Genomic DNA, 57671 nt, shown 5'->3' with positions numbered 1-57671 from the left:
TTTTAGTCGTCATTATTGTTGCCGGGATTGTTCGTTTTATAAAACAGCCCGCTCATTCTTTTTCTTTTTCATGGTTCTCTTTAGCAGGGTTTAATCCTAGTACTTTTGCAACAGGAGCTTTAACTGCTGTTTTTTTATATTGGGGTTGGGATGTTACTTTGAATTTAAATGAAGAAACTAAAAATGCTAAGCATGCTCCTGGTTGGGGTGCATTTTGGTCTGTTGTAATTATTGTTTTACTTTTTGAAACATTTATTGTCGCAGCACTGCTTGTTCTTAGCGATCCAGAAATTCAAAAAGCAGGGACTAATATTATTTTTGCCATAGCTGACAAAATTTTTCCAAGGCCATGGGGATATTTAGCTGTTTTATGTGTCATTTTGAGTTCGATTGGTACCTTAGAAACGACTATTCTCCAATTTACTAGAACTTTATTTGCCTTGGGTAGGGATAAAGTGATGCACCCACGTTATGCTTTATTACACCAAACCAGAAACTCACCCTGGGTTGCTACTTTAGTAATTTGGGTATTCGGAATGTTCTTTTTATTTTTTTCTTCCTATTCACCTACGGTCCATATCCTAATGAGTGATTCAGTGAATGCGGTAAGTTTTCAAGTTGCTTTTTATTATAGCTTAACTGGTTTTGCTTGTGCTTGGTATCATCGCCTTATATGGAAGAACACAACAGAATTGTTAGGTTATATTATTTGGCCTGCGTCAAGCGCTTTATTTTTGGTATTTATTGCTCTTTATAGCATCCCTACCTTTGATTTACTTACTAATTTAGTTGGTTTAGGTGGTATTTTAATAGGGGTTGTGCCATTTATTTTGAATGAACGCCGGTTAAAAAAAGAAACTGGCTCCTACTGAACTCCTTCAATGCAAGTCATGATGTTGTTCTAGGGGCATATTGTCTTTTTGACTAGGCTCCTCTTTTTCAGGAAGAATGTCATGAATTCCTTTTTTGTATTTATTAAATTCACTTTTGGCTAATACCTTTGTTTCTTCTAGCTTATCACCAGTAAGAATAATACGTATTTTTTCAATAATCTCCGTAAAAAAGATTCCTATACGATCAAATGGTGCTGGCTTAGGCTGTTCTATTGATTTTAGGTGAGCTGCTGCACTTTCTAATCTTTTTTGGGGTGACGGGATAGGATCTAGGAGTATTTTTTCCATTTTCTGAGCGAATTCTAGTTTTTTTAATATATCCTCGCCTTGCGGTGTTGATTGATTAAGCGTTTGAGATAGCGGGCCTAAAGAGGCGATTATCTTTCTATTTAAATCAAAGATCATCATTATCTTTGCATAATCAGCTGCTACTGAGTTGATGTCATCAAATTGACGTTGTATTTCTAATGGCTCATGTTCCTTTGCGAAAGCTAAAATGTGATCTTCAAAAAAACGCATAGACTCAAGTTCTTCTTTCCCTATAGGGTTTTGTGTATTAATTAAGTCTAGTTTTTTATCTTTAAAAGCCAGATATCGGTCTTGAAAGACTTTTGTAATAAAAAAGTCATATTTATCAAGAAGACTCAAAAAAGAAGAAATCATTTCATCATGTTCAGCAAGCTCATCTCCTGGCTGATATTCTTTACTAAATTGCATTACTTTATCTTCAAATTGTTCTATTTCTTTTACTATCCTATTGATCAGTAAATTATCCTTCATTAAAGCTTCGAAGGTACTCTTTTTTTCTTTTATTTTTAAAAGCTGTTCATTGGCTGTAATAAATCCCTCATATGATTGTTTAAGTTTGGCGTTGTGTTCTGATGTTGGTGAAACAATAATTTCTGACATAACCTTTTTAAATTGAGCTTGAAGCGAAGAAGCTTTAATTTTATCTTCTATATTATCTTTTATGCTAATGTCTTTTAGTATTTCTTCTTGCAGTGCTTTTAAGGAGGGTTTTATTTCCTTATAAAATGCTTCGGCATAGGTGCCGAGTGATTCGCGCAGTATGTCTTTTATATGTTGATCAAATTTTTGTTCTTTAAACACGTCTATTTTTTTTGGTGTTTTTACATTCTCTTCGTTTTCTAACAATTTAGTCAGGTAGTCAATTCTGTTTTTTGACAGTTCGATGTTTATTGCTTTGCTTTTATCTTCTGCGCGAGAGTAAGTTTTGCTGGCTAATAAAGACTCTAATCTTTTATTTTCATCTTCAAGGCGTTTTTTTGTAGGAGTTGTATCGACTAATAATTGTAAATCACTTTGCTCGTTAGTTTGCACTATACGATCAAGTAATCCTTTGTAAAATGAATCAAAATATTCACTAATGGGTCCAGATAAGCTTCCTGGATTTAATCCAAGCGTAAATTCTGCATCATCAGCTTGTTTAACAATTGATACACCAAATTGTGTACGAATATTTTTAAGATTATCGATGATTAATTGATGGCTCTCAACTTCTGAATTATGGACGGCTGCCTCTAATTGATTGATTGCTGCCAAAAATGAGGCTATGTCTTTCCTCTTCAGTCTTAATTTTGCATAAGATTCTTCAATTGTTTTAAAGGCCTCTTTCATCGCGTTTTTGTCTTGTACTATCTGAGTTGCATCTTCTGCATCAGTTAATTGCCTTGCTTGTGTTTGCAGATTATAAAATCCATCGATTAGCGTGATTAAGATACCTGAAGATTCTGCATTTTGAGCCGTTGTTTGTTGTTCTGGAACAATCGTTTCCTCTTGCGTTGTTACCGTTGCTGTTTTAGAGGTAACTTCTTTTTGCATCGATGTTTTTTGTTGTACCGCTTTAGTAACTTCTTCACTGAAGACTTGTAATTGATGGGTTTCAGACAGTAATAGTGAATAAATAGAGTCGATTTGATATTGGCTAATTTTTTTTATTAATTTTTTACTGTCGTCTTTAGCGATCCTCATTAATACTTCTTCATAATCTTGAGGCGTTTTTAATGTTTTTATAAGATTTTTGCTATAGTACTTGGGATCAACGAGTTCTAAATAAGGCTGTAGTAAATCATAGTGATCACGTAACATTTTTTGGTTGGCGTCATCTGAAAAATCTAGTTCCTCATAATAGAAAGCATCTTGTAATTCGACTATGGTGCCTACAGGATTAAATACTTTTTCTGTTGCAAGTAATTGTTTTGCCGCCGCAATTAATTGTTGATGATCGGAAGTACTGGAAATAAAATTTTCGGTGAACCCTTCGTCTAAATAACCACGTAATTGACGGTAAATAGTTTCTATTTCATTTTTTATAACAGGGTCTTGATTTAAGGCTTTTTCCAATTGCTCATAAAGAGGGGTTATTTTTTGCCAATCGGGATGAACTGCCCCACCCAAATGCAGATTAAGCACATCCAGCTCTTCTTTTATTTGCTGTTCTGTGTCATCAAAAATGCGATCTAATTGGGTTAACAAGCTCCCCTTTTCTAAATCGAGCGCAGTTTCCATGTCACTTAATTGATTGGCATGTTGCTCCATAAAATCTTCTTTAAGTTTTTCATAGTGCTCTTGTAGATACAAGGGATTGGTGTCTCTTACTAAATGAAGTAACGCATGTTGTAACTCACGAATTGCTTCCGCCATTTTTTTATTAGGATCAGGTTCTTCTTCTCTTACTAATCCTTTGAGAAGGTTTTGTAATTGTTGCGATCCAGAAAGTAAAAAAGAATGAATGGAGTTGGTTTTATATTGATTCATGTGATCGATTGATTTTTCACTATCATCTTGAGCAATATCTTCCCAATCAGGATGAGTAACTTTGCCTAACAGAGGGCTTAAATCGTTTAGTTCTTTTTTTATGTTTTGTTCAACGGTGCTAAGAACATCATTTAATTGGGTTAGTAGACCTCCTTTTTCTAAACCAAGCGAGGCTTCTGCTTCATTTAATTGGCCAGCATATCGTGCCATAAATTTTTCTTTAATCCCTATATAGTGCCTGTGTAGATAGGGGGGCTCAGTATTTTTTACTAAATTAACAAGCGAGTGCTGTAAGTCGTAGACTGCTTGAGTTATTACCTTATTGGGATCTTTTTCGAAAACAGCAGCAAGACCGGGTAGTTGTTTCATAGGAGTAACAAGGTCTATTCCTTGTTGAAGAAGAGCTTCAAGTTGCGCGTTTTCGTGTAGTGCTGCTACTGCATTGTAGGCATTATATATGGCTCCCCCCACCGATAAGCCTGTAGTTCCTAAAAACAGGGCTTGCGATAAGGTACTTTCTGTATATTCATGCTCCCCTTTTTTCTCAAATCCTTTGAGGGCTTGTTCAAGATGAAGAAAAGAGTTGATCACGTTTTTATATAAACTAACCTGACTGGCCTCATCATTACTCACTGTATACGGTTCTAATTTAGAACGGTCTCCATTTAAATTTAACTCATGGAGCAGATCTTCGGAAAGATTCTCTTGCAAATAAGGGATAATTTTTTCGTGTAAATAGTCATGAATTTTAGTGGAGAGCCCCATAGTACTTAATTGATAAAAAAGAGAGTTTTTTGCCGTAATACCTATAGGGGCCAATGTGATGGGAGAGGAAATAGATAGCTTTCTCTCTTCATTTTCTAATTGGATGCATTTACCCTTGTCTACTTCGCTATTTGATTTAAGTTGAGTTAAATAATCACTTATTGGGGATTGGAAGTCTAATAATTGTCCTATAGTTATTTCATTTCCAATTTCTTCTTGTGGACTAGTGTTCATCAATGAAGCCACTACACGGGCATTTAATCGGTCCATTTTTATATCTCCTTCACCTAGAAGGCGGATATAAGGCTGAACTTGCTTAAACTGCGCTTTTAATTGTTCTTTCTCTTCTTGGCTAAGACTACTTAGGGTTTTACTTTTATCAGTTATTGTATTGAGTTGTTTAGCAAATTGAGCAAAAGCTGTTTTTGCTTCATCTATTTTCTTTATCTGATATTCAAGTTCTAGACTTTGCTCATGGAGTTTTTGGGGGATGTTATTGAGAGGACGCTTGAATGTTATTATTTGGGGAATAGACGCGTCGACTTCCAATGCGCTGCCCCCTAAAAGGGCTTGAGCGTTTTTTTCTGTTTGGACTTGAGTTGATTCTATCAGTTTTACTCTTTGTTGTTGTGTTGCCATTTCTTTTTGTAGCGATTTTAAGACTTTATTCTGGCTATCAAGAATGGTGTTAAACTCGTTTTCAGATTGGGCAAAACTCGTTGCTATCATTGCCATTTTTTGAGCATATCTACCAGTGGCTGTCAGTCCGCTCCATAATGACTGAAAAAGGGAGTCTGATTCCTGCTTGCCTTTTTTCAGTTGTTCTTTTTCTAACTCCGTTAAATTTAAATAATTAACTATTTTAGTGTCTAATTTGAGATTAGTTGCGCTCATATGAGACTGGAATTGTTTGTATCGATGGGCCAACTCCTGTTTTTCTTCTACGGATATATCAGAAAGTTGACCGTTATTATAAACAGTATTGAGTGAGGCAATTTTTTCAAAAAAAACTTCTGCGGCTTTAAGGCTTTGCTTCGTTTCATGCAACTGTGCCTTTGCTTCATTAAGTCGCCCTCGTTGTAAGGCTTGTCTTTTTTCTACAAATGAGCTGTCGATGAAAATACTTAAATTGGGGTTGACGGACAACTCTTCTTTCGGAGTAATTTTTGCATTTTTTCTGAGTATTTTGGCATACCATTTATTTTCTACATCTTTAAAAGAATCAATATGCTGAGCCGCTTGAGGAATCGTTTCAACAAGAGTAGCCAATTGTTTGTAATAAGTTTGGGCCGATTCTAACGCTGGTTCAGTTAAGGTGCCAGATTTTAGGCCGATGCTTTCCTCAATAGACTCAAGCTCTGAAATTATTTGAGGGAGTATTTCATGTTTTAATTGATCTAATTTTTCTTCTGCTTTTTCATAAGCTTCTTTGGTCCTATCAGCACTAGCATTAATTAGCTCAATAGTAAGGCTATTAATTTTTTTGACGGCCGATATCATGTGCCAATTTTGTCTCGCTCCGGTTTGAATGGTTGCTTTTTCTAAAGAGGTAGCTAGTGATTTTGCTCGTTGCTCCATTCTGCGGTGATAATCCTCAGGAGCCTCATCAATTGTTACTGTTGGAAAAAGTGATTCTTTATTAATGATATTTTGTAGTTGGCCAATATATCCAGGGATGTTAATTAATACTTTGCTTGTATCAAAAAAATCAATAGATTCTGAAGATCTACGTTCTGTAGGTAGTTTACTGATTATTTCTCCTATTGCTTCTCCTACTGTATTTCCTATTGTATCTTCCTCTGTTCGCTCTATGCCCTCTCTTGTTTCACTGCTAGTAAATTGGCTTAGTTTTTGGCATAGATAAATGCAACTTTCTTGAATCTTTTCAAATTGAGTAGGCATTATTGCTTGAATACTGGCACTACTATTATTTACTAATTGAATTGCATCATAAATTTGATTAATTGCTGAGCAAGTGTTTTTAAAAACCTGCGGTGCATGCTGTGCTAACTCCGCGGTGTACATGTCATCTGTTAGTTCTATTTGTTCTAATTCAGACAATAATGTTTCCGTATTATAGAGAATATTTGATAATTTTTTTATCACCGCTATTTGTTCAGGATCATCAGATGAAAGGTGATAAGGTGCTCCAGTGGCAGATGGCATTAATTGTTCGGTTAATACTTCTGAAAAGATGTTTTTATTAGTTACAAGCATCGTTAAATCAGTGCGTATATCATTGCATTGATTAGATAGTTCCAACTTTCTAAAGTAGTCGAGAAACTCTCTTGTTTTAGCATGTATACCCATAATCTACTCGCTTTCATAGTGAGCGTTCATGTAATAGTGTCAATTTAAGGGATGTAGCCTGGGTGAAGGCGCAGCCATAACCGGGTATTGAGGCCTGATTCGAGTCTTGATCCCTGATTACGCTTCGTACCATCCATGCCACAATTTATCTTAAGTTGATGCCATTAAGTGTTCATGTGATGGTGTCTGCTTATTGCCCTTTATGTAATTATAGATATTTTTGACAGGTTTATGGCTCTATCTCTTTGTTTTAACGTTTTTGCTTGATGGTTTCGCTGTACTTAGGGTGGTTTACCGCGAGCCAATAGAAATTAAGCTTGTTTCAGTTTTAATGCAGTTTCATAGAGTTCATTTTTATTCCCTTTGGTTAGTTTACATGCAATGGATACGGCTTGCTTTAAAGGTAACTCTTCAAGTAGTACAGAGAGAACTTCCTCATGGGAGTGCGTTGTATCTGCAATTGGGCGTGGTGGAATAATTAAGACAAACTCTCCTTTGGTATGTCCTGGTTCTGCTAATAACCAGTTTTTGATTTCAATTATTGCTCCTGAAATAAAACGTTCGAACGTTTTAGTGAGCTCCTTGGCTACAACGACATCACAATGTTGTCCATAGATATCTCCCAGATCATCAAGACATTCAATGATACGATGAGTCGACTCATAGAATATCAACGTGTGAGGTTCTTTTTGTAATGCTTCAAGTTTGCTTTTTCTCGCATTTTGTTTTGCTGGCAGAAAACCTAAAAAGAGAAAAGAATCGCATGGAACTCCTGCAGCACTAAGAGCCGTAATTAAAGCACATGGTCCAGGAATAGGTATTACAGGAATTTCATGTTCACGAGCAAGTTTAACCAAGGGATAGCCTGGATCACTAATCAAGGGAGTTCCTGCATCGCTGATTAAAGCGATGGATTTTCCTTCCAATAATTGATTAATAATATTTTTACTTTTGTCACTTTCATTATGGGCGTGTAGAGAGCTTAAATTATTTTTTATCCCTAAAGAGGATAATAATTGGTTGGAATGACGAGTATCTTCCGCAAGAATTAAATCCACTGATTTTAAGATGCTCAAAGCTCTTAGAGTAATATCCTCTCGATTACCAATGGGGGTAGCAACTATATAGAGAGAGCCTATGCCTGTTGCTAGTGAGTTTGTCATGGTTTATCCTCTGCGTTATTGCGTATTTGGCGTGTTAACATGTTGATAAAATTCTACAAAATTCGGTTATTATTTTTACTCTCATCGACGTTGATGCTGTGCCAATGCACGAAAGCTGTTAGTCCACCTGAGCCAGTGTCCGCGCCAGTAGTTACCGTCAAAAAGAAAGTAAAAAGTCCCTACTCTTTACCTACGGCATCTTATTTGACAATGGCTGAAAAGCAAGAAGGTCAAAAAAAGCAGGATCTATTAATTTCTGCTTCCGGACGTTTGATCTCCGAAGGGCACTGGCGGCAGGGTTCCGCTATTTTAGCACAGACTAGCGAATTAACTGCTGATCAACTAAATGAAAAAAATCTTTTATTAGCAAAAATTGATCTAATGCGTGATAGGCCTCAGTCCTCCTTGGCTAAACTGGCTGATATTCATGGCATAAATAATCTTTCTACCTATCATCAAATACAATATTATGAATTACTAGCACAATCGCACCGTTCTTTGGGTAATAGTATTGAATCAGTTGCTGAACGTATAAAGCTGGAGCCTTTACTTGTTGATAATGAAAGCCAGGTTAATAACAGACGGGCTCTTTGGCTAACTTTGAACAATTTATCTGAAGTAGAGTTAAGTACAAAGGCCGCAGAGACGACCAATCAACCTGAATTACAAGGTTGGCTGAAATTAGCATTAATTTCTCGTCAGTATAGAGATAATGCCAAATCATTATTGGCTGCTTTAACACAATGGCAGTCCCAATTTGCTACGCACCCGGCAAATCAAATGTTACCTAATCCATTAGATAGCATTGCCAATAAAATGCTGCCCTTACCTAAAAAAATTGCCCTTTTATTGCCGTTGAGCGGCCCTTTATCCGGTCCTGGTAATGCAATACGTGAAGGATTTATGGCCTCTTATAAGGCCAATCAGACGGAAGCAAATACGCAAGTAAAAACCTATGATACCAATAAAGGTGAAATAACAACTATTTATCAACAAGCGGTAGCTGATGGAGCTGATTATATCGTTGGCCCTTTAACTAAAGCACAAGTTGCCGTTGTTGCTGCAATGAATCATCCTGTCCCTACCTTGTTACTCAATGATTCTGATGTGAGTGTGCAAGAAAATTCATACTCTTTTGGTCTATCACCATTAAATGAGGCAACCCAAGTGGCAATTAAAGCTCATAGTAAAGGCTATTCAAAAGCTTTAATTATTGCGCCCAGAAATGATTGGGGTAATGAGATTACTAAAGCCTTTTCTAATCAATGGCAGGAGCATGGAGGAACAGTTGTTGATACCCTTTTATATGTTTCTAACGATGATCTAAATAAAAGGATGAAAGATTTCCTACATATTACCGACAGCCAAACTCGTGAAAAACAATTAAAACAATTGTTAGGGCAAAATGTGCACACATCAACGAGTCGTCGGCAAGATTTTGATATGATTTTTTTGCTAGCTTATCCTTCGAAAGCTAGGCAAATCATGCCCTTATTAAAATACTATTATGCTGGTAATGTACCGGTATATGCCACCTCTAGTGTTTATGGTGGCAATGCTAATGCTTTAAAAGATAAAGATCTGGATGGGCTTATTTTCTGTGATATTCCTTGGGTATTTGCGCACCAAATGGGAGAAAGAAATTGGCCTGAGCAACTTAATAGTTATAATCGGCTTTACGCTTTAGGTGTGGACAGCTATGCCCTTTCAACTCAATTAAACCAATTAATTTTGTTTCCGGCAGATGGCTCTAAAGACTCCACTGGCACCTTATATTTAAAACCATCACAACAAGTAGCTCGTATACTTGAGTGGGGACAGTTTAGACAAGGCTTAGTGCATTCATTAGGTGAAACCGTCTAGATTGCTTGCCTTGTCACCGCGCGATCTGCTTGTAGGGCGTGTTGCCGATTTAAAGAATAAGTCTAATTAAAGTTGAATAGGCAGCCTGCTCTAAAAAATAGTAGATAAAATTTGAAAGGAAAAAAGGATTGATTACTCAACAAACTGGGCGAGTTGCTGAAAAAAAAGCATTAGCCTATCTACAAGAACAAGGACTCAAATTAGTTACTTGTAATTACAGTTGCCGATTAGGTGAAATTGATTTAATTATGCGAGATCGAGAATATTTGGTTTTTATAGAGGTTCGTTCGCGCACTAATGCGAATTATGGTGGCGGGCTAGCGAGCATCACTTACAGTAAGAAACAAAAAATTATAAAAGCAACATCTCATTACCTGCTAAAAAATCGCGTGCAAGATAAATTTCCTTTACGTTTTGATGTAATCAGTCTTGATGGAGCTTCTAGCTCAATAGTCTGGTTAAAAGATGCTTTTGGTATGGACTATTGAATGAACATTATTTAGCCAGTATCCTTGCGGATTTTATGCCATTGTCGGGTACAAGTAGGCAGAGAGTCGCTTAGACGTTAGGATGCTGGGACAAGAGTTTTTAGTAAATTATTAATAATAGGATTCATCGAATGATACAACTGGAAGAAAGAGTAAGACATCTTTTTGGTGTAAGTATTGAAACAAAAATAGCTGCTGCAGACGCCTTATCTGATTCTATTGCTAAGGCTGGGCAGCGGATAGTTAATTGTTTACTGAATGATGGTAAAATATTGATTTGTGGTAACGGTGGTTCTGCTGCTAATTGCATGCATTTTGCTAGTTCAATGTTACATCACTTTGAAGTTGAAAGACCTTCATTACCCGTGTTCAATTTAAGTGCCGATGTAGCTTGCTCTGGATCTTTTGCTAACGAAAATCACTATGGTCAAGTTTTTGCTCGTCAAATCCAAGCTTTAGGACAAGAGCAAGATATTCTATTGCTATTAACTACTTCTGGTAATTCTGACAGCATGCTTTGTGCATTACATGCAGCAAATGAGCGCGGTATGGATACTATTGCCCTAAGCGGACGAGATGGTGGTGTGCTCGCAACTCACCTGGGACCAGAAGATATTGAGTTGCGCGTTGCTTCAGATAGTGCTGCACGAATAAGAGAGGTCCATCTGTTCATATTACATTGTTTTTGTGATTTAATTGATCAATCCTTATTTGGTCAAGTTTTGGGATAAAAAATGAATATGTATGTAAAATTAAAATCTATAACGATACTATTAATTAGTGTTTTACTAACAAGCTGTGTTGCTGCTGTCGTTGCTGGGGCTGCTGTAGGAATGGTGTATGATAGACGCAGTGTTACTACTATGGAGGCTGATGCGCGAATATATCATGTGGTTCGTAAAAATATAGTCTCAGATCCTCAGTTTAGAAGTTCTAGGATTTTAGTCAGTAGCTTTAATCGGGTCGTCTTATTAGTTGGCCAAACCCCTACCGCTTCCCTTCGAGTTGTTGCTGAACGAGTGGCGCAAAATACTCCCGGAGTGGTTCGAGTGTATGATGAGATCAGCGTTGATACCCCGTTGTCAGTAGAGCAGCGTACTAAGGACAGTTGGATAACCAGTCAAGTCAGAAGTAACATGTTAACTAAGAAAGGGCTTGAATCTGGCTCTATTCGTATCGTTACAGAAAATGGAGTAGTTTATTTAATGGGAATCGTTTCTGCAGAACAAGGGTCATTAGCTGTTGATGTTGCAAGACGGGTTAATGGAGTGAAAAAAGTTGTAAAAATCTTCCAATATATTCATTAAAATGAAAAAACAAGGATGTTTTATAATACTTATTGTTCTCTGCGTCTGCTTATCTAGCTGTTTGGGGACGGTATGGACTGGCGCCACTACAGTTTATGATAGGCATAGTTTGTATAAAAAACTGAATGACTACCATATACTTGTTGCAATAAATAATGTTTTGGCTGCTAACAAGACCTTTGATAATTCCAGCTGTGTTATAGATATTGCCGTGTTTAATGGGGATGTATTATTAGCTGGGCATTTACCCTCTCTTGAACTTCTTGATGAGTTAAGACATCGAATCAGTAAGGTTACAGGCTATAGGCGTTTATTTAATGTAATTACCGTAAAAAGAATTCCCTCCAATGGTGTTCAAGATAGCTGGATAACTACAAAAATTCGTAGTCAAATCATTGCTGACTCCTCTATAGATCCTAATGTCTTTAAAGTAGTTACTTCAGACAGAGTTGTTTATTTAATGGGTGATGTACAACGTGATGAAGCAGAAAAAGTAGTTCAAATTGCTAGGTATACTAATGGTGTTGAACGGGTTGTCAAAATTTTTCGGTATTATACTTATCAAGGTAAATAAAAAATATGGCCTGATTAAAATCAGGCCATTCGCTGCACGTCCAATCCAGGAAGTGGCTAACCTGGGAGGATAACTCATATACTGTATCAATGGATTCTACCTTTATCCAGTCGTTTACGCATTTTTCGTAATTTAAATTGTCTTAATAGACCTGTTGACCCATCAAACACAGATTCTTCATCCTTTCCATCGCGTTGAGTGCATGGGTGAGATTTCCAGTGTTGCCTATATGAAAGATGACTTTTGTTGTGTTTGTGCTCTCGACCGTCATTATAACGACTGAGCATTTTTTCGCGCAGACCAGCTGCTGTGTGTTGAATTTTCTCTGACATATTAATTCCTTTCGCGAGATCGAACTAAAAGTTGCTTATCATCCAATTCTTAGACGGTAAACCCAATACCAGACCTCTTTCGAAACACTACTACAGAGATCAATTATATTTGTGGTGCTGTTTCACAGTCCTTATGTGCTAACGTGAACACCTTGGTTTCGCACTTTACATTTCCTAGTCCTAGTCGCTCTGTGGTAAGTTACGAAAGAGGTCTATTTATATTATAGCCTGAGAATTGAATAACGTCGTTGATTATTCAACTTGATTGTTTTATAATTCGCGCGGTGAAATTAGGTGAATATGTGAACAAAAAGCTGAATAGCCGTGGCATCATCCGATTATGGATGATACAAATAGGCATTACTTTAATCACTGCTGCTGTGTGTGCGGTGTTTTTTAACGCCAATGCAGCGACCTCAGCGTTACTTGGTGGTATGGTATGCATTATTCCTAATGTGTATTTTGCCTACAAAGTATTTAAGCATCAAGGTGCACGAGCCGCAAAACAAATAGTGAATAGTTTTTATAAAGGTGAGGCATTAAAAATAGTTTTATCGGTACTACTGTTCACAGCAGTATTCGCATTATGTAAAATTACACCCCTTGCGTTTTTTGCATCGTATATTTTAGTGCTAATGACGCATTGGTTTGCCCCATGGATTATTATCAATAAACTGAATAGGCCTGAAAGTGACTGAAATGGTATCAAGCACAAATTATATCAAGCATCATCTAACGTACCTTACCTATAACGTTAGTGATATGAAAATGGGTTCATCAGGTGGTTTTTGGACCCTGAACTTGGACACATTATTCTTTTCTTTGCTCACGGGGGTTATCGTTATGGCCCTAATGTATTATGGTGCTAGAAGAGTTACTACTGGTGTTCCTGGCAAGCTACAGAATTTTGCCGAACTGATGTTGCAATTTGCTGATAATCAGGTAAAAGATTGCTTTCATGGTAAAAATAATTTAATTGGCCCATTGGCACTTACCATATTCATGTGGGTCTTTTTAATGAATTTCATGGATATCGTACCTGTAGATATTTTACCAATGTTAGCGCAAAAGGGTGGCATTCATTATCTTAAAGTAGTTCCAACTAACGATTTGAATTTGACCTTTGGTTTATCCATTTCCGTATTTTTATTAATTCTTTTTTATAGTATTAAAATCAAGGGTGCAAAAGGTTTTATTAAAGAGCTTACTTTACAGCCATTTAATCACTACTTGTTCATTCCTTTTAACTTGTTGTTAGAGCTAGTTGGCTTAATTGCTAAACCAATATCTTTAGCTCTCCGGTTATTTGGAAACTTATATGCTGGCGAATTAATATTTATTTTGATAGCCTTGTTAACCTTAAATGCTACATCGACGTCACTAATAGGTACAGCGACTCTTGGTTCAGCGCAGTTTCTTTTAGCGTTGGCTTGGTCAATTTTCCATATCTTGGTGATTACCTTGCAAGCATTTATTTTCATGGTGTTGACTATAGTTTATCTCAGTCTAGCACACGAAGATCACTAACCGATTTAATTTTCATCATCCATTGTAAAGGGGATAAATATGCAAGCTGCTGGTTTAATAGCACAAGTTCAAAGTATGACCGTTATCGCGGTTGCGTTGTTAATAGGTTTAGGTGCATTGGGCACAGCGATAGGGTTTGGTTTGCTAGGTGGCAAATTCCTTGAAGGCTCCGCTCGTCAACCAGAAATGGTTCCAATGTTACAAGTAAAAATGTTTATCGTTGCAGGTCTACTCGACGCGGTTACGATGATTGGTGTTGGTATAGCATTATTCTTCACTTTTGCTAACCCATTCCTTAGCAACTTGGGTTCTTGATAACACATAAACGGGGCGCCTGTGCGCCCTAATTGTTACAGGAGATATAACTTGGATATTAATCTTACATTAGTAGTACAAATGTTGGTTTTTGCCGCTTTTGTATTGTTTACTATGAAATTAGTTTGGCCACCGTTAGTAAAAGCTTTAGAAGAACGCCAAGAGAAAATTGCTGACGGTTTATCTGCAGCTGAACGTGGTCGTAAAGAACTAGAGTTGGCTCAACACCGCGTTAAAGACGAGTTGAAACAAGCTAAGGCTCAGTCTGCTGATATCATTGATAAAGCAAACAAGCGAGCAGCGCAAATCATTGAAGAAGCAAAAGAAACAGCAAGACGTGAAGCTCAAATTCAAGCAAAAATTGCACAAGAGCAGCTGGTTCAGCAAGTGAATCATGCTAAAGACGATCTTCGCAAGCAAGTTGCTAAATTAGCCGTAACGGGTGCCGAAAAAATACTAATGCGCGAAATCGATGCTAACGCGAACAGCGCCTTGTTAGATAACTTGATAGAAGAGATTTAAAATGTCAGATAGCACCACCATAGCCAGACCTTATGCAAAAGCAATTTTTGAACATGCATTAGCCGCAGATAAATTAGCTGAGTGGTCTGAATATTTGCTTAATCTTTCTCAAGCAGTTCTAGACTCAATTGCATTTGAATTTATTACCAATCCTAAATCCGAAGTTGAGCAACAAATTGACCTGCTGCAATCAGTTTGTGGTTCTAAAAGCAATGAAAGTGAGTCATTACATAATTTAATTGCTTTATTGGCCACGAATAAAAGACTTTTATTGTTACCAGAAATCAAGGGTTTGTATGAAGCTCATAGGGCCGAGCAAGAAAAAACATTGCATGTACATGTCAGTAGTTTTTCTATGTTAACAGCCGATCAACAACAGAAATTGATAGATTCGTTAAGTAACCGTACAAAACGTAAGGTATCATTAAATATTAATATTGATCCTTCATTGCTTGGTGGTGCTGTAATACAAGCAGGTGATTTAGTTATCGATGGTTCAGTTCGAGGCAAGCTTAATAAACTTAGCACCGACCTAGCCGCTTAATTTAGAGGATAGTTTTCATGTCAGAACAAGTAGCGTTAAATCCTTCTGAAATCAGCGAATTAATCAGAAAGAAAATTGATCAGTTCCAAGTAGTCTCCGAAGCGCGTAATGAAGGAACGATCGTCAGCTTAAAAGACGGTATCGTTCGTATGCATGGCCTTGCTGATGCTATGGCTGGTGAAATGATTGAGTTTCCTGGCGGTATTTATGGCCTAGCACTTAACTTAGAAAGAGATTCAGTGGGGGCGGTAATTCTTGGTGACTCTTCATCTTTGGCTGAAGGTCAAAAAGGAAAATGTACTGGACGTATTTTAGAAGTTCCAGTAGGTAGAGGACTTTTAGGTCGTGTTGTGGATGCTTTAGGTAACCCTATCGATGGAAAAGGTCCTATTGATGCTTCTGGAATGTCTGCAATTGAAAAAGTTGCTCCAGGGGTAATTTCTCGTAAATCAGTAGACCAGCCTGTACAAACAGGTTTGAAAGCTATTGATGCGATGATTCCTGTTGGCCGTGGACAACGAGAGTTGATTATCGGTGACCGTCAAACTGGTAAAACTGCAATTGCCATTGATGCCATCATTAACCAAAAAGGCACAGGAGTTAAGTGCGTATATGTTGCTATAGGGCAAAAAGCATCCTCAGTTGCGTCAATAGTTCGTAAACTAGAAGAGCATGGCGCTTTAGAGCATACCATAGTTGTTGTTGCAGGTGCTTCTGATTCTGCAGCTCTGCAATTTATTGCTCCTTACGCTGGTTGCACCATGGGTGAGTATTTCATGGAGCATGGCGAAGATGCTTTAATCGTCTATGATGATTTAACCAAACAAGCATGGGCATACAGACAAATCTCCTTATTATTACGCAGACCACCAGGTCGCGAAGCTTATCCTGGAGATATCTTCTATTTGCACTCACGCTTACTGGAAAGAGCGGCACGAATTAATGCCGACGAAGTTGAGAAGCTAACGAACGGTGAAGTTAAAGGTAAAACAGGGTCATTAACTGCATTGCCGATTATTGAAACGCAAGCTGGTGACGTATCTGCATTCGTACCAACCAACGTGATTTCTATCACTGACGGCCAGATTTTCCTTGATGTGGATTTATTTAACTCTGGTGTCAGACCTGCTATTAACTCTGGATTATCTGTATCAAGGGTGGGTGGTGCTGCACAAACTAAAATCATGAAGAAGTTAGGTGGTGGTACACGTCTTGCACTTGCTCAATTCCGTGAATTAGAAGCGTTTTCTCAATTTGCTTCTGACTTAGATGATGCTACTCGTAAGCAATTAGAGCGCGGTCAACGTATTACTGAATTAATGAAGCAAAAGCAATATTCACCTCTTTCTGTTGCCGAAATGAGTGTTTCCCTATTTGTTGTAGAAAAGGGATATTTAGATGATGTTCCTGTGAACGAGATAGGATCTTTTGAAGCCTCTCTTCACGATTACATGCGTAGCTCACATGCCTCTTTATTGCGCACAATAAATGAAACTGGTGGCTATGATAATGATATTGAAGCACAACTGAAAAAGGCTGTTGAAGAGTTTAAACGTACAGCTAGCTGGTAAATTATAAGGCCATTGCATTTAATGCAATGGCCTATAAATCAATAAAGGCGAAGTAAGATATGGCTGGAGCAAAAGAAATCCGCACAAAAATTTCGAGTATTAACAAAACTCGAAAAATTACTCGAGCAATGGAAATGGTGGCGGCAAGTAAGATGCGTAAAACGCAAGATAGAATGCGTGCATCAAAACCTTATGCTACTAAGATCTATGAAGTAATAAAGCATATTGCTCGTGCAACTTCTGAATACAGACATCCCTTTTTAAATGAACGGGAAATAAAGCGTATTGGTATTATTGTAGTTACTTCCGACCGCGGCTTATGCGGTGGTTTAAACGCTAACTTATTACGGGAAACTATCCGTAACGTACGCAATTGGAAAGAGCAAGGTAAAGAAGTTGATGTCGCTGTAATTGGCCGTAAAGGGCAGGCATTCTTTAAGAGAGTCGGTGGGAACATTTTAGGCTCGGTAGATCACCTTGGTGATACCCCTAGCATTAATGATTTCATCGGTATTGTAAAAATAATGCTGGATGCCTATGACAACGGTACTATTGATGCGCTGCATGTAATATACAACGAATTTGTTAATACCATGACGCAAAAGCCAATGGTAAAGCAATTATTACCTTTACCAAAATCAGAAGATGACAGTAAAACAATGGGACATCATTGGGATTATATTTATGAACCTGATGCCAAAGATTTGCTGGATAATCTTTTAGAGCGTTACGTCGAGTTAGAAGTTTATCAAGCTGTGGTTGAAAATATTGCTTGTGAACAAGCTGCAAAAATGATTGCAATGAAAAATGCAACAGATAATGCAGGTGAATTAATTAAAGAATTTCAATTGGCCTATAACAAAGCCCGACAAGCTGCAATTACTCAAGAGTTGGCAGAAATTGTCGGTGGCGCAGCCGCTTTATAAGAGGGTATATAATGAGCTTAGGAACTGTAATAGAAGTAATTGGTCCGGTGGTAGACGTAGAGTTTCCTCGTGATGTTGTCCCTAAAATTAATGATGCGTTAACGCTTGTTGATGGCGATTTGGTTTTTGAAGTGCAACAACAGTTAGGTGATGGGGTCGTACGTACTATCGCTATGGGTACAACTGAAGGTTTGAAGCGTGGGCTAAAAGCAAAAAATACTGGTGAGCCCATTCAAGTACCTGTTGGTAAAAAAACTTTAGGTCGTATTATGGATGTTTTGGGACGTCCTATTGATGATGAAGGTCCAATTGATGCAGAAGAGCAATGGGCTATTCACCGTAAAGCGCCAAGTTATGAAGAGCAAGCAGGCAGTCAAGAATTATTAGAAACAGGTATCAAGGTAATTGACTTACTCTGTCCTTTCGCTAAAGGGGGCAAGGTTGGCCTGTTCGGTGGTGCCGGTGTGGGTAAAACTGTAAACATGATGGAGTTAATTCGTAACATCGCTATAGAACACAGTGGTTACTCAGTATTTGCTGGAGTAGGTGAGCGTACTCGTGAAGGTAATGACTTCTACCATGAGATGAAAGACTCTAATGTATTGGATAAAGTATCACTAGTTTATGGTCAGATGAATGAGCCACCAGGTAACCGTTTACGTGTTGCTTTAACTGGCTTAACTATGGCGGAGAAGTTCCGTGATGAAGGTCGTGATGTATTATTATTTATCGATAATATTTATCGTTATACTCTAGCAGGGGTTGAAGTATCTGCACTATTAGGCCGTATGCCATCTGCGGTAGGCTACCAGCCTACATTGGCAGAAGAAATGGGTATGTTACAAGAGCGTATTACTTCTACTAAAACAGGTTCTATTACCTCTATTCAAGCCGTGTACGTACCTGCGGATGACTTGACTGACCCATCACCTGCAACTACATTCGCGCATTTGGATGCTACCGTTGTTCTTTCGCGTCAAATTGCAGAGCTTGGTATTTATCCAGCAGTGGATCCTTTAGATTCTACTTCTCGTCAATTAGATCCACTAGTTGTTGGTCAAGAGCACTATGATACCGCTCGTCGTGTCCAACAAACGCTACAACGATATAAAGAATTAAAAGATATTATCGCTATTTTGGGTATGGATGAATTATCAGAAGAAGATAAACGCGTTGTAACTCGTGCACGTAAGATTCAAAGATTCTTATCTCAGCCTTTCTTCGTTGCCGAAGTGTTCACTGGTTCTCCAGGAAAATACGTATCCCTTAAAGATACTATTAAAGGATTCCAAGGAATTCTTGCTGGTGAATATGATGATTTGCCTGAGCAGGCATTTTATATGGTCGGAAGCATAGAGGAAGCTGTAGCTAAAGCGAAAACCTTATGAGGCAAGATGACATGACTATTACAACGCACTTGGATATTGTTAGTGCTGAACACGAAATATTCTCCGGTTTAGCTGAGATGGTTGTAGCTACTGGGGAACTCGGTGAAATAGGTATTACTGCAGGCCATGCCCCGCTACTTACTGTACTAAAACCAGGTGAAGTTCGAGTAACTTTACCTGGCGGTAGCCAAGAGATTTATTATGTACAGGGTGGTATGCTTGAAGTACAACCTCATTGTGTTACCGTGTTGGCCGATGTAGCTGAGCGTGCTGATCACCTAGATGAAGCAGCCGCACTTGCAGCTAAAGCTCATGCAGAAGAAACAATGGCAAATAAAGGTGGTGACATTGATTACTCTCTTGCCGCGGCTGAATTAGCAAGGGCTGTCGCTCAGATAAGAGCCATCCAAAAAGTCAGAAAAAATATCAAATAAAATATTCAACAGGTTGGGCTCGCTATGCTAAGCCCAACACTTGATTATCAGTGGTTTTCTTAAACTCAATTTCAATATGGCCGTCTGCTATTTTCAAGCCTCGCTCTACATAAACTATCGAAATCATCCATGCAAGATAATGGTGGAAAATAAACATTAAATTCCGTTAACGATGAATTTTCATTTCTTTCCAATGCTGCATAAATTTCTAAAAATCCAGTATCATTAATATTGCTGTTAGTGAGATCAATTTCTTTAATAGAATTATTATGCTCGAGTAGATCAGCGATAGGCTGTGCTGTATCGAAAAGGTTGCTATTAAGATCAAGAATAACTACGGAAGTATTTTCCTTTAGCCCTCTGACAATATGAATAATATCTTCATTATTTATCTCATTGGTACCTAACTCAAGTTCTTCAATTGTATGATTTCTTCGAAGCATTGTGCTTAAAGCAATAGCGGCAACACCACTTGAGTTATTATTTAGAAATTGTAGTGTGGTAACCGTGGTATTTTCTTCCAAGGCGTTAAAAAATTGTTGGGATTCTTCAGCCGTTAAGTTTTTTTGTCGCAGATTCAATCTAGTGAGACTGACATCATTTTGCTTTAATCGTCTAATAATTTCTTCATATTCTGGCAGCATTATCTTCTCCTAATAAATTTACCCACTTGTTAACATTTCCGATGTTTAGACATCCTTTAATAAATGAACGTCAGTTACGGATAAGAAATTCAATTACCCCAAAACCGTTTGTGCTGAGGAGGGGTGGAAACCCCGTCTCGAAGCATCCACTAAGACAAAAATCTTGTGTTTATGCTTCAAGACAGCGCAAAAAACGCCGCGACCTATAACGCATTAGGGCTTATGAAATTGCTCGAGCTACTATACCTAGGTGCCAAATCGGTTGTTTCCTGATTTTCTTCTGCGAGTAATGTGCCATCATAGTGAAGCTCGGAAGTTATAAGCAGCTGGCGCTTATATTGAATAAGCTGCGCTAATACCAGAATTTGCTCATCAAGAGGAGTAATATGTCGATAATTTTTAGAAAAGATATGAACAATATTGGTCACATCATTTATGGGATCTTTACTTGGATGATATAGGGCTTTAATGATTGCTCCAAAAAATGCTTCGTCCTCTTCACTATGGATAAAATCTTTAGCATGCCAACGTAATATAATGTCAATAAAGAAAATATACATTGAAAGTAATGTCGTAGCACTTCGACTCATTCCTGCTTTGCAATGGACAAGTACTTTGCCATCGTTCTTTTCAGTAGAGGGGCTCGAATCATGTCCGGTTTGTTTATCAGATTGGCATTGTTGGAGGAAGCTGCGGCAATAGAGTGCTTCATCACTCTCTTTTTTATGAGAAAAGAGAGAGGTTACTTTATCGTAAACCACTTTAAGTTTTGATTTTTCATTTATCAAAAGTTCACTATCTGAGTTTTCAAATCTTTTTTCCATCAGTGTATGAATTAACTCACCGTATTCGGGATCGTTGATTCGTGGAAGACGGCCTAATGCCTCACACAATAAATATTGAGCTGCGAATAATGTATGAAATGCTCTCATAGCATGCATATCAGGACATTGAATAAGGCCAACTGTCACCCCATGCTGAAGGAAGAGCTTTTTTTTCTTCATCATAAATCCTTTGTGGAACATTGTTTGCCTCAATAGTAAGAACGGAGCAAACGCCTTTAGACAGCAAGTCGTCAATGGTCTCTGTCTTATAAGCAGAGCTAACCACAGGAAATGAACTTAAGTATAAAGGTCCTGGGACCGGGCTAGCATGTTTATTTCCATTTCTTTTCAGAACTTCTTCTGTGGCAATAATTTGACCGCCAGTAATTAATCGCTCCTCTTCTCCAATGTGATATTTCAATTCAGCGGGTGTTCCTTCACTTATTTCGGAAAGAAAAAGAGGCAGTCGTGGATTCATTTTATTTTTTGGTACTAAACGAAATCCCAATCTAGTTTTAAACAGTTCCTGACTTGGTTGAGTAATATCACAATCATTTTTTACATTACGCATTACGGTTAATAAAGACGGGTAACGTGTTTCAGCAGTATGTGGCCCATCTTTTTTATACTCAGGGTCAAGATGCTGCACCACTGTAATACAATCGACCTCAGGAAAATATTTTTCCCCAAAGAGCTTGGCAAGTTCTTCTAAATGAAAATGATTAATAATTTTTGTGACTATATTGATTAGTTGACGTTGATTGGTGTAAGTAAATTTATGGCTGTGTAGTAGATAATTCGTTTGCTCCTCCTCGTCTCTTAATGATTCGGATATAACTCGTAAATCAAAACCCTCCTCACCATAGTGTCTGGAACTTTTTCGACGAAATTTTTCAATAAATTGATTGACCTTATTTTCGGCTTCATCCTTCTCATTACCTTGCATTGCTCCAGCACAACACAATTGCACTAACTTCTTTTGGGCTGGAACATGCTCTGAGTCTTGGGCATCAAGGTGAACCAATAATGACAATGCTGCGTTAAAGAGGGCAAATTCAGTTTCAGGAAGTTTTTTCTTAGGCATAACAGCTCTCCGTGTGGTTATATTTTAATAGAGCTCTTTCCAAACTGGGGGCCAGAACCTGAGCGTGTGCGGAAGTTATATGAGAGTTCGAGAACGGTATAACCGAAGCATGAGTTTGGAAAGAGAGCCATTAATTAATTCTCTCAGAGCTTATTAATTAATTCTACTAAAAATGAACACTAGCCGTTCCGGCAAGAACTTTAATTTCAGATCAAATGTCAAAAGACCTTAAAAGACGCGGGTTTAAAAAAGTATTTTCCATCTTAACCCAAGTAATAAATTTCCCTTTGTTTTAAAAAGATACTCACATCAACAACTCCTGCTTGAGCAACCTCTTGATGAAATTCTATCGCCGATATTTTTTTGAATCCAGATTTTCTATTAATTAAGTCCCAATGGCGCATCTGTTACAAAAGCTTCATGCAATTCTTTAGTCGCTTTTGCCGCATCTTTATCCTGTGCTTGACTGAAAAAGGCACAAGCACCAGCACTGCCAGCGAATAAACTAGCTCCCATAATGATGATATTAACTGCGAGGCTAGCACTCCATAATGCCAGGGGGGTACTGAGGCCATGGCTGGCGACGATTGATGCAGCGGCAAGGCCAATTCCCACGAGTCCAGCTAAAATACAAAGAGCACCACAAATTGCCAGACCTATTTTTTTCGGCAACGAAACATTACCATGGGCTGTATTTGCTGCCTCAAGAAGAGCCTGAGGGTTATTTCCTTGGAGAGCAGTTTTAACACTTGATGTAGTCTTATCAAGTTGATCTAATACTATCGTATGGTTTTTATTTTTTCTTGCAGCATCGTCTACTATATTAATGTAATTGAAAAGAGCCTGAGAAAATAAAGGGCTAGTTTTCTGAGTATTTTGCGCATAGAGGCGTAGTTGTTCCAGATCGGATAGGGGTTGTTGTGGCGGTACCACCGGTGTCTCTATAGTAATGGTTGTATCTACTTGCGGGGGGGTAACCACTGTATTAATAGGGCGAGTAGGTGGTGTTACTTGTTGCGCCGTTTGCTGTTGTGCTGGAGCTGCGGAAAAGAAGCGATCATAATGATTTTTAATGGGGCTGTCTGACAGCGGGTCTTCACCATTAACGTGCGCTATTTGAATAGTTGAACCGGCTCTATCTTTTTCAAATTGACGATTATTGTTTTCAAAAACATGTTGATGACTATTAAAAGTAAACAGTTCTATAGAGCAATCAAAGACATCAGTAAACGCCTGCATCATCACGGCATCAGCATAATACCTATCAGTAATATGTTTATTGAGTTTTTCAATAACTGCAGCTATTTGTTCTTCTTCATCAAGACCATAATGGTGATCATCAAGGAGAGTATATATAAATGCAACGTCACCCCGAGCAACTAGTTTTTTCGTATGATTCACTAAGCAAAGACGTACACATCGGATAAGATGGGCTAACTGAGGGGTATTATTTAGATCTTCGGGGGTATTTCTTACGCCCTTATCGTAGTATCGTTCAATTTCTCTTTGTAATAAATCAGCGTTAAGATTCTTCGTATCTACCTCAAACTCATTTAACTTAACGAGCAACGCGTCAAAACGTTTCTTAAAGGTATCGTAGGGAGAACTCACCGGAGCGCATAATAATTGTAATACTGCGGCAATGTAAAAACAGTCTCCTTTATCAGGAACACCGCGTAATTTATTGTGCTCTATGTTCCTTCTGATAACGATCTCTTCTGAAAACTGTTTGTTTTGCATTGGGATACTCTTTTCGCGTGTTAAATAAAAATCATTATAGCAAAAACATGACAAATATTGAACAGGTTTGTCAGTTTTTAATAGGCCCCTTGTGAAATTCGTTGCGAAGACAAGTGCGGGCTCCTTTTTAAATACAGAAATTATCTAAAGCCGGGTTGCTTAGTTTCTGCCGCTGAAGGTGCACGGAGATACTCAGACAACAATTGATTTTCTGGTATGGTTTTACCTATGTGAGGAAGAATGTATGCCTTATTGAAATCGCTGTCTATCGATATTTTAATTAATGCGGGTTCATTTTCATAAAGTCATCTGCTTGCTTTTGTTCTGGCGCAGAGACTGATTTTGGTATTGCGTTATAAAGTTGCAATTTTTGGTCATATTGATTGCGTTTTATTGCATCAGTTAATACCCCATGAGCTGTATTCATTAATTTATAAATCTCTGTAGCTCCGCTCAACAAATCATCTGGAACCCATTCACGCGCTCTGTCCGGATGCCAAATAAGTGACAATTTCTTAAAAGCGGCACTAATCTTTGCAGCGCTTTCGGTATTTTGTACACCAAGGATTTGATAATAGGATGGAGGCCTTAATTTCTCATGCTGGACATTTTGTGTAATTATAGGTCATAAATTAATGTTAATTCAACGATGCTTAAATTTGCAATTCTCATAATATGGATACCATGGGGCGCTATAAGCGGATTGACTCCTTGAGCAACGGTATGAAAAAGAATTTCAAGAAAATGGTTTGGATAAACTAGTGATTAAATAATTTTTTAATTCCTTCTTGGTGGTTAAGGGGGGGGCGCAGGTGTAATTTTTACAAATATAAACGGCAGGTTGTTCGTCAAGCGCTTTTTTGTAATGAGAGTCAGGTAAATCATCAGCAAACCCCCAGACGTGATAGGGCAAATAATGACGATGGATAGTCTGCAGTAATGCTTTTAAAGACGGATCATCGCGTTTACCCGCTAAAATAATAGTAGTAGGTGATGCGTGCATAAAGTCGTAAGCCGCGAGCAAATGAGCAAAACCTATATAATTGCTAGATGCTCTTGCCAAATAATAATCGAAAGTTTGTTGCACATAAGCAAGATAAGATTCCTTATAAGTTAAATGATAAAGTCGCAGTAGCGCAAAGACCATGCTGGAAATACCGGAAGGATAAGCATTATCGTAAGGTGCACGGGGGCGATGAATTAACGGTTCTCCATCGGCGGGAGTGAAAAAAAATCCATTATCCCAGAATTTTTTTATGGCTAACTCTATTAGTTCAGTGGCACGCGTTAAATGACTGACAGCTAATGTAGAATGGTACAAATCCAAAAATGCATTGGCTAAAAAGGCATAATCATCGAGAAAACCAGCGATTTTAGATTTCCCCTCTTGCCATACGTGATAAATGCCTCCCTCTATTGTGGTCATATGCTTATTGATAAAATCAGCAATTTGACGTGCCGTATCATGATAAAGAGGATTTCCTACTGCTTGATATGCGGCACATAATCCTTGAATCATCAAGCCATTCCAGTTGGCTAAAATCGTAGTATCGCGACCGGGATGGATTCGTTGTTCTCGGGCAAGAAATAGTTTTTGGCGAATTGCTTGTAATGATTTATCTTTTATCGCTTCCGCAAACGTGAGGCATTGTAAGATAGTGCTAGGGTGTTCATAATTTCCTTCCCCCGTGATGCCATAGGCTTGGCATGCCACTAAACTTTCTTTTTCATTTAATACCGCATTGATTTGGGCCGGGGTCCAACTATAAAACTTCCCCTCCTGGCTTTCGCTATCCGCATCTTCACTGGCATAAAAGCCCCCCAGAGGATGCAGTAAATCGCGTATAGCGTAATTAATTGTTTCTTCAAAAATATATTTCCACGTAGTATCTTGGCCCAAGCGGTACGTATTGGCATATAAGCTAATTAATTGTGCATTGTCATAAAGCATTTTTTCAAAATGAGGGATCATCCATTGCTCATCGACACTATATCGGGCAAAACCTCCCCCTAGTTGATCAAAAATTCCCCCTTTAGTCATTCCATCTAAAGTCAAATACAGAGATGTCTTTAACTTCGGGTCTAGGGTACGGGCATACAGTCGCAATACTAAATCATAACAGCTAGCCATAGGGAACTTGGGGGCACCCTTTAATCCACCGTAGTGTTTATCGGTATTATTGGCAATAGCTAACGCTGCTTGATACGAGGTGATGTGGGGCGTGTCGGTCTGTACATTAAGTTGCTCAATTTGTTGATACCCCATTAAGAAATGTTCAATATATTGTGCTAGTTCTGCGCGTCTATTGGTCCATAAGTCATGAATAATAAGTAATAGTTTGTTAAAGCCAACTCGACCATATTGATCCTCTGGAGGAAAATAAGTCCCACCAAAAAAAGGCTGTTTTTCTGGCGTCATAAAAATAGTTAGCGGCCATCCACCACCTTGTCCCATCATTTGCACTACCTTTTGGTAAATATCATCAAGGTCAGGGCGTTCTTGTTTATCCACTTTAATATTAATGAAATATTTATTCATTAATTGGACAATGACGGGGTTTTCAAAGGACTCGTGAGCCATGACATGGCACCAATGACAAGCAGCATAGCCTATGGATAAATGAATCGGCTTATTCTCTTTCTTAGCTTGCTTGAATGCCTCCTCCCCCCAAGGATACCAATTGACCGGGTTTTTAGCATGCTGCAAAAGATATGGAGAGGTTTCATGGATAAGCTGATTAGTCATTAATCTAGGCTCCTGCTCGATAGAATTAGTTCAATCTTTGTTTGGGATGAGGACGTAATTGTAGATTGCTGCAATGTAGTTTTGAACTATCAATCATTTTTTCTTGCGACATATTCTTCGTAGTCCAAGGAATGTCTTTAGTACCATAACACGATTGTTTTAATCCGACAAAGGGTAAGGAGTTGGCAATATTAATTGCCTTATCTCTATTTTCATACTGGTAAACGTAGGTATTATCACGCTCATTAAATCAAGTAGCGAGCTCTTATAATACTACTGTATAATACCTTGCCTTAGGGAGAGCTAGTTCACAAAGGATTTACTTTCATGTTGATTTTAAAACGAATTTTAATGGGTTTATCACTTACAGGTTTATTTTTGTTTAATAGTTATGCTGCGGTGAATAACAATAAGGCAATTTTTACCCCAGGTCTTAATTTATTATCGCAGGCTCAATTAGTTGGCCCTACAAATCCTGCAAAAAAAATTGATTTTACAGTACAGTTAAAGGTCAAGAACAAGAAAAAATTCGATCAACTGTTCAACGAAATCTACGATCCGGGTAGTCTCCGCTACCACCAATTCTTAAGCCGTGATGAATATCAAGCTGAATTTGCCCCCGATACAAAGACTATGGAGTTAGTCAAAGGTTTTTTTAGCGCTCACGGTATGAAAGCCACAATCAAGGAGGAAAATGTCGTCGTTACTGCGACGATTAAGCAAATCGAACAAACCTTTAAAATAAAGGTTAATAATTATCGTTACCAAAATAAAATAGTATATTCCAATACAACTGCTCCAAAAATAGACGGGGCTATAGCCAAATACATTTCAGGAATTACAGGACTTAGCAATATACCGCTTTATCATCCTCTAGCTCATTTCTTTCCTCTTCGTAAAATAACAATAAGCGACAGCAAAGTAGACCAAGCCAATCAAAATACCCTAACGAATCTTGCATGGGATTCTTTTGTACCTGCAGCTACTCCTACGGATACTTCACTTAATGGGTTCACCGGTCAACATTTACGCACAACCTACAACATGGCTGCTATTCCGCCAGTTAATGGCACAATAATCGATGGAAGCGGGCAAACCCTCATTATTGTCGATGGATGTGGTAACAATGATCCACAAACGATAATGAGCGATGCTAATCACTTTAGTACGGTTAATAATCTGCCAATACTTTCAATGACCCCAACACCGGGTCAACGAGCAAATTTTGCTGTTGTTGACAAATATGGCCATCCTATTTCAAGTTGTATACCTAGCGGAGATTGGACTGGTGAAATTACTTTGGATATTGCCTCCTCGCATACCATTGCTCCCCATGCCAATATTGTTTTGGTTATAGATAGTGACTTAGATGTAGGAACTGTTATCAATACTATCATTCATGATAATTTCAGCATTGATGGCTTCGCCAATGCTTATACAATATCCAATAGTTGGGGGCAGCATGAATATAATAATCCAACCTTGGAAATGAACTTACAAAAAGCTGCAATGCTGGGGATGAGTGTGGATTTTGCTTCTGGTGATTGTGGTGATCACACTTATAGTTCCTCATGGCCATCATGTTCCACTGCCAGCAGTACACCTTATGTAGGATATCCATCCGCCTCACCCTATGCAACTGCCATTGGTGGTTCTTCTATGTTTGTGGATGTGAATTATAATTACGCTTTTGAATCAGGTTGGGGAAGTTATAATGTTGATACCTTTCATGGCCGTCCTCCTGGATTTTACGCGGGTAGTTCTGGCGGTATCAGTCAAATTTATACTGCTCCTTCATGGCAGAAAAATCCTACCTTCCAGGGTTTTATGGCGGGGGGCTATGGCGTAATTGGTAGTTATCAAGGTGGCGGTATGCGAGCCGTTCCTGATGTAGCTATGCTGGCGGATCTCTTTACGGGTCTTATTATCTATTACACTGGTGGATGCGAACAGGGATGTATTTCTGGGGGAACGAGTTTAGCATGTCCTCTTTATACCTCAACTTTGGCCTTAGTTAACCAAGCGCGTTTTTTACAAAAGAAACAATCTATTGGTTTGTCAGCCGAATATCTATACACATTAAATCAAGCCTTAGCCCAAAATCAGGCACTGAACGTCATTACTCCACCACATCTAGTTATGTCTAATATCCCCAATCCCGCAAATGCACCAAACTATTCCTTTACTTTATATGATCATAGCGTATGGTTTAACACCCATATTACATTTAACTGGGATTCTTCGCTTACTATGAATGAAAATCAATATTGGAATGATGTCGTTGGCGTTGGTTCAGCCAGGATTCCTAATTTTGTGCCCTTTATGGCAGCACAATAAGCTCTGTTTTCAAGACAAGGATAAAACAATTTATCCACCGCTTGCGGAGTATCTTGTCTCTTCGCAGCCAAAGAGACAAGACGGAAAAATGGCCACCAGTCCGCCCTGGGGATAGATCTTTAATCTATCAACTCCTCTTCAACACAATCATTTTTTCTTGGGACATATCTTCCATCGTCCAAGGAATACCTCCTGTGCGATAACCCGATTGTTTTAACCCGGCGAAGGGCATCCAATCAGTACGAAACGCGGTATGATCGTTAACAAAAACAGCGGATGCTTGGAGACATTCTGCGGCTCTAAGCGCTGGAGCTAAATCCTCCGAGAAGACACTGGCTTGAAACGCAACAGGTAAGGAGTTGGCAAGAGCAATAGCCTTATCTATATCTTCATATTCATAAACACAGGTCACGGGACCAAAAATTTCCAATTGCGATACTTTGGCATCAGCGGGTGGATTGAGTAACACGGCTGGAATTAAGGTTGTTTCAGAAAGACGACCGCCACCAAATAGTTTTGCTCCCTGAGCTACGGCCTCATCTATCCATGCCATGACGCGCTCTGTCTCGCGTGGAAGGATAAGAGGTCCTACTTCCGTTTCTTTCAGTAGTGGATCACCAACACGCAGTGCTTTGACTCGTGTAACGAATTCATCCATAAATGGGGTTATAATGTCCTTATGAACAAAAATTCGCTGCACAGAAACACAGACTTGTCCCGCATGGTAATAGCCGCCTTTGACCAGTGCTTGAGTGGTTTTAGCTAGATTAGCGCTGCGATCCACAATAACGGGTGCTGCTCCGCCATGTTCTAAGGCACAACGGGCTCCTGGTGCCAGTTTGCTGCGTAAGCGCCAGCCTACTTTTGCTGAGCCAATAAAGCTTAAAAACGCAACACGCTCATCTGTTGCAAACTGTTCCGCTAAGGTATTGTCATCCGTAATGAATGTTTGACACCAGTGTTCCGCAAGGCCGGCTTGTCGTAGCAACGCTACGAGCTCTAGGCAGCAGAGCGGGGTTGTCGCTGCGGGTTTGATGATCACGGGACAGCCCACGGCAATTGCAGGAGCGACTTGGTGAACAATGAGATTTAGTGGGTGGTTAAAAGCGGAAATAGCAGCCACAACACCAATAGGTTCTTTAATAGTAAATGCCCAACGATGATCGCTTGCAGGAGTAAGCCCCATAGGGATCTCTTTTCCGGCAAAATGGCGCAATTCTTCCGCGGCATCATTTAAACCATCAATGGCTCGAGTGACTTCAACTGCCGCATCAGTAAAGGGTTTTCCTCCTTCTTGAGCGATAAGTTTAGTAAATTGTTCTTGGTTCGCTGTTAATAACTGAGCCGCGCGTTTCAATACAGCCATGCGCTCATGAGGTTTAAGCCAACCCTCTCGATTTTTTAGGGTTCGTGCTGCTGTATTCAGTTTAGCTTCTAGTGTCTGGGCATCATCAGCAGGAATTTCTTTTATTAATGTTCGATCAAACGCTTGCACTACGTGTAACGTTTTTTTCATTATTATCCCCTTTTAGCTGGTAGGCGCTGTTGTAATTCATCCACAAGAACGCGTTTATTTTCTGTATAATCAATTGGAAAAATAACCAGATGAACGCCGCCCTTAGTAAATGCGTTCTCCAGAATAGATTTAAAGTTTTCGATGCGATCCACTCTGGTGCCATGTGCCCCATACGCTTCCGCATATTTTACAAAATCAGGATTAGAGAAAGTCATACCAAAGTCTGGGAAGTGATCGACTGCTTGTTTCCAACGTATCATTCCATAAGCATGATCTTCTAAGAGGAGAACAACCAGATTTAATTTAAGCCTAACTGCTGTTTCCAATTCTTGGCTATTCATCATAAAACCACCATCACCACAAACGGCCATTACTCGGCGATTGGGGTATAATAGAGCCGCCATGATTGCTGATGGCAGGCCTGCACCCATGGTGGCTAGGGCATTATCAAGTAAGAGAGTATTTGCCATCTGCGTGCGGTAATTGCGCGCAAACCAGATTTTATACATGCCATTATCTAGGGCAAGAATTCCATCATGTGGCATCACTTGCCTCACATCATAGACCAAGCGCTGTGGGGTAAAGCGATCTTCGGTTGAACGGGCAGAGATATTGCTCAAGATACCTTCTCGTAAAGGTAGGAGCGCATCGGCATGGGGAATTTTTCCTTCGAGCTTATCTGCGAGTAATTTTAATGACGGTCCCATGTCGCCAACAACTTCTGCTTGGGGAAAGTAAATTTGTTCTACTGTAGCAGACTGATAGCCAACATGAATGACTTTAAGATTAGTGCCTTCCATAATAAAAGGAGGTTTTTCTACCGTACTATGACCAATGGTTATAATAAGATCCGCTCGTTCTATCGCTTCGTGAACATAATCTCGTGCTGACAGTGCCGTAGTGCCCATATAAAATTCGGTTGCTCCTGAAACCGTGCCTTTACCCATTTGAGTAGTAAAATAAGGAAGTTTGGTGCGCAAAATAAATTGAGCAAGAGCGTTTGTTGCTCTTGGACGGGATGCCGCAGCACCGAGCATTACTAGGGGGCGTTTCGCTTTCATGATCATTTCTGCGGCACGCTCGAGGGCTGCTTCACTAGCAATTGGATATTCAATAGGGTGAGGGGGAATAAGCGCTATTTTTTTGGTTTTCTCCGCAGCTATATCTTCAGGGAGCTCTAAATGAACTGGGCCAGGGCTTTCTTCTTGAGCGAGATGAAAGGCTTCTCGTACTACGGTCGGGATCATGGACGGAGAAATAATTTGGCGCGACATTTTGGTTAATGGCTGCATGGTCGCCACAGTATTCACCATCTGAAAGCGTCCTTGATGCGAGGATAAAACACCTTTTTGCCCTGTAATCATAATGACGGGCATTGCCCCCAGAAGGGCGTAAGCTGCTCCTGTAGTAAGATTCAGTGCCCCTGGTCCAAGTGTTGTCATACACACCCCGGGTTTACCGGTCAACCTACCATAGGTTGCTGCCATAAACGCGGCTGCCTGCTCATGCCGGGTTAACACTAATTCAATTGAAGAATTGCGAATTGCTTCGACAACATCAAGATTTTCTTCGCCTGGAATACCAAAAATGTGCGTTACTCCCTCATTTTCCAAGGCAGCAACTAGGAGCTCAGAACCTTTGATCATACATCGTCCCTCATATATACCCGAATGGTCTTATCATAATAGTATATGCACAAATTTACTTAAATTGTTTTCTTGTTTGTTCACCCAGATCATTTTGATTATTACAGTACGCAAAGGAAACTTAAATTTCAGGGCATGCTTCATACGGTCCTGACTTTCTGTACTCCTCTGCTCAAAAATTAGGTTACTTGGTCTCAAGCTAGGGTAATGTAAACAGGCCCTATTAAATAACAATATATGGTTCGGCCTTGAGGGTGATGACTCATTTTCTTTGAAATTTGAAGGATTTTACAAGGAGTTACGTTACTTATTCATTAGTCATACACAAAGTTATCCACAGGGCAAATAAAAAACAACAAGGCTTATCAAGTAAATTTACTATAACTATCAATGGGTTATTTGATTTTATTCATGAGTAATTAAATAAAGAATAAAGTTATTCACAATTAGGACGTTGTTTATATTTCTAACATCATGAATATTTTGCTAAAATAACTTTGCAATAAAGACCTTGATTGCATACGATGAGTGGATAGCAATTAACAACCTAATGACAAAAAAAGATGAATGAAGTGACAGAGAGAAAACCGCTAACAGAGTTTACCGAAAAAGCATACCTTGATTATTCCATGTATGTCATATTAGACAGGGCCTTGCCGAATATAGCCGACGGATTAAAACCCGTGCAACGCCGTATTGTCTATGCCATGTCCGAGCTTGGTTTAAAAGCTACTGCAAAATATAAGAAATCAGCACGAACTGTAGGGGATGTATTAGGTAAATTTCATCCTCATGGTGATAGTGCTTGCTATGAAGCCATGGTGCTAATGGCCCAGCCTTTTTCTTATCGTTACCCTTTCGTCGACGGACAAGGAAACTGGGGATCTCCTGATGATCCCAAATCATTTGCTGCTATGCGCTATACCGAAGCACGATTATCTCGCTATGCCGATGTGTTACTCGGCGAATTGCTGCAAGGTACTGTGGATTGGGTCGATAATTTTGATGGTACCTTACAAGAGCCCTCTCTTTTACCCGCACGCTTGCCTAATATTTTACTCAATGGGGCAACGGGTATTGCTGTGGGTATGGCCTCAGATATTTTGCCGCATAATTTAACGGAAGTCGCTAACGCTTGTGTGCATCTGTTGGATAATCCTCAAGCTGACTTAACCGCAATTGGTGAGTATATTAAAGGACCTGATTTTCCTACACGCGCTGAAATTATTACGCCACGTGATGCTATTAAGACGATGTATGAATCAGGTAGTGGTTCGATTAAAATGCGAGCTATTTATGAGGAAGAAAAGCATAACATAGTAATAACGGATTTACCCTATCAAGTGTCTGGTGCCAAAATAATGGAGCAGATTGCTCTGCAAATGCAGCAGAAGAAATTGCCAATGGTTGAAGATTTACGCGATGAATCAGATCATGAACATCCTACCCGCTTAGTCATCATTCCTAAATCAAATCGTGTTGATGTAGAGGGACTTATGTCTCATTTATTTGCAACAACGGATCTAGAGCGAAGTTATCGTGTTAATTTTAATATGATAGGACTGGACGGTAAACCACGGGTAAAAGGTTTACTGACCATATTAAATGAATGGCTCACTTATCGTTTAGCGACGGTAAAAAGACGTTTGCAATATCGATTAGAAAAGGTTCTAGATCGTATTCACGTACTAGAAGGGCTGCTTATTGCCTATTTAAATATTGATGAAGTAATCGCTATTATTAGAGAGCATGACAATCCTAAAGAGGGATTAATTGCTCGTTTTAATTTAAGCGAACGTCAGGCAGAAGCCATTTTAGAAATGAAGTTGCGTCATTTAGCTAAATTAGAAGAAATTAAATTACGCGGTGAATTAGAAGAGCTTAGTGTTGAGCGCGATAATTTACAAAGAACTTTAGCTAGCGAGTCTCGATTAAGGGCATTGGTTAAAGAAGAAATTATTAAAGATCGCGATGAATTTGGGGATGCGCGTCGGTCTCCAATTATCGCTCGCCAAGAATCTCAGGCATTAAAAGAAGAAGACATTTTACCTAATGAACCCATTACGGTGGTGTTGTCTAAAAATGGTTGGGTAAGAGCTGGAAAAGGACACGACATTAATGGTAGAGATCTTACTTATAAAGCAGGCGATGAATTTAAGGCCCAAGCTTTAGCGCGTTCTAATCAGCAAATTGTTTTCTTGGATAGCGAAGGAAAAGTATATTCTTTACCTGGACATGTATTACCTTCCGCGCGTGGTCAAGGAGAACCATTAACGGGTAAATTAAATCCAGCAGAAGGAATGGTTTTTGAAGCGATAGTCGGTGGAGAGCCTGAGCAAAAAGTATTATTGGCCAGTGATGCGGGTTATGGTTTTATTGCTAAAGTCGGCGATTTATATGTGAAAAACCGTAATGGAAAAGCATGCATTAAACTGTTAACAAACAGCCGTGTATTACCTCCTAGATTGTTACCCAGCCAAGAAGAGGCTCTTGTCGCTTGTGCAACCAATGTAGGGCGGCTGCTTGTTTTCTCTGTCAGTGAGCTGCCTGAACTGTCCCGAGGTAAGGGGAATAAGTTAATTAATATACCTTCAGCTAAAGCGGCATCACGAGAGGAATATATAGTCGATATTCAAACTTTAACTCTGAATGACTCCTTAACAGTACATGCTGGAAAACGCCATTTTACTCTAAAGGGTGCTGATCTGGCTCATTATCAAGGCGAGCGAGGACGTAGAGGGAACCACTTACCAAGAGGGTTGCAAAGCGTTACTCATTTGCAGGTTACTGTCGCTGAATAGATAAGGACTATAGGTGGCAACGGTCTTGAATGCTTAATTTAAGGCAGTTGCTACGCCGTCATCAAACAACCCCAGTTATTTCTCTATGACAAATTTTGTAAGAAATCTATTTTATTGTTTCCCGTGAAACATTATTAGGCTTGTTACTATTTTGCTAATTTGCCACTAAATATCAATAATATCTAGTGACTTTCCAGTAGTTCAGCAATAATTTGTTTTTTATCTTTTGATAATTGGGTCAACGGTAAAGTAGCTAGTCCTGCGGTTTTATATAGTTTTTCTACAGTAGGATCCTCTATTGCTTGAAGGTGTAAAGCCAGTGTTTCGTTATCACCACGCATTAATGGTCCAGTAAGTGATTCGGCGATTACTGGTATTTCCTGTAGATTATTTAAGTTTCCTTGCATTAACTTGCAAATTAACCGTTTTGCTTGCTCTTGAGGAATGCCGGCTTTTAGAAGTAGCTGCTCGCTACAGGAGGCTAAGGTAATTAAATAATTGGAGGCTAGACATGCTGCCGCATGATATGCTGCTTTAGCTGTCGAGTTAATTGTGAACAAATGAGCTCCTAATTGAGTAAATGCTTGATGGAGCCAAGAACAAACCTCCTGGTCACCCTCCACAACACAATCAACATTATTAAACGCGTCCGCGCTCAAATAGCCTGTTCTAAAAGCCTTTAAAGGATGAAATGTAGCAACCAAGCAACCTTGTGCTCTCAGCGGTTCTAATAGCGTTGAATTTAAAACACCACTACAATGAATGACCATACTTTTAGGTTTCAATAAAGAGAGTTCGGCAAGGGAGGTTACTATGAGTTTAATTGAATCATCATTACTGGTGAGCCAGGTAATATCTGCTTCAGGTAATTCCGTAAGTTCATTTACCGCATTTCCTAAACCCATCTCATGGCAGGATTGTTTAGCACTTCCAGGATGCTGATTACATACTGATTGCAACGTGGCAATCTGTGCTGTAGATAATGCTAGGGCAATATTTTTACCTAATCTTCCCGCACCAATAATATTAAATTTCATGTAACCGCCATTAAGTTGTTATTTCACTTCTTATCGACTGGATATCCTGAAAAAATGACCGGAATAAAAAGCGATAAGAAGAGCGAGGACAAGATACAGGACAGATTAAAAAAATACAAATGATACAAATTTTATAAGGGGTTATCACTATTGATAATAATTATTTATAATGCGCGCTGTCAGTAGTCTTGAGAAAATGAATATGATTTATCTAGTACAAGGTAATGTCCAAGAGCTATTTCATGCTTTTGATTTGGAATGGATGATTACAGCATATCCTGGCGCTCAATCAATAGGGAGGGATCTACCTAAAACTAGATTTCTTGGTAGTGCAGATCAATCTCAATATTTTGTGGACACTTGGGAAACAAAAGCAGAGGAGTCTTATTACCTTTCAGGAAACATGACTGCTGGAAATTTATTTTGGATTCTAAACCATGCTCAACCGTTAAGAAAGGATGGTGAAAGTCTTCACGATTATGAGGAAAACTTTGTCCATCAACATTTTGCTTTTGTTAATGAAGAGCAAGAGCTTTGTGGTTGTATGTTGATGTACCGACAGGATGAGCCAACACAATGGGTAATCGCTCTTGTAAAAAATACTCATCTTGCACCAGAAAAAAGGGACGTTACTATTTTGTCTGGTTTTAATTTAAATCCTTATATTAAAGCAGCCGGGCTAAATATTACTGTATCTACTACAGAATCACTCGACGCTTCATTAATGAAGCCAATTCATTCTCCTGGGATCGAACATGTATTGCAGCAGGTAATTAAAGCAAGCTGCGGGGAAATTAATATTCGCGCTATGAGATTAGTGCATTTATTACGTCTAATACAAGTCTATGTTATTCATGATTCGTTACCAAATATTATTGAATTAGAGTCAGGAGAAATTAATGCCCTACGAACTAAACTAACTCACCTGGGGCAGTTGGCAGGGGTTAGCGATCAAGTCAATGAGCTTCCTATTGATTTGTTTAATCCTAGTGATATTCAACCGCAACTTTTGTTTGCCGACAATCCTGCTCTTGATTTATTGGCTGAATATAAGCTGTCTTTATCTGCTGCGATGTTAAAGGACTGTTTATCAAAAAATAGCGGTTTAAGAAAAGAAATCGAACAGTTAGTGTTGAGTGATGATGAGCAGGTTAATAGAAATCTGTTGCAGATGATAATCTTGTTTTATGAAGAGAATATACTCAATGAGCACAAAGAACTCTTACAAAAACATGTCTTTATAAAAACGCGAGGCGGTTTTTTGTGGAACAACGCTCAAATTCAATTAATTCCATTCCTGCTTAAAAATAAATACTCATTGAATTTATTTACATTAATTCTCTCAGAAGAGTCATATTACCATGCAATACTGACCCTGATTCAACTAGGTTATACGCATGATATACCACGGTTTTTAGCGATCACGGATAAATGTAGTGAGTTGGAGTATATTCATAGACTAGACAATGAAGATACAAAGAAATTATGTCTTATTTTTTGGGCTAAGGGGCATTTTTCGCACAAAATAGTCCGGGCAACAGAAACTTACCCTATGCTTGCCAAAACTTTGGTGTCATTAGATCAGACAGAAGTAACCCACATTAAGAATTTAAGAGAGCTTGCCTTAACGCCGTTAGAGCATCAAAAGCTATCTATTATGCACCATTATGCAGAGCAGTTTGGTAAAGCCGCTATAAAAGATAATTTAAAACTACTGGATGCTGAAGAGTTAGCTGAGTTGATCAAGTCATTAGATGTGCTAAAAAAATCAGGAGTAGACTTGAGTGATTCGTATATTATGCTTACGAAAAGTAATAAGCAAGGGGCATTACTACGCTTATTTTTACCTGATTTTAATAAGGTGGAAAATGATTTTCATCGACAAGAATTAATAAGGCTTCTTTACCTTGGAATTAAAAATGGTCCAGTAACTCAAGGTAAAGCCATTCAAGGAATAACTGATAGAACATTACAACACCTTGCGAAAAATTTACATGAACGCTTTATTTGTGCAAAACAGATGCAGGACCTGGGCTTTAATAAAGGAGTTATTGCTTTGGCTGCAGAAGAAAAGGGAATAAAAGGAAGTCGTTTTAGACGGATTATTTTACGTGTAGAGGAAGAATGTAAAAAAGTACAAGAAAGTTTACGCGAATCGCGTGCGAATAATGACCAGATTACGCAATGGCAAAAAAAAGATAAAGATTATAGACGAACTCTATACAGCATTGCTTATGATGGATTAACCAAGGCCGCAGTGGATATTAATGCTCGGATTAATGAAATAGAAATGCAGGTGTTAAGTATAGTCGATCCTAAAATAGAATCGTGGCTGTACAAAGCGTTAATTACTATAGCTAATATAGCCATTTTTATTTTAACTTGTGGTATAGGCAATGATATTAAAGAAAAACGGACAGGAAATTACTGGTTCTTTAATCAAACGGGATTAGGTGAGCAATTAAAGAGCCTGGATAAGGAGGTCATTCATGTTATCGAATCTCCAGAGCCCGCCTCAATTTTATCTTTTTAACGTCAAACAGTTGTACTGCACATCGATGTTCGTTCAATAGGGAGTATAAATGATTGTCGCTGTTATTCAGCTGAGAGAAATTTTGTCATAATTTGTCTTATTTAATGGGCTATCCTTAGATAAATTACTCAAGATGAGTATTGTCTATTCAAAAAAAACCCTCCAATCCTTAATTTGAATGAAAAGCACTCTTGAACTTGTTGATTATTTCCGCTTAATATGAATTAGGGACGCATTGATAAGATATAAAGGACTTGACTATATGGGTATACCCAAAAAAGCACTCAGGGAGAGTGATCTAGAATTTCTAGATGCAGATTCAACTGTTGAGGACAGCTCTCATCAAACGTTCCGTGTTTCCTTTTCTGAGGACGGAATTACTAAAAAAGGTTTTTTTAAGCGACTCGATCCTAAAGGGCATTATCCTGAGCTTTTAGCGAAAATCAGTGTTGCTGTCTCGTTGTTTAAGCGATTGTTTCAGGGGAAACGCTCTGCGGAAGAGCGTTTGATATACGACAAAGACGGTAAAATAGTAGGAACTTTGTCGTTAGATGTAGAGGGATATCAACCATTAAATTTTTGTAGTGAGCCAGTCCCTTTAGACACTACTCTGAAAAGTAAGGCCGTTCCCAGCAGTGAAACATTGATCGAGAAAAATATAATGGAACTGCTTTTGGGCAGATGGTTTCTCGATGACGACGACGCCCATCCTCACAATATTAGTCTCGAAGGCGACATCGACTTTGATATGTTCTTCTATTGGTTTACCATCTTAATGAAAGAGCCTCGTCCCATTATTGGTATTCCTAAAAAAAGAATTAATTTGACTGTTCGTGATTGGGAAGTATTTCCTAATGTTAAAGATTCCTTACCTTTTCATTGGCCTTCTTATCAATATCCGGGCCAGGAAACATTTCCCTCCGCATTACACAGCACTATTGCTACGCCCTGGCTGGGTAAAGGTTACGCCGATCCGTCCCAATTTGGAAAGTTGGCCGGGGATAAGAAAGCAAAAGAGCAGCAATTGGCGGCAGCGATGAAAATATTGTTGACTTACCAGCCAGAGGTAACACGAAAACGATTAACTGAGCTTTTTGGCGACATGACTTTTAATTACACGTCTTTAGATGAAGTCGACGTGAGTTTACGGGTTGCTTACGAAAAAGCATTTCCTCTGTTATGCAATGAAAAAAGCAATACAATGAGTTTTGTTGATTTTATGATGAATCTTTACCAGAAGCATTATGATAATTTGTACCGAGTAGTCGTTTTTTATATGGGGTGTGATGATAATGGTTATGGTGTAGCGATGCCATCGACCTGTTCTTCATTATACCATAAACCGTCGCTCTATAGAAATGTTGAGGAATGGGTAAAAGAACAGAATAGGACCCTGTATAGCGGCTTGGACAACGATGAACTTAAATATGATGAGGCAGAACTAAAAAGGCGTTATCATCAGATTTGGCGAGATGCTTATACGCCGACATTAAATGAATTACTACATAATTGTTATCAATTGGTCAATAAACTGTTGTTTCAATTATCTCAGCAAGCGGAAGTAGCGGAAGTACAAGGAAAGAAAGTTACTGATGATAGCTTAATTAGTGCTTCTGAAATGCTTGCTTCTATGCCTGACTTGTCCAAAGAAAAAATCGAGCCATTAATTCTTGTGGATAAAAATAGTAGTTTTCGTACAGCATTATTAGAGCTAGCTGATTTTTCCAACAGCATTCACGCTCTGGCTAAAGTTTATTATACAAAAGAACGTAAGGATTTGACCGAAAGGGATAATATTGATTTTGTTTTGGGCTTGGATAGTTTGTACAAAAAATACAATGTATCTATCCGGGAAAAACTATGGCACAACTCTAATGCCGATGAGTTTAATCGCATTGCTTCTGCTTTAAAGCAATTTATTGAAGAAGTGGATTTTCCACTGCATTTAACTAGAACAGATGAGCAGATGAAAGAGACCATTTCAACAACGGTGCCAAAGGAAGTATTACCTCATACTCATGAAAATATAATAAGGCGGTATAATGATTATCTCTTCCAGTGGGCGAAAGGATTAAAGGCAGATGATTTAAATGGGTATATTACTGATATTATCGATACCCATTATGCTCCTTATGTACGCTTCATATCCACACGACAACGGGCAGAGCCAGTAAAAGAATATCTACGGAAAAGTAAATCTGAAAGTGGAGATAATCGATTGTCGTATATTTTTAGTACTGGCGATACAGATACCGGGGCATTGAATCAATTACTTATCCAACATCTGACTCCGATTATGCTGCAGTCATATCCAATTCCTAGTGTGAGCAATGCGATAAAAGATGCGGTCTTTGCCAAGGATCTACTATCTTATACTCAAGCAACCGTTAATTTTGCTAAGAATGATAAACGGTTTATCCATTTATATTCTAGCGGCGGGATGACATTATTTTATAAGACTTTATTTGACTGGGTCGAAACATTATCAGACGAAAAATTTAAAGCAATAATGGACTCCGCATTGCATGATTATGAGTCTGGCTTGTGGTTTAGTGCCTCTTCGAGGCGAAAAGAGGTAGAGGGATATTTAGAGGCTTATTCAAATAAGGCAAAAGTCCTCGCCTTTATCTTTCTTAAAGGTGAGAAAACTTCGACTCTTAGCACTACATTATTTCAGAAAATAATAGCCGGGATGAAAACTGATATTAGAGTGGAAATGAGAACTACTGCCAAAGTCAAACCTGCTGCCAAAACGGAAGAGGATTTTGAAAAAAGGCTAGGTAAAAAACTGATTATGGAATACAACCCTCAAGAGGATACGGATATTTATGAGGCAATAAAAAAGTATTCTGAGGGGCCATCTCAAAAACAAGATGTGGCAAAATCCAAGGTGACACAAAAGCAAAGTGCAAGCGGTTCTTCTGCTTTAATTCATTAAAATAGACTATTATAAATGCGATTGGCATGCTTTTGTTGTGACAACAGAGCATGCTGAGTTATGATTCTCTTTTTGCAAAAACTATGAGTAAGTTTCATGTCTTTTGATTTATTAAAAACACTACCGCAATATGTTATTCCCCAACACGGTCTTACTGCATTTGCAGGATGTTTAGCTGACGTTAAAACTCCACGAGTTAAAAATTATATTATTCGTCGATTTATAAATAAATATGGTGTCAATATGAGTGAGGCGTTAATTGAGGATCCTAGCTTATATCCCAGTTTTAATGATTTTTTCATTCGTCATTTAAAGCCCGAATGCAGGCCATTAGCTGAGGCTGATATTATTTCTCCTGTTGACGGCTGTGTTAGTGAAATTGGCGCAATTAATCATGGCCAATTAGTGCAAGCTAAGGGTCGCTATTACTCTGTAGAGGAACTCCTTGCCTGTGATGCAGCAACAGCAGAGCAATTCGTCGATGGGCAATTTGCTACTTTATATTTATCGCCCAAAGACTACCATCGTGTACACATGCCCATAGATGCAGAACTACAATCCATGAATTATATTCCCGGAGCATTATTTTCTGTTCAACCCACTACGGCTCGAGTAATCCCTAAGTTATTTGCCCGTAATGAACGCTTAGCTGTTTTTTTTAAAACCGCTGTTGGCCCTATGGTTATGGTTCTTGTCGGAGCAACTATAGTTGGAGCTATAGGAACTAGTTGGCATGGTGATGTGAAACGAGGAAGAAAAAAAGTCAGTTTCGATTACTCTCAGGATGCAGTACAGAAAAAAATGGCTCAAGGTGATGAAATGGGTTTTTTTAAATTAGGTTCAACGGTTGTATTACTATTTGCTAACGGTGAACAAGTGGCATGGAATAAAGCCTTAAAGGCTGGGAGTGCTATCCGTTTTGGTCAAGCAATAGGGAATAATATTAAATAAACTCTATATATGGTACCGAGAAGAGGACTTGAACCTCCACGGGGTTGCCCCCACTAGCACCTGAAGCTAGCGTGTCTACCAATTTCACCACCTCGGCATGGGCGCTAACTTACGCAAATTTTTCTACCCTGTCAATAGGGAGGGTAGAAATCCTAATTTGAGAGCATTATTTGGAGTAGGGGAAGCCTGCTTTGATAATTCGTTCTCTCACTCCTTGCCATTCACTTGATTCAGGGGGCAACTCTATAGCAATACACATGGCATTTGATGCATCCGCTTTTCTTAATTGATAATATAAATCAAAAGCAGCTTCTTTGGGATTCTTTGCCAGAGGATAGAAGTGGTGAGCTTCTATTAGAGCAGGTTGTTGACTCGCAATGACGTAAACATCTCCTTCTCTTTTTCGACAAAAATTGGCGAGCATTTCATAGCGGTCAAAATAATACAGTTTTTTTTGTGGTTGGTAATGACTTTCTAATTTTCCTGGAACGCGAATGTCACTTTCATCATTTAAGCAATGGGTTGAAATGACGGCCGCTATCGTTTTTTCATCAATTACACCATGACGTAGAATTTTATAACTATCAGCATGTGTTGCATCGATTATTGTCGATTCTATACCCACCTTGCATCGGCCGCCGTCCAGAATCGTTAACTGTTGTTCGTTAAATGCTTGCTTCACATGTAGCGCAGTTGTTGGACTAATTTTACCAAAAGGATTGGCCGAGGGTGCAACAACAGGAGAATCCAGCTGTTGTAATAATTTTTGGGTCAATGGGTGGGCAGGGCATCTTATGGCAACAGTAGTTTGCCCTCCTGTTATTAAAGGATTAATTTGTTCTTTATTGGCTTCTAATACCAAAGTTAAGGGACCGGGCCAAAATTTTTTAATTAATTGTTGCGCATATTCCGGGATATTTTCAACGAGCTCATTCAAATTATAATCGGTTGCCACATGGACGATTAGCGGATGATTGAGTGGCCTGTTTTTCATTTCGAAAACGGCTTTAATCGCCTTTGCTTTATAAATCGATGCGGCCAATCCATATACAGTTTCTGTGGGTATGGCTACAGGCTTGCCAGCTTGTAAATCTAAAACAGCCAACTCCAGATTGGTGGTAATTAATGACATATAAAGGTCTCGGTTATAAAATTAGCTAACAAGATAAGCTCATTGATTAGCAAGATAAAAAAATCATATCATTTTTACACAATTCGGCCTATTAATGGAATAGGAGAGGGTAAAAAATCAAGGAACCATTCCTTTACCTTTTAATCTTTAGCAGCATAAAATAAATCGTTTACTACTTTTTCATCGATCCTAAGATAAAAGAGATCTAATATTATTTATCTAAAAATAAGGCTTACTATGGATTTATTGGCTCTAGCGGAAAAAATACTTAATGGTTATTTTGCGGCTACTCCTAGGAAGAAGCCTAATATTGCAGATATTAATGAAGTACGGCTTATTGCTCACCGAGGAGCGCATAATAATCCAGCGGGTATTTTTGAAAATACTATGGAGGCTTTTAGACTAGCAAAAAAAGCAGGTTGTTGGGGAATTGAGCTTGATGTACATGTTACCGCGGATAATGTTTTAGTGGTTAACCATGATCCCACCTTAAATCGATTATGGCGGCAAAACGTTGCTATAAATGACCTAACTTTCAGTGCAATACGCTCTTTAGCGCCACAAATACCGTCACTTGCTGAGGTGATTGCCGAATTTGGCGGACAGATGCATTTGCTTATTGAACTCAAAAATCCTCTTCAAGATGAGGCTATATTAGTACAGACTTTACAGCATTTATCGCCAGTGACTGACTATCATTTATTAACCCTTACTCCAGAGATCTTTAATTCACTAACCCAATTTCCTCATAAGTCATTACTACTCGTCCCCGTGCACAATAATGTCAAAGCATTTTGTGATTTAAGCATAAAAAACAATTATGGTGGGGTTATGGGAAGTTATTTATTATTAACGAATGAGCGAATACGACAATTAACAGAGGCATATCAAGTATTAGGTGTTGGTTTTGTGGATTCAAAAAATAGCCTGTGGAGAGAAATAAATAGAGGAGTAAAATGGATTTTTACCAATCAAGCGGTAGTGGTTGCTCATTATTTGCATCTCCTGAAACATCGTTAGAAGTTATCCTTGTTTGCCTTCTCCTATTTGTTTCAATTCGTGTTCGCCAAATATGGCGGAGGGATAAGTATAATATTTGAACTCAAGTAGATTATTAGTCGGATCTTTTAAGAAGAAAGATTGATGTTCTATTTTTGAATTAGGAAAGCGTGTTTTTAATGGGATTTCAAAATGAACATGCTTGCTATTTAATCGTTCAATCAATGCGTCAAACTCACTTTTTTCTTGGAAAATTAAACCAAAATGTCGTGGATAAATACCTTGTTGAGGAGGAAGGGGCGCATCTATTTTGTGGGCAACAATTTGATGTGTACCCAATTTAAAAATCAAAGCATGTTCGGATGATCGACCTAGTTCACAGCCTAATTTATCTAGATAAAAGGTTTTAGCTAATTCCAAATCATGTATGGGAAATGCCAAATGAAAGAGAGCGCTCATAATTTTCTCCGTGGCTCAACCTACTGCTTAAGTTAAGCCTATTACCTAAGCAGTAAATTGATTAATAGTCATCGTTAATCGATTTACCAATTCTTCTATTTCTTCTTCGTTAATAATAAGAGGAGGTAAGAGCCTTATTACCGTATCGGCGGTAATATTGAATACTACCCCATTAGCCAAGCCAATGGCTTTGATATCATTAACTGGTCTATCAAGTTCTATGCCTATCATATAACCTTTGCCGCGTATAGCTTTGACGTGAGGATGCTCGCCTAGATTATTTATTAATTTATCCATTAAGAGGGCACTGTTTTTAGTTACTTTTTCACACAGGTTGTCGCGTTCAATGACCTCCAAAACAGTTAATGCTGTGGCACATGCTAAGGGATTACCACCAAAAGTTGAACCATGATTTCCTGGTTTAAATAAATCCATAGCCTTTTTGCTCATCAGGCATGCACCGATGGGAACACCATTACCTAATCCCTTTGCTGTAGTAAGAATATCTGGCTGTATGTTGTAATGCATACAGGCAAACAGTTTTCCTGTACGGCCATTACCTGTTTGCACCTCATCCAGAATAAGCATCCAACCTTTTTGCTCGCAAAGTTGTGCTAGGGCACGAAGATAGCCTTCTTCAGCAGAATAAATACCTCCTTCTCCTTGAATAGGTTCAATCATAACGGCCACTACATCTTCTCTATTGGCTGCAATTTTGTGAATGGCATCTAAATCATTAAAAGGTGAGCGAATGAATCCAGGGACAAGAGGCTCAAAACCCGCTTGAACTTTGCGACTACCTGATGCAGTTAAGGTGGCCATAGTTCTGCCATGGAAGGCCTTTTCCATCACTATAATTGAGGGTGTTTCTATACCTTTTTTATGGCCATAAAGACGGGTTAGCTTAATAGCTGCCTCATTTGCTTCCGCTCCTGAGTTGGAGAAAAACACCTGCTCCATTCCTGCCATAGCACAGAGCTTTTGAGCAAGCAATTCTTGCTCTTTAATATGAAAGGCATTCGACGTGTGGAGCAATTTTGCTGCTTGTTGCTGTATGGTGCGAGTTACATCAGGGTGAGCATGGCCCAATCCGCAAACAGCTATCCCGCTTAGGCCATCGAGATAAGCTTTTCCTTGGTCATCATATAACCAAACTCCTTCACCATGGGTGAATGTTATTGGCATGGGGTTATAGCACGTTATTAAAGCCATGATCTCTCCCTATTGTTCCTTTATTTCAAATTTTGAGCAACAAAATCCCAATTGACGACTGACCAGAAGTGGTTGAGGTATTCGGGTCTCGCGTTGCGGTAATCAATGTAATAAGCGTGCTCCCAAACATCACAGGTCAATAAAGCCGTCAAGCCTTCTGTCATTGGGGTACCGGCATTACTGGTGCTAATAATTTTTAACGCGCCGGAATCTTCTTGAACTAACCACGCCCAACCTGAACCAAAAGTAGTGGCTGCCGCTTGAGTAAACTGTTCTTTGAATGCAGCAAAAGAACCAAAGTTTTGATTAATAGCGTCAGCCACTTTACCTGTAGGCTCGCCACCACCATTAGGGCTAAGGCTGTGCCAATAAAAAGTATGATTCCAAATTTGAGCTGCGTTATTGAATATACCTCCTTTTGATTTGAGGATGATCTCTTCCAGATTCATTCCTTCAAATTCAGTGCCTGGGACTAGTTTATTCAAATTAGTGACATAAGCCTGATGATGTTTGCCATAATGATATTCTAATGTTTCTTTGGATATATGTGGGCTAAGTGCATCCATTGCATAGGGTAATGGCGGTAACGTAAATGTCATGCTGATCTCCTGGAATTTATAAAGAAGTTTAGTGTAGCAGGATAGGTACGATATTCAATGTAGCAGGGAAGCATTTTATGACTATTTTTTTATTCTCTTTTACATAATCATATTTGATTAAATACCCTTCTTATATTTCTTAAATTAACGGTCATCTATTCAAACGATTGCCTATTTAAAAAATGGTTCTAGCCTATGGGGAGCTTCGACCAGAGGAACTAACACGATTAATTGCTGGTTGCGCAAAAATTGAACTCGTACTATAATCTAGTCCCCAGGAAATTTTTAGTCCTAGTATAAAACAATGGCATTAATTGATGGCAGGAGAATCACTGTAATTACCTTCTGCGAATAATGTTCTATTCAGTGAATTCAAGGTTTATAACAATCTTGGACTCATTATAGAATGATTAGTTGCGGGCTTGGTCGGTTTTCGCCATAATTAGTGCGATCTATTATCAATAAAGGTGCATAAGTGGATACTTTAGAAAAAATTAAAAAGCAAATTGCTGAAAATGCGATCATCCTTTATATGAAGGGTAGCCCTAAGATGCCGCAATGTGGATTTTCAGCTCGTGCGGTACAATGCATAGAAGCTTGTGGAGTGGATTTTGCTTATGTAGATATTCTTGCTAATCCCGATATTCGCCAAATGCTCCCACAGGTATCAGATTGGCCTACTTTCCCTCAATTATATGTGAAAGGTGAATTGATTGGTGGTTCTGACATCATTGCTGAAATGTTTCAGCAAGGTGAATTAGAGCCCATGTTACGTGATGCGGTTGCAGCCTAATTATAATAATAAGTGCAGGAATATCCTGCATCTTGCAATGGAGATCATAAAATGAGTGTATTAGTAGGACGTAAAGCGCCAGATTTTACTGTTGCTGCGGTAATGGGAAATGGTGAAATAGTTGACAAATTTAATTTGCATGAGCATTTAAAAGGTAAATATGGATTAGTTTTTTTCTATCCTTTAGATTTCACTTTTGTGTGTCCTTCAGAGTTAATTGCTCTTGATCATCGCATTGACGAATTTAAAAGTCGTAACGTTGAGGTGGTTTCTGTTTCTATTGATTCTCATTTTACTCATAATGCATACAGAAATACTCCGGTAAAAAGTGGTGGTATTGGCCCTGTTCGCTATACTATGGCTGCAGATATGAATCATAGTATTTGTCAATCTTATGGTATAGAACATCCTGTTGCCGGCGTTGCCTTCCGTGCGGCATTTATCATTGATACTAATGGTATGGTTCGTTCACAAATCGTTAATGACTTACCTATCGGCAGAAATGTAGACGAAATTCTCCGTACTATAGATGCGGTACAGTTCTTTGAAGAACATGGTGAAGTTTGTCCTGCTGGATGGAAGAAAGGCGATGTTGGGATGAAAGCCTCTCCTCAAGGTGTTGCCGCTTATTTAGCTGAGCATTCTGACTCTTTATAAGTCATTTCATCAACCCGCATGGGGTTTTTCCTTATGCGGGTTCAATTTGCAAGAACTCAAGAATTTATGGTTGAACCATTTTTCTCCATGTATTGATCATGCTACAAAATAAATCTGCTGTTTTTTCTGCATCATAAATTGCTGAGTGAGCCTCATTCGGATCAAAGGGGATCCGCGCGGCCTTAGCTGCCTTAGCTAAAACTGTCTGTCCATAAATTAGTCCTCCTAGGGTTGCCGTATCAAAACAGGTGAATGCATGAAAAGGCGATTTTACGCCAGTCCTTTTGATGGCTTCTTTTACAAATAATAAATCGAACCATGCATTATGCCCAACTAACACAGCCCTTTGGCAGTGTGTTTTTTTTAGTGCTTCATTAATGGGTTTAAACAGCCGCTCCAGAGCACTTTTTTCATCTATTGCAAAGCGTAAGGGTTGATAGGGATCAATTTGATTAAAGGCAAGAGATTTTTCATCCAGTTCTGCTCCTTCAAACGGTAAAATATGTTCAAAATAGCTATTGCTTCGATGAAATAAACCTTGCTCATCCATGTCGATTAGCACAATACACATTTCAAGAAGAGCATTTTTTTTTGGTTCTATTCCTGCTGTTTCCACATCAACAACTACAGGTAAGAAGCCTCGAAAGCGTTCTTTAATCTTTAGACTTAAAATACTATCTGGGGAGGCCATGTATACTCCATTGTATTGTTTCGCCAGCGGCTATAGGAACAACTTGATTTGAACCTAAAGGCATTAAATCAGGTATAGGTTGAGGGGTTTTTATTAATTCAATTTTTTCTGCATTCACTGGCAATTGATAAAAGTCAGCACCAAAACGGCTAGTAAAATCATTTAGTTTTTCCAGATGATTCATTTCATCAAATATTTGGGTATAAAGCGCCAACGCAAATGGAGCTGAATAAATACCAGCACAACCACAACTATTCTCTTTGGTATTTATAGAATGCGGCGCGCTGTCGGTGCCAGCAAAAAATTTGGGGTTACCGCTATTAGCTGCTGCTTGTAACGCCTTTTGATCCTTTTCATGTTTTAAAATAGGAAGACAATAATAATGCGGTCTAATGCCGCCAGCCAGTAGTTGATTGCGATTATATAATAGATGATGAGGTGTTATCGTTGCCGCAATTGTTGCTGGGGCTTGGGTAACAAAATCAACCGCTGCTTGAGTTGAAATGTGCTCCAATACTATTCTTAACTTAGGGAAATTAGCCGCAATAGGCCTTAAATATTCGTCAATAAATAATGCTTCGCGCTCGAAGATGTCACTGTGAGTTACCTCTCCATGAATTTGCAATACCATATTATTATTTTGTAATACTTCAAAAAGGGAATACAAATCATTTAATGATTTAACGCCGGCCTCTGAATTAGTTGTGGCGCCGGCTGGATAGAGCTTGGCACCTAACACATAAGGAATTGATGCGGCTTGCTGCAACTCTTCTGCGGCAACTGATTCATTGAGATAGAACGTCATATAAGGATTAAATGATGAATTATCGGGAATTGCAGCAATAATTCTATTTCTATAATGCTCAATTTCAGGCAAAGTAGTGAGTGCTGGCTTTAGGTTGGGCATGACCAGAGCACGGGCAAAATGTTGTGCAGTAGCAGGAACAGTATGGAGTAACTGGTCGCCATCTCTAAGGTGTACATGCCAATCGTCAGGGCGATTGATAGTAACAGTTTTCATAATAAAGATTCCGAGGCCGTTGCCGATACATAAGAATAACACGAATTAGGCGATAGGGATGAGCAAAAAATGGCATTTGGACAAAGGATTGGCAAACATATAAAGACTAGCGTTATGGGGTATGTGTTTGCAATAAATACCTCTTTTGCCGCCCTTCATGTTGACTATATTAGTCCTATGGGGGATGAAAAATGGCGTATGAGTGGTAATCCTATTCGTTGTGGTCTTTCTTTAATGATACCTAACTACGGTATTGGCTATTTCGAGCAATATGCAACTAAGTCGCCGCATTTTATTTTACGCAAGTGGTCTCAGGTACAGCGCGCGCTGCCTGCTCATGTGACTGCTAAATCCCCTGTCTGGAAACCTTTTGGCCCCTCTTTTGTTGTTGGTCGAACGTTTATAAAGCCAGGAGAATATGGCATTTATTTATCACGTGAGCCCGCTTTAAAACTATTAACTTATCTATCCCAGGGATATCAAGCAAATTTTAGCTATCATTCTGAAGAGGGTTTTGATGTGACCGTGGCGCTTTCTCCCATAAGGTTTCAAAAAGTATTTTCACTTTATCAGCGCTGTTTGGGCAGTTTATTACCTTTTAATTATGACGATGTGAAAGAAAGTGTGTTCCATTTTGGGGTAGATAGTAAAATGCTCACCGATGCCGATAAAGACCAATTACGGCGTATTGCTCAATATGTCGCTGCAGATACGCGAATAGAGAAAATTCGCGTAGAAGGGTATGCCGATGAGAGTGGACGCAAAGGTTACAACAATGCTATATCACAATTTCGAGCTGAAGCTGTAAAACATTATTTATTAGGGCTTGGCGTACCTAAAAATAAATTATCGGTGACATGGTTTGGGGCATTAAAACCGATTGCTAGAAATGATACTGATGATGGGCGCGCTGCCAATCGTCGTGTAGTTGTCAGTCTGATTAAAAAATAACGTTAATGAATAAAATAACGATATCTTCATGAAAATGTTGATTTTTTTTTATAGAAATTCTTGACTTATGCAAAATCCCTGCAGATACTGATACCGTTGCATGCTTCGAGCCTAAGCGACGAAAGTGTGCTATTGGCAACTCCAAAGAGTGAGCTATCAATGAAATGGAACTCAATAATAATGTAGTGGAGGCAAAGCATGTTTAGTTTAACAAAAGCAGCAGTCGCCGTACTTGCTTTAGGAAGCAGCGTGGCCTTTGCTGGTACTATGGGGCCGGTATGTACCCCAGGCAATGTTACTGTTCCTTGTGAAAGAACTGCTTGGGATTTTGGCGTTCAAGCATTATATTTGCAGTCAGTTTTCTCTGGCAGCCAGAATGATTTCGCTACTTTAGCTCAGGTTGAAGAGTTTACCCCATTCAATGCTTTTAATAACAATGATAATTGGAATTGGGGGTTTCAAATTGAAGGTTCTTATCACTTCAATACTGGAAATGATATAACCATTAGTTGGTATCACCTAGAAGCTGATAACAACGACAATAGTACCATCTTCTTCAACAATGGGTTCGGTAATTTCAATCGAGCCAAGTGGGATGCTGTTAATGGTGAGTTCGGTCAGTTTGTTGATTTCAGTGCTAATAAGAAAATCCGCTTTCATGGAGGTTTTCAATATGCACGAATCATTATAGGAAATAACAACAACTATTTTGGCGTCGTTAATCCATTTTATTCTTCTTATAATGGATTTGGTCCACGTACTGGTATAGACATGAATTATGTGTTTGGTAACGGTCTTGGTGTATACGCTAAAGCAGCAGGTGCCGTTTTAGCAGGCTCAATTACCAATCAGTTAAATTATGCTGCTGGCGGGCCAGTTATATTTGGATTTGGTTCTATCACGCAGATTGTTCCTGAGGTTGATGCGAAATTAGGTGCTAATTATACCTACGCTATGGCACAAGGTGATTTAACTTTAGATGCTGGTTATATGTGGTTTAACTACTTCAATGCCGTGAACAATGGCTTGACTGGGTTTGGAGTTGGTGTCAATAATTTCACTAACTTCTCTGCATCAGGCCCATATTTTGGTCTGAAGTATGTTGGTAATGTGTAATTTGCTAACTTTTTAAGAAATTTCAGCAATACTGTTGACTTTATCAAAGTCCAGCTGGATAATTTATCCAGGTACGCTCTCGATTAGAGCGAAAAATGCGTACTGTTGCTGATTAGTATTAAATTGGTAACGAACGGAAATTAATAATAAAAAAGTGGAGATAAGCATGTTAAATTTGAAAAAAACAGCGTTAGCTGTTCTTGCTTTCGGTAGCAGTGCAGTATTTGCTGGTACTATGGGCCCAGTTTGCACCCCAGGAAATGTTACTGTTCCTTGCGAAAGAACAGCTTGGGATATCGGTGGCCAAGCATTATATTTACAAACAGTTTATTACGGAAGCCAAAATAACTTCGGTACTCTTGCTCAGTTTGAAAAATTTGATTTCATCAACGGTTTCGGCAACAACGATAACAACTGGAACTGGGGTTTTCAATTAGAAGCTTCTTACCATTTCAATACTGGTAATGATGTTAACATCAACTGGTACCATTTAGATGCTGATAACAATAACAACAACTTTAACAACTTCTTCTTCGGTTTGAATGATCTGAACCGTGTAAGATGGGATGCTGTTAATGGTGAGTTAGGTCAGTTTGTTGATTTCAGTGCTAACAAGAAAATCCGTTTCCACGGTGGTTTCCAATACGCACGTATTAACATTGGTAACAACGACAATGGTTTTGGTTTCGTTAACCCATTCTATTCTAACTACAATGGATTCGGTCCACGTACTGGTATAGACATGAACTACGTATTCGGTAACGGATTCGGCGTTTATGCTAAAGCAGCTGGTGCTATATTAGTTGGTACAATCAACAACCAATTAAACAATAATGCTGCTGTTGCTGCATTTGGTACTAACTCCATTACTCAAGTCGTTCCTGAAGTTGAAGCTAAGTTAGGTGCTAATTACACTTATGCTATGGCACAAGGTGATTTGACTTTAGATGCTGGTTACATGTGGTTCAACTACTTCAATGCTGTTAACAACGGTTTAACAGGTTTTGGAGTTGGTTCAAACAACTTCTCTAACTTTGCTGCATCTGGTCCATATTTTGGTCTAAAGTATGTTGGTAACGTATAATTTCTTAATTAATTAAGATTTATAAGAGCCCATCATATATGTGATGGGCTTTTTTTTTAGGAATGGAGTTCATATGTTGAAAAAGACAACTTTAGCTGTAATCGGATTGGCAGCAAGTAGCTTTGCGTCCGCCGGTACGATGGGGCCTGTCTGCGCTCCAGGGAATGTGACTGTTCCATGTGAAGCCAAGCTATGGGATTTTGGTATTCAAGCATTATATTTACAATCAAGTTATGGTGGTGCTAAGGCAGCAGAACTATTTCAGAATGTAAACAACAAATGGAATTTTGGATTTAGAGCAGAGGGCTCTTATCATTATAGTACTGGAAGCGATATAACAGTAGATTGGACTCATTACAGTAATAACACCAATCAGTCTGGTTTTGTGGGAATTATTCCAGTATTTCCTTTTTCTGCCCCATTTACACAGACTAACGAAAATAGATTAGATCAAGTTAATGTGGTTTTTGGACAACACGTTGATTTCGGATTAGTAAAAAAACTTCGTTTTTATGGTGGTATGCAATATGCCAATCTTCAAGTAAATGAAACGAATTATTATCCATCAGTGTTTGTTGCGCAGATATTATCGTTTTCACCCATTGACTTTTTGGATAATACCGATTTCAAAGGATTTGGTCCGGTATTAGGTATTGATTATTCATATAACCTGACTCCTGCCTTAAAGGTAACAGCTAATGGTGCTGGTTCTATCCTTTATGGTACCAGTCGTTACGACGGTGAGTTTGTTGTTACTGCAGTTGGATTAGTTGTATCACCAACTTACATCGCGTCGAAGGCAATAGTACCTACTGTACAAGCTAAACTTGGTTTGAACTATGAATATAATATGCCCCAAGGAGTTGTAAATTTTGAGGGTGGTTATCAAGTAATCAATTATTTTAATGTATTACAAACACAGCCTTTACAGAATCCTCTTAGCCCAATTACTACAGTTAATTACGGACTCTATGGCCCTTATTTTGGTGTTAAATATTTAGGTAATGTTTAAGCAATATATACCTTTTATAAGTAAAGCCTATCTCCTGTGGTAGGCTTTTTTTATGTAGCGGTTCAGTCGTTCCCTTTATCTCCCTCCATGATGAACAAATCGTATCCCTTTTGCCAATGTTTGATGGATAGATCATTGATATTAATAAATAATAGTTTACTTTAATTTTATACTCATTGTTCTTAAAACACATAAGTATGTTTTAGTTATAGCCATTGTGAATTTGTCACGATATAATTCCCTGCCCATTTGAATAGGAAGTAAAAATAATACGCAGGAGTACGCATGAAATTTAAGAAAGTCATATTGGCTCTAGCCTGTTTCTCATCGCCATTATATGCGGAAAATGATCAACAGTTGCTGCAGGAAATACAACGATTACAACATCAAACTCAGCAGTTACAGTCTCAGCTCAATAAGCTGCAAAAAAGACTGGTATCACATCCTGCGCGCAAAGAGCATCATCGTCCAGTAAAAGTGGCAAAGAAAAAATCAGATGTATCCGCATCCACCCAGACTAAGAAAAGCAATAGGACGCAGGGCTACTATCATTCTTCGCGCGTCACCGTACATGCTCCTAATGAGCATCCAGAGTCGATAGGTTTCTATCCTACAGCATTAGTTGCTGATAATAGAGTGGTAACTTATATCGCAGGTACACCTGTAGTGACTTCACCCTATTTAGGTGATAGGCCGGCTTTTGATGGTTCTGATTATATTGTGAATATCTCTAGTATTAATCGTGATATTCGTTTAATGCAACAGCGTCGTCGTTTGTACGAAGCGTATCAAAGCATGGGTTATCCTGTGCCGCAAAAGCCAATTGTTGCCCTTAGTGGAAAGGCAGAACCAGTAGGCGTGCTCAATAGCTCCTTCCGCGGAAATACTAGTGCAGACATTACCCTTGGCTCAAGTGAACTGGATGTGGCGGCAGCACTTAACCAAAATGTAGAGGCTTACATTTCTATTGCTTATGATGAGAGCCCTCCTGATGTTGGCCCACGAGTAAATAACTCATCATTTAATTTGAATTTGGGTTTTGTAAACATAGGTAATTTAGATAAAACACCATGGTATTTTACTGGTGGGCAATTATATGTACCCTTTGGTCGTTACTCTAGTTCCATGATCAGTGCTCCAATTCCTTTAAATTTAGCGCGAACTAAAACTAGGCCGTTTATATTGGGTTACCAATCGCAAGGGGACACCGGTCCATTTGCTGCCGGATATATTTATAGAAGTGATACCACTTTGGGCAAATCTGGTGTTGGTGGCGCGAATTTAGGATATAACTATAAGTTCAACGGTTTTAATGGCGAAATAGGTGCTGGTTATATTAGCTCTATAGATGATTCTTCCGGTATGCAAAATACCGCGGCTGATGTTGGCACAACGTTCGGTGGATTTGGTTCATTTTCTAATGGTAATGAAGTAGTACGTAAAACCCAAGCTGTTGATGTTCACGGCAATATTGCCTTTGATCGATTTAATCTTGCCGCTGAGTGGGTGACTGCTGTTGAGGCATTTAGGCCCCAGGATCTAAGTTTTAATGGACTAGGAGCAAAACCACAAGCAGGTCAAACAGAATTTGGTGTGACCTTTAGAGCATTTGATCGACCATCTTCTATTGGTCTTGGATATCAATGGTCAAAAGATGCTCTGGCCTTGAATTTACCCCACCATCGTTTTATTGGGGTATTTAACATTTCCCTATGGAAAGACACTGTAGAAAGCTTAGAGTACAAACATGATATCGATTATGGGACTAACCAATTTGCTAATGGAGCAGCTCCTGCTGGTGCCGTTAACATGACCTCCTTTGGAACGGGGCGGGCGGCAGATACTGTCTCGGCACAGATCGGCGTTTATTTCTAGTCTATCTCCTGTTTCTTGCTTTATGGAGATCTGTCTCTATTAAATTAACGTGAGTTATGGATAAGACACAGTTTGTAGCCTGGGTGCAGCGCTCGCCTAACCCAGGAGCTCCTTATTCACGATACAAAGAATTTCTAATGCGGCGTTTATCCTGCTTTTTGCTGCCACCCCGTTCCTGGGTTAGGCGAGCGCTGCATCCAGCATCTACATTGTCCTGCGATCTTATCCGAAACTCACGCTAAATTACCTTTGTTAAGACATTAGGCCGGATCTGCTGAGAGTCTCCTAGTTCAGTTCACCAGCTCTTCCTAACAAATTGTGCTATCTTTTATCATATGCCTCTCGCAAAAGGAAATGAGCATGGCTACACCTTACTCCATTGAGGGGGTTGTATTCGCTAAGTTTGAGCGTTTACGGCTGTTAATAATTCGCACCATGCTCTTCTTTATTATTTTAGTTTTATTGACCATTTCTCAAGTTAATGCGGCTCAAATTGTTCAACTCAAGATTAATGGTCCAATCGGTCCAGCAACAGCAGACTACGTCGATAGAAATATAACTGCGGCGCAAAATGCAGATTTAATTATCGTACTACTTGATACCCCTGGCGGTCTTGATGAGGCAATGAGAGCTATTATCCAAAAATTTTTGAACTCAAAAGTGCCTATAGTAACTTATGTAAGTCCCAACGGAGCTAGGGCTGCTAGTGCAGGGACTTACCTTTTATATGCTAGTACTTTAGCGGCAATGGCTCCAGGGACTCACTTAGGGGCGGCCAGCCCAGTGAGTATTGGGGGCGAAGTAGGCAGTGAAAATAAAAAGTCTTCTATCATGGAAAAAAAAGCGCGCAGTGATGCTCTAGCTACTATCCGTTCTTTGGCGCAATTGCGCGGACGAGATCCGACTTTTGCGCAAGAAGCCGTAAGTGATGCAATATCTATTACTGCCCCTGAAGCATTAAAGGCAAAAGCAATAAACTATATTGCAACAGACATTCCTGACTTGTTATCTCAACTCAATAATGTAACTGTCGTACAAAATAATCAAAAAATAACATTAAATACCCAGCAGACTTCTATTCAAGTGGTTAATCCTAATTGGCGTACCCAATTCTTATCGGTGATTACTAATCCAACAGTTGCTTATTTTTTAATTTTATTGGGGATTTACGGAATTTTATTTGAGTTGATGAGTCCTGGATTTGTCCTACCAGGAGTCGTGGGGACTGTATCCATACTCGTTGCTCTTTATGCGTTGCAACTATTACCAATTAACTATGCCGGACTTGGCTTAATGATCTTAGGCATAATCTTTATCGTCGCAGAAGGATTTACCCCAAGTTATGGTTCTTTAGGCATAGGGGGCACTATCTCTTTTGTTCTCGGCTCTATCATGTTGATTAATACAGATGATAGTGCTTATAGAGTTGCATGGTCAGCTATTTGGGCAATGGCTGTAGTCAATGTTGGCATTTTTATATTTGTTTTGGGCATGGTTATTAAATCAAAACGACAAACTATCAAAAACGGACTAGTCATGTTAGTTGGGGCTCGGGGAAGAACATTAAGTGAAG

General features: G+C 38.9%; 47 protein-coding genes and 1 tRNA gene (2 of these 48 only partly in view). 29 read left to right on the top strand and 19 right to left on the bottom strand.

Annotated features, from left to right (window positions below):
• Positions 1 to 872, top strand: the 3' portion of a protein-coding gene (locus tag LFA_RS17410) for an APC family permease (RefSeq protein WP_045097289.1). The gene continues 499 nt to the left of window position 1, outside the view; only the last 872 of its 1371 coding nucleotides appear in the window; its start codon lies beyond the left edge, outside the window; it ends in the stop codon at positions 870 to 872.
• A gap of 6 nt (positions 873 to 878) precedes the next feature.
• On the opposite strand, the gene LFA_RS17405 is transcribed toward LFA_RS17410, so the two are convergent.
• Both LFA_RS17405 and rsmI read right to left on the bottom strand, forming a co-directional pair.
• Entirely contained in the window at positions 879 to 6746 is a 5868-nt protein-coding gene (locus tag LFA_RS17405) for a hypothetical protein (RefSeq protein ID WP_045097288.1), read from the bottom strand.
• A gap of 311 nt (positions 6747 to 7057) precedes the next feature.
• Entirely contained in the window at positions 7058 to 7909 is an 852-nt protein-coding gene (gene rsmI, locus LFA_RS17400) for a 16S rRNA (cytidine(1402)-2'-O)-methyltransferase (RefSeq protein ID WP_045097287.1), read from the bottom strand.
• Between the two features lie 39 nt (positions 7910 to 7948).
• Here rsmI and LFA_RS17395 point away from each other — a divergent pair, with 39 nt between their 5' ends.
• From LFA_RS17395 to LFA_RS17375, 5 genes are all read left to right on the top strand, one after another.
• A complete protein-coding gene (locus LFA_RS17395; protein ID WP_045097286.1) occupies positions 7949 to 9772 on the top strand; it encodes a penicillin-binding protein activator in 1824 nt (607 codons plus the stop codon).
• 131 nt (positions 9773 to 9903) lie between these two features.
• A complete protein-coding gene (locus tag LFA_RS17390; protein ID WP_045097740.1) occupies positions 9904 to 10260 on the top strand; it encodes a YraN family protein in 357 nt (118 codons plus the stop codon).
• Between the two features lie 131 nt (positions 10261 to 10391).
• Entirely contained in the window at positions 10392 to 10991 is a 600-nt protein-coding gene (locus LFA_RS17385) for a D-sedoheptulose-7-phosphate isomerase (protein ID WP_045097285.1), read from the top strand.
• A gap of 3 nt (positions 10992 to 10994) precedes the next feature.
• Positions 10995 to 11567: a BON domain-containing protein gene (locus tag LFA_RS17380; RefSeq protein WP_157010406.1), complete on the top strand. Its 573-nt coding sequence runs from the start codon at positions 10995 to 10997 to the stop codon at positions 11565 to 11567.
• 1 nt (position 11568) lies between these two features.
• Positions 11569 to 12141, top strand: a complete 573-nt coding sequence (locus tag LFA_RS17375; protein WP_045097284.1) for a BON domain-containing protein — start codon at positions 11569 to 11571, stop codon at positions 12139 to 12141.
• A gap of 86 nt (positions 12142 to 12227) precedes the next feature.
• On the opposite strand, the gene LFA_RS17370 is transcribed toward LFA_RS17375, so the two are convergent.
• A complete protein-coding gene (locus LFA_RS17370) occupies positions 12228 to 12473 on the bottom strand; it encodes a hypothetical protein (RefSeq protein WP_045097283.1) in 246 nt (81 codons plus the stop codon).
• A 302-nt stretch (positions 12474 to 12775) separates the two neighbouring features.
• On the opposite strand from LFA_RS17370, the gene LFA_RS17365 reads away from it, so the two are divergent.
• The 9 genes from LFA_RS17365 to LFA_RS17325 are packed head-to-tail and all read left to right on the top strand — an operon-like array spanning position 12776 to position 19700.
• The gene (locus LFA_RS17365) at positions 12776 to 13171 is read left to right on the top strand and encodes a F0F1 ATP synthase subunit I (RefSeq protein WP_045097738.1); all 396 of its coding nucleotides are present in this window, start codon (positions 12776 to 12778) and stop codon (positions 13169 to 13171) included.
• A 1-nt stretch (position 13172) separates the two neighbouring features.
• Positions 13173 to 14000: a F0F1 ATP synthase subunit A gene (gene atpB / locus LFA_RS17360; protein WP_084602223.1), complete on the top strand. Its 828-nt coding sequence runs from the start codon at positions 13173 to 13175 to the stop codon at positions 13998 to 14000.
• Between the two features lie 39 nt (positions 14001 to 14039).
• Positions 14040 to 14315, top strand: a complete 276-nt coding sequence (gene atpE / locus LFA_RS17355) for a F0F1 ATP synthase subunit C (RefSeq protein WP_045097282.1) — start codon at positions 14040 to 14042, stop codon at positions 14313 to 14315.
• 51 nt (positions 14316 to 14366) lie between these two features.
• A complete protein-coding gene (locus LFA_RS17350) occupies positions 14367 to 14837 on the top strand; it encodes a F0F1 ATP synthase subunit B (protein WP_045097281.1) in 471 nt (156 codons plus the stop codon).
• Between the two features lies 1 nt (position 14838).
• A complete protein-coding gene (locus LFA_RS17345) occupies positions 14839 to 15381 on the top strand; it encodes a F0F1 ATP synthase subunit delta (RefSeq protein ID WP_045097280.1) in 543 nt (180 codons plus the stop codon).
• 17 nt (positions 15382 to 15398) lie between these two features.
• Positions 15399 to 16952 carry a F0F1 ATP synthase subunit alpha gene (atpA, locus tag LFA_RS17340; protein ID WP_045097279.1) on the top strand — a complete coding sequence of 518 codons (1554 nt, stop codon included), beginning with the start codon at positions 15399 to 15401 and terminating at the stop codon, positions 16950 to 16952.
• A 59-nt stretch (positions 16953 to 17011) separates the two neighbouring features.
• Entirely contained in the window at positions 17012 to 17878 is an 867-nt protein-coding gene (gene atpG / locus LFA_RS17335) for a F0F1 ATP synthase subunit gamma (RefSeq protein ID WP_045097278.1), read from the top strand.
• 11 nt (positions 17879 to 17889) lie between these two features.
• Positions 17890 to 19266, top strand: coding sequence for a F0F1 ATP synthase subunit beta (atpD, locus tag LFA_RS17330; protein ID WP_045097277.1), 1377 nt, complete (start codon positions 17890 to 17892; stop codon positions 19264 to 19266).
• An 11-nt stretch (positions 19267 to 19277) separates the two neighbouring features.
• The gene (locus LFA_RS17325; protein WP_045097736.1) at positions 19278 to 19700 is read left to right on the top strand and encodes a F0F1 ATP synthase subunit epsilon; all 423 of its coding nucleotides are present in this window, start codon (positions 19278 to 19280) and stop codon (positions 19698 to 19700) included.
• 71 nt (positions 19701 to 19771) lie between these two features.
• Here LFA_RS17325 and LFA_RS17320 read toward each other — a convergent pair whose 3' ends face one another.
• The 6 genes from LFA_RS17320 to LFA_RS17295 form a co-directional block, all read right to left on the bottom strand.
• Positions 19772 to 20344: a leucine-rich repeat domain-containing protein gene (locus LFA_RS17320; protein WP_045097276.1), complete on the bottom strand. Its 573-nt coding sequence runs from the start codon at positions 20342 to 20344 to the stop codon at positions 19772 to 19774.
• A 203-nt stretch (positions 20345 to 20547) separates the two neighbouring features.
• Positions 20548 to 21351 carry a dual specificity protein phosphatase family protein gene (locus LFA_RS17315; protein WP_172653489.1) on the bottom strand — a complete coding sequence of 268 codons (804 nt, stop codon included), beginning with the start codon at positions 21349 to 21351 and terminating at the stop codon, positions 20548 to 20550.
• On the bottom strand, positions 21287 to 22252 hold the full coding sequence (locus tag LFA_RS17310) for a hypothetical protein (protein WP_045097274.1): 966 nt from the start codon (positions 22250 to 22252) through the stop codon (positions 21287 to 21289). Before LFA_RS17310 ends, LFA_RS17315 begins: the two co-directional genes overlap by 65 nt.
• Before the next feature lie 381 nt (positions 22253 to 22633).
• The gene (locus LFA_RS17305) at positions 22634 to 23992 is read right to left on the bottom strand and encodes an OTU domain-containing protein (RefSeq protein WP_045097273.1); all 1359 of its coding nucleotides are present in this window, start codon (positions 23990 to 23992) and stop codon (positions 22634 to 22636) included.
• A 280-nt stretch (positions 23993 to 24272) separates the two neighbouring features.
• On the bottom strand, positions 24273 to 24560 hold the full coding sequence (locus LFA_RS17300; RefSeq protein ID WP_269447757.1) for a DnaJ domain-containing protein: 288 nt from the start codon (positions 24558 to 24560) through the stop codon (positions 24273 to 24275).
• Between the two features lie 168 nt (positions 24561 to 24728).
• Positions 24729 to 26738, bottom strand: a complete 2010-nt coding sequence (locus LFA_RS17295; RefSeq protein ID WP_045097271.1) for a thioredoxin domain-containing protein — start codon at positions 26736 to 26738, stop codon at positions 24729 to 24731.
• Between the two features lie 327 nt (positions 26739 to 27065).
• Here LFA_RS17295 and LFA_RS17290 point away from each other — a divergent pair, with 327 nt between their 5' ends.
• A complete protein-coding gene (locus tag LFA_RS17290) occupies positions 27066 to 29075 on the top strand; it encodes a S53 family peptidase (RefSeq protein ID WP_045097270.1) in 2010 nt (669 codons plus the stop codon).
• A 127-nt stretch (positions 29076 to 29202) separates the two neighbouring features.
• Here the strand turns inward: LFA_RS17290 and LFA_RS17285 are convergent, their stop codons facing one another.
• Both LFA_RS17285 and LFA_RS17280 read right to left on the bottom strand, forming a co-directional pair.
• A complete protein-coding gene (locus LFA_RS17285; RefSeq protein ID WP_045097269.1) occupies positions 29203 to 30591 on the bottom strand; it encodes an aldehyde dehydrogenase family protein in 1389 nt (462 codons plus the stop codon).
• Positions 30592 to 30593: 2 nt separating this feature from the next.
• Entirely contained in the window at positions 30594 to 32237 is a 1644-nt protein-coding gene (locus LFA_RS17280; RefSeq protein ID WP_045097268.1) for an acetolactate synthase large subunit, read from the bottom strand.
• 563 nt (positions 32238 to 32800) lie between these two features.
• Between LFA_RS17280 and parC the strand changes: the two genes are divergently transcribed.
• Positions 32801 to 35038, top strand: a complete 2238-nt coding sequence (gene parC / locus LFA_RS17275; protein WP_045097267.1) for a DNA topoisomerase IV subunit A — start codon at positions 32801 to 32803, stop codon at positions 35036 to 35038.
• Positions 35039 to 35220: 182 nt separating this feature from the next.
• Here the strand turns inward: parC and LFA_RS17270 are convergent, their stop codons facing one another.
• The gene (locus LFA_RS17270) at positions 35221 to 36075 is read right to left on the bottom strand and encodes a Rossmann-like and DUF2520 domain-containing protein (protein ID WP_045097266.1); all 855 of its coding nucleotides are present in this window, start codon (positions 36073 to 36075) and stop codon (positions 35221 to 35223) included.
• A gap of 202 nt (positions 36076 to 36277) precedes the next feature.
• On the opposite strand from LFA_RS17270, the gene LFA_RS19630 reads away from it, so the two are divergent.
• The 3 genes from LFA_RS19630 to asd all read left to right on the top strand — a co-directional run bounded on the left by LFA_RS19630 (position 36278) and on the right by asd (position 42497).
• Positions 36278 to 38608, top strand: a complete 2331-nt coding sequence (locus LFA_RS19630; protein WP_157010405.1) for a hypothetical protein — start codon at positions 36278 to 36280, stop codon at positions 38606 to 38608.
• Positions 38609 to 38870: 262 nt separating this feature from the next.
• Positions 38871 to 41546, top strand: a complete 2676-nt coding sequence (locus LFA_RS17260; protein ID WP_045097265.1) for a hypothetical protein — start codon at positions 38871 to 38873, stop codon at positions 41544 to 41546.
• A 96-nt stretch (positions 41547 to 41642) separates the two neighbouring features.
• Complete coding sequence (gene asd, locus LFA_RS17255; RefSeq protein WP_045097264.1) at positions 41643 to 42497, top strand: archaetidylserine decarboxylase; 855 nt, start codon at positions 41643 to 41645, stop codon at positions 42495 to 42497.
• Positions 42498 to 42507: 10 nt separating this feature from the next.
• On the opposite strand, the gene LFA_RS17250 is transcribed toward asd, so the two are convergent.
• Positions 42508 to 42594, bottom strand: a tRNA-Leu gene (locus LFA_RS17250).
• A gap of 69 nt (positions 42595 to 42663) precedes the next feature.
• Positions 42664 to 43629 carry an L-threonylcarbamoyladenylate synthase gene (locus LFA_RS17245; protein ID WP_045097263.1) on the bottom strand — a complete coding sequence of 322 codons (966 nt, stop codon included), beginning with the start codon at positions 43627 to 43629 and terminating at the stop codon, positions 42664 to 42666.
• A gap of 237 nt (positions 43630 to 43866) precedes the next feature.
• On the opposite strand from LFA_RS17245, the gene LFA_RS17240 reads away from it, so the two are divergent.
• Positions 43867 to 44649: a glycerophosphodiester phosphodiesterase gene (locus tag LFA_RS17240; protein ID WP_045097262.1), complete on the top strand. Its 783-nt coding sequence runs from the start codon at positions 43867 to 43869 to the stop codon at positions 44647 to 44649.
• A gap of 3 nt (positions 44650 to 44652) precedes the next feature.
• Here the strand turns inward: LFA_RS17240 and LFA_RS17235 are convergent, their stop codons facing one another.
• The 3 genes from LFA_RS17235 to sodB are packed head-to-tail and all read right to left on the bottom strand — an operon-like array spanning position 44653 to position 46898.
• The gene (locus LFA_RS17235; protein WP_045097261.1) at positions 44653 to 45087 is read right to left on the bottom strand and encodes a VOC family protein; all 435 of its coding nucleotides are present in this window, start codon (positions 45085 to 45087) and stop codon (positions 44653 to 44655) included.
• Between the two features lie 45 nt (positions 45088 to 45132).
• Complete coding sequence (locus LFA_RS17230; protein WP_045097260.1) at positions 45133 to 46299, bottom strand: aspartate aminotransferase family protein; 1167 nt, start codon at positions 46297 to 46299, stop codon at positions 45133 to 45135.
• 20 nt (positions 46300 to 46319) lie between these two features.
• Entirely contained in the window at positions 46320 to 46898 is a 579-nt protein-coding gene (gene sodB / locus LFA_RS17225) for a superoxide dismutase [Fe] (RefSeq protein ID WP_045097259.1), read from the bottom strand.
• A 475-nt stretch (positions 46899 to 47373) separates the two neighbouring features.
• Here sodB and grxD point away from each other — a divergent pair, with 475 nt between their 5' ends.
• Positions 47374 to 47691: a Grx4 family monothiol glutaredoxin gene (gene grxD / locus LFA_RS17220; RefSeq protein WP_045097258.1), complete on the top strand. Its 318-nt coding sequence runs from the start codon at positions 47374 to 47376 to the stop codon at positions 47689 to 47691.
• A gap of 51 nt (positions 47692 to 47742) precedes the next feature.
• On the top strand, positions 47743 to 48348 hold the full coding sequence (locus LFA_RS17215) for a peroxiredoxin (RefSeq protein ID WP_045097257.1): 606 nt from the start codon (positions 47743 to 47745) through the stop codon (positions 48346 to 48348).
• Positions 48349 to 48412: 64 nt separating this feature from the next.
• On the opposite strand, the gene rnt is transcribed toward LFA_RS17215, so the two are convergent.
• Positions 48413 to 49039, bottom strand: coding sequence for a ribonuclease T (gene rnt, locus LFA_RS17210; RefSeq protein ID WP_045097256.1), 627 nt, complete (start codon positions 49037 to 49039; stop codon positions 48413 to 48415).
• Positions 49023 to 50060, bottom strand: coding sequence for a dihydroorotase (pyrC, locus tag LFA_RS17205; protein ID WP_045097255.1), 1038 nt, complete (start codon positions 50058 to 50060; stop codon positions 49023 to 49025). Before pyrC ends, rnt begins: the two co-directional genes overlap by 17 nt.
• Positions 50061 to 50129: 69 nt before the next feature.
• Here pyrC and LFA_RS17200 point away from each other — a divergent pair, with 69 nt between their 5' ends.
• From LFA_RS17200 to LFA_RS17175, 6 genes are all read left to right on the top strand, one after another.
• On the top strand, positions 50130 to 51011 hold the full coding sequence (locus LFA_RS17200; RefSeq protein ID WP_045097254.1) for a flagellar protein MotY: 882 nt from the start codon (positions 50130 to 50132) through the stop codon (positions 51009 to 51011).
• A 198-nt stretch (positions 51012 to 51209) separates the two neighbouring features.
• Positions 51210 to 52127, top strand: a complete 918-nt coding sequence (locus LFA_RS17195) for an Lpg1974 family pore-forming outer membrane protein (protein ID WP_045097253.1) — start codon at positions 51210 to 51212, stop codon at positions 52125 to 52127.
• 166 nt (positions 52128 to 52293) lie between these two features.
• Positions 52294 to 53211 carry an Lpg1974 family pore-forming outer membrane protein gene (locus LFA_RS17190; protein WP_045097252.1) on the top strand — a complete coding sequence of 306 codons (918 nt, stop codon included), beginning with the start codon at positions 52294 to 52296 and terminating at the stop codon, positions 53209 to 53211.
• 73 nt (positions 53212 to 53284) lie between these two features.
• Complete coding sequence (locus LFA_RS17185) at positions 53285 to 54223, top strand: Lpg1974 family pore-forming outer membrane protein (protein ID WP_045097251.1); 939 nt, start codon at positions 53285 to 53287, stop codon at positions 54221 to 54223.
• A 285-nt stretch (positions 54224 to 54508) separates the two neighbouring features.
• Complete coding sequence (locus tag LFA_RS17180; RefSeq protein WP_045097250.1) at positions 54509 to 56098, top strand: LbtU family siderophore porin; 1590 nt, start codon at positions 54509 to 54511, stop codon at positions 56096 to 56098.
• 435 nt (positions 56099 to 56533) lie between these two features.
• Positions 56534 to 57671 carry the 5' portion of an NfeD family protein gene (locus tag LFA_RS17175; protein WP_045097734.1) on the top strand. The gene runs 146 nt beyond the window's last position, so 1138 of the gene's 1284 nt are visible here — the first part of the coding sequence; it begins with the start codon at positions 56534 to 56536; its stop codon lies off the right edge, out of view.

Origin of the sequence: Legionella fallonii LLAP-10 (assembly GCF_000953135.1) — a bacterium.
Classification (GTDB): domain Bacteria; phylum Pseudomonadota; class Gammaproteobacteria; order Legionellales; family Legionellaceae; genus Legionella; species Legionella fallonii.
Note: the sequence above shows the minus strand (reverse complement) of the source record. Positions and strands in the feature narration are given on the sequence as shown.

What these genes read in the sequence shown, in the direction of transcription:
- LFA_RS19630 (WP_157010405.1), top strand. Translation starts at nt 36,278, where the DNA reads ATGATTTATCTAGTACAAGGTAATGTCCAAGAGCTATTTCATGCTTTT.
- LFA_RS17245 (WP_045097263.1), bottom strand. Translation starts at nt 43,629, where the DNA reads ATGTCATTAATTACCACCAATCTGGAGTTGGCTGTTTTAGATTTACAA.
- LFA_RS17385 (WP_045097285.1), top strand. Translation starts at nt 10,392, where the DNA reads ATGATACAACTGGAAGAAAGAGTAAGACATCTTTTTGGTGTAAGTATT.
- LFA_RS17395 (WP_045097286.1), top strand. Translation starts at nt 7,949, where the DNA reads ATGTTGATAAAATTCTACAAAATTCGGTTATTATTTTTACTCTCATCG.
- LFA_RS17315 (WP_172653489.1), bottom strand. Translation starts at nt 21,351, where the DNA reads ATGATGAAGAAAAAAAAGCTCTTCCTTCAGCATGGGGTGACAGTTGGC.
- LFA_RS17240 (WP_045097262.1), top strand. Translation starts at nt 43,867, where the DNA reads ATGGATTTATTGGCTCTAGCGGAAAAAATACTTAATGGTTATTTTGCG.
- LFA_RS17200 (WP_045097254.1), top strand. Translation starts at nt 50,130, where the DNA reads ATGGCATTTGGACAAAGGATTGGCAAACATATAAAGACTAGCGTTATG.
- atpB (WP_084602223.1), top strand. Translation starts at nt 13,173, where the DNA reads ATGGTATCAAGCACAAATTATATCAAGCATCATCTAACGTACCTTACC.
- atpA (WP_045097279.1), top strand. Translation starts at nt 15,399, where the DNA reads ATGTCAGAACAAGTAGCGTTAAATCCTTCTGAAATCAGCGAATTAATC.
- rsmI (WP_045097287.1), bottom strand. Translation starts at nt 7,909, where the DNA reads ATGACAAACTCACTAGCAACAGGCATAGGCTCTCTCTATATAGTTGCT.
- LFA_RS17405 (WP_045097288.1), bottom strand. Translation starts at nt 6,746, where the DNA reads ATGGGTATACATGCTAAAACAAGAGAGTTTCTCGACTACTTTAGAAAG.
- LFA_RS17280 (WP_045097268.1), bottom strand. Translation starts at nt 32,237, where the DNA reads ATGATCAAAGGTTCTGAGCTCCTAGTTGCTGCCTTGGAAAATGAGGGA.
- LFA_RS17190 (WP_045097252.1), top strand. Translation starts at nt 52,294, where the DNA reads ATGTTAAATTTGAAAAAAACAGCGTTAGCTGTTCTTGCTTTCGGTAGC.
- atpG (WP_045097278.1), top strand. Translation starts at nt 17,012, where the DNA reads ATGGCTGGAGCAAAAGAAATCCGCACAAAAATTTCGAGTATTAACAAA.
- LFA_RS17325 (WP_045097736.1), top strand. Translation starts at nt 19,278, where the DNA reads ATGACTATTACAACGCACTTGGATATTGTTAGTGCTGAACACGAAATA.
- parC (WP_045097267.1), top strand. Translation starts at nt 32,801, where the DNA reads ATGAATGAAGTGACAGAGAGAAAACCGCTAACAGAGTTTACCGAAAAA.
- atpE (WP_045097282.1), top strand. Translation starts at nt 14,040, where the DNA reads ATGCAAGCTGCTGGTTTAATAGCACAAGTTCAAAGTATGACCGTTATC.
- LFA_RS17285 (WP_045097269.1), bottom strand. Translation starts at nt 30,591, where the DNA reads ATGAAAAAAACGTTACACGTAGTGCAAGCGTTTGATCGAACATTAATA.
- atpD (WP_045097277.1), top strand. Translation starts at nt 17,890, where the DNA reads ATGAGCTTAGGAACTGTAATAGAAGTAATTGGTCCGGTGGTAGACGTA.
- LFA_RS17345 (WP_045097280.1), top strand. Translation starts at nt 14,839, where the DNA reads ATGTCAGATAGCACCACCATAGCCAGACCTTATGCAAAAGCAATTTTT.
- LFA_RS17270 (WP_045097266.1), bottom strand. Translation starts at nt 36,075, where the DNA reads ATGAAATTTAATATTATTGGTGCGGGAAGATTAGGTAAAAATATTGCC.
- LFA_RS17260 (WP_045097265.1), top strand. Translation starts at nt 38,871, where the DNA reads ATGGGTATACCCAAAAAAGCACTCAGGGAGAGTGATCTAGAATTTCTA.
- LFA_RS17320 (WP_045097276.1), bottom strand. Translation starts at nt 20,344, where the DNA reads ATGCTGCCAGAATATGAAGAAATTATTAGACGATTAAAGCAAAATGAT.
- LFA_RS17235 (WP_045097261.1), bottom strand. Translation starts at nt 45,087, where the DNA reads ATGAGCGCTCTCTTTCATTTGGCATTTCCCATACATGATTTGGAATTA.
- LFA_RS17370 (WP_045097283.1), bottom strand. Translation starts at nt 12,473, where the DNA reads ATGTCAGAGAAAATTCAACACACAGCAGCTGGTCTGCGCGAAAAAATG.
- asd (WP_045097264.1), top strand. Translation starts at nt 41,643, where the DNA reads ATGTCTTTTGATTTATTAAAAACACTACCGCAATATGTTATTCCCCAA.
- LFA_RS17380 (WP_157010406.1), top strand. Translation starts at nt 10,995, where the DNA reads ATGAATATGTATGTAAAATTAAAATCTATAACGATACTATTAATTAGT.
- LFA_RS17375 (WP_045097284.1), top strand. Translation starts at nt 11,569, where the DNA reads ATGAAAAAACAAGGATGTTTTATAATACTTATTGTTCTCTGCGTCTGC.
- LFA_RS17195 (WP_045097253.1), top strand. Translation starts at nt 51,210, where the DNA reads ATGTTTAGTTTAACAAAAGCAGCAGTCGCCGTACTTGCTTTAGGAAGC.
- LFA_RS17290 (WP_045097270.1), top strand. Translation starts at nt 27,066, where the DNA reads ATGTTGATTTTAAAACGAATTTTAATGGGTTTATCACTTACAGGTTTA.
- LFA_RS17310 (WP_045097274.1), bottom strand. Translation starts at nt 22,252, where the DNA reads ATGCCTAAGAAAAAACTTCCTGAAACTGAATTTGCCCTCTTTAACGCA.
- LFA_RS17180 (WP_045097250.1), top strand. Translation starts at nt 54,509, where the DNA reads ATGAAATTTAAGAAAGTCATATTGGCTCTAGCCTGTTTCTCATCGCCA.
- sodB (WP_045097259.1), bottom strand. Translation starts at nt 46,898, where the DNA reads ATGACATTTACGTTACCGCCATTACCCTATGCAATGGATGCACTTAGC.
- LFA_RS17215 (WP_045097257.1), top strand. Translation starts at nt 47,743, where the DNA reads ATGAGTGTATTAGTAGGACGTAAAGCGCCAGATTTTACTGTTGCTGCG.
- pyrC (WP_045097255.1), bottom strand. Translation starts at nt 50,060, where the DNA reads ATGAAAACTGTTACTATCAATCGCCCTGACGATTGGCATGTACACCTT.
- rnt (WP_045097256.1), bottom strand. Translation starts at nt 49,039, where the DNA reads ATGGCCTCCCCAGATAGTATTTTAAGTCTAAAGATTAAAGAACGCTTT.
- LFA_RS17185 (WP_045097251.1), top strand. Translation starts at nt 53,285, where the DNA reads ATGTTGAAAAAGACAACTTTAGCTGTAATCGGATTGGCAGCAAGTAGC.
- LFA_RS17305 (WP_045097273.1), bottom strand. Translation starts at nt 23,992, where the DNA reads ATGCAAAACAAACAGTTTTCAGAAGAGATCGTTATCAGAAGGAACATA.
- LFA_RS17230 (WP_045097260.1), bottom strand. Translation starts at nt 46,299, where the DNA reads ATGGCTTTAATAACGTGCTATAACCCCATGCCAATAACATTCACCCAT.
- LFA_RS17295 (WP_045097271.1), bottom strand. Translation starts at nt 26,738, where the DNA reads ATGACTAATCAGCTTATCCATGAAACCTCTCCATATCTTTTGCAGCAT.